The organism is Aquaticitalea lipolytica, assembly GCF_014641635.1.
In the GTDB taxonomy this organism is placed as follows: Bacteria; Bacteroidota; Bacteroidia; order Flavobacteriales; family Flavobacteriaceae; genus Aquaticitalea; species Aquaticitalea lipolytica.
The window spans coordinates 1-40857 of record NZ_BMIC01000009.1; the positions used below are offsets into that span (position 1 = coordinate 1).

Here is a 40857-nt window from a genome sequence, read left to right on the forward strand (position 1 = left end):
TAAGCGCCATAGTTTCAGTAAATCTACTTGGAAGAGTATACCCTAACTGTAAACTACGTAATCTAATATAATCACCCTTTTGAAGAAATCTATCTGAATTTTGATTTGAATTACTAAATGGTCTAGGTAACACATTAGTATCTCCTGGATTTCTCCAGTAGTTAAATGCATCTAGTCTTTGATTATCAGAAACATTTGCTCCATCACTTAACATATTTTGTTCAGGTACGTTGAAAGTATAATTACCAACTTTATAGTAGAGGTTTGCAGACAAATCAAATCCACTGTATTGTACAGTTGTACTTACACTTCCATCTAAATCTGCAAAAGGAGATTTTCCAGATAATGCTACTTCATTTCCATTAGCATTATTAGTAACGTTTCCATCTACATCTAGATATAAAGCTTCTCCATTAGCAGGATTAACACCAGCATATCTTGTTAGAAAGAAAGTGTTTACTTCTTCGCCAACTCTTAATATAGAGAAGAAATTACTTGTAGTAAATAAATCACTCTCATTTACTCCTACTGTATTAGGATCATCTACATTAACTAATTTAGTTACCTCGTTATCATATAAGTTTAAATTAGCAGAAACTGTCCACTTTAATTTTTCATTACGAATAATATCTCCAGCTAATTCAAACTCAAGACCTTTATTAACCATTTCACCTAGGTTACCAGTAACAGCGTTACCACCTGTAGTTAATGATAATTGCTCATTCAATAATAAGTCAGAAGTTGTTCTGTTATAATAATCAATAAGACCTCTTAATCTATTATTAAATAATCCAAATTCAAGTCCAACACCGTAGTTGAAGTTTTGCTCCCATCCTAAATTTGGATCTCCAAAGTTATTTGGCACTATAGTGGTAAATCCATTATTATAAGCACCAAAACCATAAGTAGTAATTGATGAGTAGTTACCAATTTGGTCGTTACCAGAAGTACCTGCTGAAGCTCTTAACTTTAACGTACTAAAAGTTTTATTGCTTGCCATAAACTCTTCATTAGTAATATTCCAAGCAACAGAACCACTATAAAAATTACCATATTTAGAGTTTGTTCCAAATCTAGAAGACCCATCTCGTCTAACAGTAGCATTAATAATATATCTATTATCATAGTTATAATCAACGTTTGCTGCTAATGAAAATAACGAATACTCTGTACGATTACTCCCTACAGCAATTGGTGTAGCAGCAACATTTAATACTGATGGACCACCTACAACAAAACCTTGACCATTTGCTAAATAATTTCTAAAGTTATTTTTTACATATTCTGATAAAGCAGTAAGTTCTAGGTTATGAACATCACCAAAAGTATTTGTATATGTGATTTTATTTAGCCAAGTATATGTGAAATCAAATGAGCCGCTATCCGTTTTAGAACCAGTTGGCACACCACCATTAACAATTAAATCAAGTACTGAGCCAGGTTGTAAGAAAGTTTCATTTCTAAATTGCTCATAAACTCCTGAACCCTGAGTTAAAAATTTAATATTATCAGTTAATTTTAAATCTAAATATAAATTACCTAAAAATCTATTAAAATATCGAGTTCTAATATTTTGGTTTAACTCAGCAGACACAGGATAACCTTCATGTGTAGGGTTGTAAATTGGATTACCATTTGCATCTAAAACTTGATCACCATTTGCATCTAAAACAAATTTAGTTTCATATGGGTTATAATCATATATTGCTCTAAATGGGTTTTGAACGTTGTTTCTATCTCTTGGATCTCCATTTTCAATACTAGAGAAAGATAAACTTGAACCAATTTTAGCCCAATCTTTAATTTGATAATCAACATTTACACGACTTGTAAGCCTGTTAAATGCATTAATGTCTTGAATAATACCTGTATCTTCATCATAACCTAATGAGAAGAAATAATTCATTCTCTCTTCTCCACCTGAAGCCGTTAAACTTATAGACTTTTGAAGACCATCTTGTAATAAATCATCTTGCCAGTTGTGGTCTAGCCCTAAAAGCCTTTGATATTCTGCATTAGAAGAAATACCAGCGCCAATACCTTGACCTAGTTCTCTTTCATACTGAAGTTTTTGAGCTGCGTTCATCATAGTAAAGTTATCTTTAACTTTTCTACTTTTACCTATTCTTGAACTAAATTTGAAAATACCATCTTGACCTTTTTTACCTCTCTTAGTTGTAATAAGCACAACACCATTACCTCCACGAGCACCATAAATAGATGTAGATGCAGCATCTTTTAAAACACTTACAGATTCAACATCGTTAGGATTAATACCATTAACGTCATTTTCATTTACTTGAGCTCCATCAACAATATACAATGGTTGGTTACCTGCATTAATAGAACCAATACCACGAACTCTAATAAACGCAGTTTGACCAGGTTTACCATTCTGAGCCGTAACTTGTACGCCAGAAGCGACACCTTGAAGCATATTATCTATACTTACTGAAGGTGCTAATTTTTCTAAATCTTCTGAGGTAACATTAGATACCGCAGAAGTTAATTCATCTCTTGACTTTGTACTAAAACCAACAACTACAATTTCTGCTAAAGACTCAATGTCTTCTTGCATACTAATATTGATTGTATTGCTTGTTCCTACAACAGCAGACGTGCTTTTCATCCCTATGAATGAAAATACTAATGTTTCACCAACACTAGCCTTGATAGTATAATTACCATCGAAATCGGTTTGAACTCCTCTTGTAGTTCCTTTCACAATTACATTTACACCAGGTAATGGCAAACCGTCTGTAGCAGCGGTAACCGTACCAGTGACAGATTTCTCTTGTGCAAAAGAATTAAATGTTAAAAAAAAGAGTAATCCCATCAAAAATAAAAAGTTTTTTACTTTCATAAATTTTAATTTAAATTATTTTGAGTTAGTTTTTAGCAACTTAAAAAGGATGGTAGTGAAGAAAATTATTTTTGAAGACTAACTCAAAAAATATACTTACTGAATTATGAAATTAAAGTTAACATGGTTTAATACATAATAAATAATAAGACTCACCACCATGCCTTTTTGCAATTGCTGGAAGTAAAAAAACGATATTTAAGAACTAGTATGAAGAAGAATGTTTTAAACGTTTTAATTTTCATTTAAAAGGTTGCTAAAATGGTTATGAACGACATTAACTAAAAAAATAAATCAAAATAATATTATAAATGATTGAATATCTTTGATTTATGCTTTTATTTCAAAATAACATGAAATGCTTAAAAATATAATTAAACGGCATAAATTGTATATTTAATGTCTCATTAATGAAGTTAAAGGGTTATCAATTTTTATTTTTTTTTTGATAACTGCATTTTGATTTGTTAAGTAGATATTTTTTGCTTGTTAAAACAAGCAAAAAAGTATTTCTTTTAAATAAGTTCACATTTTATTCTAAATAATAACTTTAATATATCTTACATTATAAAATGATATAGATTACCCCTTTATTTAGTAAAGATTATCGCTATTAATTCTTTCATTTGAAATTAAAATTTTTAAGCCAATGATACAAGTATTAATTTTAGACGAAGATAAATTAAATAGAAAAAGGATTAAACAGCTTCTAAATAATTATGGATCAATTTTCATAATTAATGAATGCTCAGAAGTAAGTGAGTTAGAGTTCTTTTTAATTAATAACACTATTGATTTATTGATTTCTGATATCAATTTCAATAATGATGTTATCATTTTTGACTTTTTAGAGAAATTCTCTAGCTCGGCTGATTTTCTTACAATTATAGTTTCCGAAGATAACAACTTTGCACTAAAGGCCTTTGAATATCAAATATTCGATTATTTATTAAAGCCATTCTCCGATGTCAGGTTTGTTGAATCAATTCAAAATTTTATCAAAAATCATTTGACTACAAAAAAGGAAATATCAAATAAAGAAACATTAATAAACCATGATAAATTTCCTTTGAAATTGGCAAATAAAATATTGTTCATTAATAATTGTGAAATTAAATATATAAAAGCATCAGGTGGCTATTCTGAGGTATATACCAAAGAGAAAAAATTTGTTATAAGAGAAGCAATAAGTAAGTTTGATAATATGCTGCCAAATAGCTTTATTAGAATTCACAGATCAACTATAGTTAATGTCGAATTTATAAAGGAAGTTATGTATTCTAATTATGGAGATTTAACTATTAAAATTGATAGTGGAGAATTATTAAGAATCGGAAAAACTTATAAATCAAATTTTAAAAGTTCCACAAAAATTTGATAACACCAAACATCTTCTGTCAAAGTCTTTTAATTGTAATTTGTTAAATTCTGTTTTGTATTTATAATAATTCATGTAGCTAACAACTATGCGGTTAACTGACATAAAATGAATTTTTTAATTATATAAATATCATAAAATTTGATAATGTAATTTAGTTTTTGTAAATAAATAAGATTAAGTTTTAAATATTATTTATTTAGTTCATTGTAATAAAGGTCGCTCTTAAATCCAAATTTATTTAATTGTCCAACTTTACAACTAAGGAATTCTTTATTGAAATTTATTTCTGCAAAATTCATTTTGTATTTTAAATTTCTTGAATCAATAAATGATATTTTAATTTCATTAATTAAACTTTTTTCTGTATGATATTCAATCTCGTATTCTGAATAGCTAAACAAATCTTTATTAGACTTTATAATTTTTACTTTACCCTTCTTTATCTTAAATGGATTATTATAAAAATGATAAATTAAAAAATATTCATTTGATTTAAAGCACCAAATATTGTTCCCTAAGGGAACTACTGCAGGTATAACTAATACATTATTACAATAAGAAACAGAGTAACTCCATTTTTTTGTCTTAAATATTGAACCCGTGAGATTAAACGGACTTTTTGTTATCAAGCTATCTATTTTTTTATCTCTAGAATTTACTCCATAATAAGTGTAAAATGATTCAACTACGGATAGTCCATTATCTTTTTTTACTTCAACACATTTATCATACCCTTTACCCGTAACTGTTTTTGGAGTTTTCGTACAAAATCTTTTATTTATTATAACATCTACATCAATACTTTTTTTTAATGTTTTCTTGTAATAAAATTCATTTTTATCTTTTAGTTGTCCATTAGTTTTACAACTAAAATAAAAAATCAAAATAAGTAAGTATAAATGTTTATTTAATCTTAATTTAAGCATTATCTATAATAATTAAATCATTAATAAAATTAATTAATTGTAATAAAAACTTAAGTCATTCGATAATTTGATATTCATTTTTGATGGACATATAAAAAAATCAACCTTAATAAACAGTATTTTTGGGAAATAAGATTTGATAGTTATATATCTTATCTTTTATACATCAATCAATCAATCAATTAATTAACACCAATGAATTTACTTAAATCAAAAGGAGTGCTTTATCTATTAGTAGTACTCATGTTAACCGTATTAGGCGTATTTATAATACACCAATTACAACTAAAAAGTATTTATTTCAGATACACAGTTGCATTACCTGGAATTATAGCACTGTTATTTCTTACTACTAAAAAAGAAATGAGTTTTCCTGAATTTACAAAGCAGTTTATAGTTACTAAAAAGAGCATTAAATGGCTTTTATTAGCGTTAATCTTTTATACTTTAGTTTCTTATTTATCAACAGGGATTTCATATTTATTTTTTAAAGGAAACTTTGTTTTAATTCCAATCTTTCAAATTCCACTCTCTAAAGTATGGTTAATATTCGTTTTGGCATTTTTCGAAGAAATTGGTTGGAGAGGTTACGGTTTACCTATTTTGATTAAAAAGACAAGTCTAGTATTTGCCAGTCTTATTGTAGGTGTAATATGGGCATTATGGCATTTTCCAGGTTACTTAGTTAATTTTGGAGCTCCCAATGACATCCCATTTATTTTATTTGTTGTTTGGGTTATTGCGGCCTCCTTTATCTTTACTTGGTTGTACATAAAATCAAACTACAATATTTGGACTGCAGTATTATTACATTTTGGAGCAAACATGAGCTTACAATTATATCCAATAATGCCTTCCATAGCAGGAACGTCTTATACATTTTACATAATGACTTTAATAGTAGTGATAATTACAATTATTATATATTCAAAAAAGCATCAATTATAAACTAATTTAAGTAAAAAACATTATCAGTCAAATTTTTATCCAAACGTGTGCTGTAAGGATCTATTACTATATAAGTTGGTAATTCATCTACTATTATTTTAAATGTCATATTGTTTTTGTCAATCATATAAGGCTTTAAAGAGAGCATATTTTCAGTAGAGGAAATTATATCGGGATGTCGGGTAAATAATCCTATTTGTATGGGCTCATTTATTGAAATTGACTTTTCTTCTCCATTATCTAAAGTCCTAAATCGATTAGCTGAAACATCAACTGTAACTTCATATTTATTATCAAGCTGCTTAATTGTACCTTTGCTTATTTTTAAATCGTAGGTAACAACCTTTTTTAACCAATCATCCACTAACAGTTTGTATTCATTAGGCACATAGTTATTAAGTTCTTCAAAAAACTCAAGAAAACTTGCATTTAAATTTATATCTCCTTTATTTTTATCTATAGTATTTTTTATAGCCATATTAAGTTCATCCTCTCCTATTAATTCTTTTAATGCTAACATTACTGTATAGCTTTTTCCATAAGCCAGATAGCTTTGTCCATCTAAAAATTGAAGCGAAGGTTCCTTTTCTGACGCAAATGAACGTCCTGAAAAATAGGTCTGATTGGCTGTTGCGCTTAATTGTCTAACACTACTCATTCCATATTCTTTTGACATAATGACAGCTTCAGCATATTTCGCAAAGCCCTCAACAAGAAAAGATGCCCCTGGTCCATATTTTGGTGTTAAAATATGGCCAAACCATTGATGAGCAACTTCGTGAATCGTTCGTTTAGCAACCAAGTCAAAGTTTCCTTCCACAGTATTGTTAACTAAATATAAACGGTTTTCGACCATACTTATGGTTCCTGGATGGGCAAAACCACCAAATGGCCAATAACTTGGAATTTCTACAATGCGTAAGTGATTGAATGGGTATGGCCCAAAATTTTGTGCACAATAATCTAAAGCAAGTTTTACGTTTTCTTGTATGTTTTCTATATTGTATGGTTGTGATATATCATAATATTGTTCAATAGAGATACCTTTATAGTTCTCTTTTTTAATGGCATAGGCACCAGAAAAATAAGCGATACTTGGTATGATTTTATGTGATGCCTTATATTGGTAGAAGTTACGATTGTTTTTAGACCATTTCTTTATGAAATCGCCAGGGGCTATTGCTGTTTGATCACTCTCAGTTGATATAGTTGTTTCAAAATAAATCTTTCTGACATTTGGATTATCATCATTTTGTAAATGAAGGTCATTTGTGACTATCTCTTCTCGCTTTGGCAAACCTCGCTTTTGCCGTTCAAAAGCATTGGTTATTTCTACCCTCTTTCTGTAACCCAAGACAGGCTCAAAACTATTGGAAGTAATGTAGGTGCCATTATTGACAATAGCATCATCTATATCAAAACCGTCTTTCTTTTTTTCTAATTCGTAAAATAAATGTACTTTTTCCTTTGGAAGTATAGGCCTGTCAAACTCATATAAATAAGTACTGTATGTAGTATCGTATTTTATCAATCTTGCTCGTTCGAGTTTTATTGCTTTTAAAGGAAGTCTTTCAAAAATCAACATTTTATCTATAGGCTTATTATGCGTGTTTTCTAAAACACAATCAGCATTTATAACATACTTTCCCTCTTTGGGGTACAAATCTACTTTTGTTTTAATATCAATAAAGACCAATTGTCCTAATGACTCAAATCTTTTATAGTTTTTTTCATAGCCTTCTCGAAAATCTAAATCGTCAGTCTTTGTTGAATATTCTGTAGCTACATTAGTATTGTAAAAGATAGCCACTACTAATACCATAAATATTGAAATCTGCATTACAAAAAGCAGGCGTGTGGATTTTGACCAATTTGAAGTTAGCTCTTGTATCTTAAATTTTAAACCATACGTAGTTCCACGCTTCCAAATTTTAAAGGAAATGAATGTCAAAATACTTCCCAATACTATCCAACATATTGCATAATAGTGAAAACGTGTTGCATAGTCTCCATATCCAATCATATTGCTAAATTCTACATAGGGTAACTTTCCTATTTTTAATAAAGGATGTTCAATCCCAATACTCCCTGCAACTGGACTTTGAAAGATAATTATGAGTAACCCAGTAGTTATCATTCCAAGATATTTATTTGGAGAAATTGCTTGAATAAATAAAGCCAGCATTATACTAAATAACATTCCAATACCCATAAAGTAAAACATCGATGCATATTGCCAAATTTCAAAATGATAATAGTTATTAGTTATTTGAAAGGCTATAGCAATCAGAATGCTTATTGATATCAATACGATTGGAAGCATTACAAGTGTAACGCCTTTTGAAAGGAAAAGAGCAGTATTTGAAACTGGCGTAGCGTCAATAATTCCGTCAAAATTTAAACTACGCTCCCTCCAAACCAATTCTCCACTATAAAAAATAATCAATAACAAACACATTACTGGAAATGGGTCTTTAATAAGTTCAATCAACAAATTTGTTGTAGGATATAAACTATCATTGTATGCTCCACCGCTATTAATCTTAATATAAATTTCTGAAGCAACAATAAACACCCACAATAAAAAGACAGCTATAAAAGGCAGGCTTTTAAATAGACTATTAAGTTCTATTCTTAATAATGACATTAGGCTTAACAGTTTTGATTTTGTATTGAGCTTAATATTATTGATCGTCTTGTATGTTTTTTTCTGAAAAATTTTGTCCCCTTCTTTTTCTGTTTTTTTTATTTTTATTGGATTTAACTTCTTGAAAGAAAATACTTTGTAAGTAACGCTTAATGCTAAAAAGGAAACCATTAACCATACAACTCTATTCCACATAAAATATCCAGAGAAGTGAAGCAACTCTGTGTTTTTTTGAAATGGTGTCCAAAATTGGGTTTGTTCAAAGAAAGCCGATAGTCCAAAAGGGTCTGCAAGTGCAGCAAAGAACATATTTTCAGATGTTCCTGGAACAGTATTCGCCATTAATGGTGAGTTAAAATACATAGAGCAAATAAAATAAGCGGCATATATAAATATGGCACTTACATAAGTAGCAATGCTGTTTTTGGTTAAAGCACTCACTGAAAAAATAATGGCTGTACATATAAATATATTTGGCACTACAATGGTTAACCAGGTCCACACATAATAAATCAAATGAAATTTCATTAATCGCTCTGGGTCCAAACTAGGTGATAGAGTTCCCAAAAAATAACCCAACAAAGCCATTGTAAAAACGAATAAACTAACTGCAAAAGCACCAAAAAATCGACTAAAGAAATAATTCCATTTTTGTACCGAAGTTGTATATATAAGTGATTCTGTGTTATACCTTTTATCCCTTAAAATACCATTAATAGAAAAAAACATAATGGCAAAGACGGAACCCAACGATGTTAATGCCGTATTGTAACTTATTTGATAGGCAGAATTAAAATTGACATTTGCGGGTGCAAAACCTTGACTGCCCAACATATAGCCAAAAGCAAGAAAAATAATACTAAAAGCAATAAAAGCTTTTTGTTTTAATTGATAATTGGCTTCAAAACATAATAAAGAAGTTAACATAATTATAAGGCTATAGATTGATTAAGTTTTGATAATGCCAAAAAGTAAACACTCTCCAAGTCAGGTTTAATAGGCTCAAATCCTGTATCAGGCTGTGTTTCAGAGAAGACTTTAACTTGGGTTTTTCCAGAAACTAATTTCGTTGAAATCACACAATGCTCTTTTTGATAATAATCGAGCTGGCTTTTATCTATAGTTTTTGCCCAAATATGTCCTTCTAATCTTTTGGTAAGCTCTATTGGGTTTCCTTGAGCAATGATTTTTCCTTTATCCAAAATCGCCATATTAGAGCACAAATCTCTAACGTCTTCTACAATATGTGTGGAAAGTATTACAATAATATTTTCGCCTATTTCGCTCAATAGGTTCAAAAAACGATTTCGCTCTTCTGGGTCTAAACCTGCGGTAGGCTCATCTACTATTATCAATTGTGGATTACCTAATAAAGCTTGTGCAATACCAAATCGTTGACGCATTCCTCCAGAAAAGGTATGAACGGCTTTCTTACGGTGTTGAAATAAATTTGTTTGTTGCAATAAAGCGTCAACTTGATTTTTGCGTTCTTCCTTATTTATAATCCCTTTTAGTACCGCAAGATGATTTAATAAATTTTGGGCACTAATCTTGGGGTAGACACCAAATTCTTGAGGTAGATAACCTAATTGTTTTCTTATCTCTTGTGGATGAGCTGTTATATTCACATCATTAAAAAAAACAACCCCTGAAGAAGGCTCTTGCAATGCGGCTATAGTTCTCATTAAAGATGATTTCCCCGCTCCATTTGGCCCTAACAAACCAAACATGCCATTAGATACCGATAATGAAATATTATCTAATGCTTGGACACCATTTGGATAAGTTATTGACAAACTATCAATTTTTAAGGTATTCATATTATACAATTTTGTGCTGCAAACATAAAGTCTTATCATTTCCGTGCGAAACAATAATGATGTAGTCCACTATTATCTATATGAATTGTGTTCAAACAACCTTAAACGATGTTTGTGGCAAAAAACACTATGTTTGTGCTGAATCATTTATGGTTTATCAAATTAGTTATGCCTAAAAATTCAACTCATCTATTTTTGCTTTATATAAAACAAATAAATATTTTATTTAGATGAGACATTTTATGAAAACTACATTATTGTTATTGATGACTTTCTTCTCGATAACTTATATTCAAGCTCAAAAAGCAATTCTATTAGAAAACTTCAATTTAATTGATGGTACTGGACGAGATCTTCAAAAAAACAAAAGTTTACTGATTAGGGCAGATACAATTCATTCCATATTTAATTATGGAGACAAAATTCTTATTGATGATTTTGAAACCATTGATATGTCTGGCAAGTATTTATTACCTGGTCTAATAGATGGTCATACGCATCTCGCAACAGACCCAAGTTCCAACAATACCATTTCAATAGTAGAAAAGCAACTAAAATTTATGCTAGCCCATGGTATTACTGGAGTTCGTGATATGGGTGGTGATGCAAGATTGTTGTCCTATTTATCACGACAAGCATTACTGGATGAAATTGAATCACCTGACATATACTATTCTGTTATAATGGCAGGTCCGCGGTTTTATTCAAGAGATAATCGTGTAAACAGAGGATCTAAAGGAGTTAATGTTGGAGAAGCACCATGGATGCAATCGATTAACACTAACACAAATATTGAGTTGGCTATTGCCAAAGCCAAAGGTACTGGAGCTATTGGAATAAAGCTCTATTCAGATTTGAACGAAGAAATGATAAAAAACATCACAGAAGAAGCTCGTAAACAAGGAATGCTAGTTTGGGCACATGCGGCTATATTTCCAGTATTACCATCTCTAATAGTAAATGCAGATGTTAATGCACTATCACATGCTGCCTTATGGTCTTCAGAACAATTAGTTCATGCTGCTGAAAAAGGTAAACGTCCAGTAATTGATACTGTTTTAAACAATAGTGCCCCAAAATTAGAGAAACTAGCTATTCTTATGGCGCAGAAAAATATTTTTTTAGACCCAACTGTGATTGTTTTTAAAAATGCTAAACCAACCTCTATCTACAACAATGGATTGCTAGCTACAAAAATTGCTTTTAGCAATGGTGTGAAATTAACTCTAGGCACAGATAGACCCTACGATGTAGAAAACTCAGAAGAAATTCCTTTAATTGAAGAAATGGAAGCATTAGTTAGAGATGCCCATATTCCCGCGATTGAAGTTATAAAGGCTGCGACAAAAAACTCAGCAGATTTATTAAATATTGGTGATTACGTTGGCACTATTGAAACCGGAAAAAAAGCGAACATTCTTGTTGTTGATAAAAATCCATTAGATGATATGAGAAATCTTTTGGAAGTATTCAAGGTTTTTAAAAATGGAGCTGTCGTAAAAGGTGCTAATTAACTTTTCAATACATTTGTTAATATGATTAATTTTTTAAAAAATATTAAAGCTATCGTTTTTGGCATTCTTATCACTGCACTTATTACATTGATATTATGGCATTTTAAATTTATAATCATTGATGAAACCGCCATTACAGAAAACCTAATAATCTTTAGTGTATGGTGGCTAATAGTAAGTATTATAATTCACAATTTTAATTTTTTTAGGAGTAACAAAGTCATTGTATACAAAGTTCTCTTTTTGCTTTTAGTATTTATTGTAGCTGTTATCATCGATTTAAAGTTGAATATGCCAGACAACCCTATTACTGTTACTTTTCTTGTATTATTTTGGATAGGTGTATGTTATCTCATTGTACCAAAATTTTTCATGAAATATCGAATACCAATATTGTTGATTTATGGAGGAACTTTGTCTTATTTTATCTATGTGAGATTGGGTTATGACACCTCAATATACTTTAAAGAGTATAAAGAAAACGTTATAAATTTATTGTTAATTCCTATTCCAGTAATCGCTTTATTGTATTTTTTTGAGCAATGGAAATGGTTAAAACATCTAAAAGCAAAAAAAGACAAAGCAGAATTAACACTACTTAAAAGTCAAATTAATCCACACTTCTTTTTTAATACGCTAAACAATTTATACGGACTAACAGTTGAGAAATCTGATAAAGCCCCCGAAGTTGTTTTGAAATTATCAGATATGATGAGGTACACAATCTACGAAGGAAAGAAAGATTTTGTATCTCTGAAGGATGAAATATCCTATTTAGAAAGCTATATTGAATTACATAAAATAAGGTTTCAGAAGCGCGCAGATATTAAGTTTAATTACGATCTTGAAAAAGATTATCAAATTACACCTCTCCTATTTATTGTTATGTTGGAAAATGCCTTTAAACATGGTGTTGAAAGTTTGATGGAAGATGCTTATATTCATGTTGATATTAAAGCTAACTCCAATAAAATCGTGTTCCAGATAGAAAATAATTTTGAGGAAAAAGATATTGAACATCATAAAGGTATTGGTCTCTCCAATTTGAAAGAACGATTAGAAATCACCTATCCAAACAAGCACAAATTAATAATTGAAGAAACAAAACATACATATAAAGCCATGTTAGAATTGAATACACAATGAAAAGCTATGTTATTATAGATGATGAACCAATAGCACATCGTATTATTGAAAAGTATTGCGAAAATTTGACATATTTAAATAAAATTGGGAATTGCTACAATGCGTTTGAAGCGATGAAGCTATTAAACGAACAATGTATAGATTTAATTTTTTTAGATATCAATATGCCTAAACTATCTGGTTTCGATTTTTTAAAAACACTTCAAAATCCTCCTAAAATCATTGTTACAACCGCATACAAAGAATTTGCATTAGAGGGTTACGAGTTGAATATTTCTGATTATCTCTTAAAACCATTTTCGTTAGAGCGGTTTATAAAAGCTATTAATAAGACGTTTGAAAATACCCATTCAAGTTCTATAAGTCATAGCTCATTAGCTACAACTGAAAACGAAAATGTTTTTATAAAAGGGGATAAAAAAACGCATCAAGTTAACATTAACGAAATATTATTCATTGAAGCCTATGGTAATTATACCAAATTTTATTTTGAGAATAACATGATATTAAGTCATGAAAAGATATCCAAATTAGAAACGATTTTACCTCAAGATAAGTTTTTACGTGTTCATAAGTCATTCATTGTATCTATTTCAAAAATTGAAACTATTGTTGGAAATCGAATATTGATGTTAGATCACAAAATTCCTATCGGTCAGACATATAAGAAACAAATCAATAATCTCTTATCATAAGAGTTCATATTTTTTAATACTTCGAAACAAAAGAGTATTAATACGACAAAAGATGAAAACTCTATTTTATTCAGAAAAAATAATCTCTAATTGCTTATTTAAAACAATTACGTTTTTATACCCCAAACTCTCAATATAATCCTCAACTTTTGAATAATTCTTCGTAGGTATATGTCCTGCAAGTATTTTTTTTGGATTAATATATTCTAGAATTATTTTTTTATTTTCTAAATCCCCCAACTCCCAGAATGGTAAAATAAGAACATCTATGTTTTCATTTATCAAACCTAATTTCTCTATATTGATATCTATTTTAGAATCACCAAAGTGTAAAATTTTCTTTTCACCTAAAGTTATTAAATAAGCTATATTTTCAGCTTCTTTCCAAGGAGACTCTCCTGAATGTTCAAGTCTATACATCTCAATTTCAATACCATTTAGAGTTACTGTTTTACTTTCAAAAAAGTTGGGAGTTTCAGATTTTATTTGAGAAGAGATCGTATGAAACTCATTGAAATTTTCTTCAAAATTTGCTACAGTTTCTTTCGGTCCTAAAAACATTGTTTTTTTATTTCGTAGAAGATGACTTCCTGTTATTTCTGCATTAAAATGATCACCATGTAAATGTGTAGCAAGTATAATATCAATATATTTATAATTACTTTCAGCATTTTTAATTTTATCCAATTCAGCATTTGGAAGCACATCTAAATGCTCAAACTCTTTGTCGAAAGTGGCATCAATTAAAATTTGTTTACTATCACACTTTATAAGCAAGCCTTCGTTAGCCAAATATTGTATTTCTAACTTTTGGGCTATAGATATTGATGGTAATGCAAAAAGAAATGCTAAAATAATTGCTGTTTGTATTGTTTTGATAATTCTTTATTTTTTTAATATTTCAATCAGAAGTGACTGGCTAATCATTCCATTTTTCTGATACTTGCCTCGTAACTTTAATTCATTTTTCTGCTTTAATAAGCATATCATCATTTCACTTTCTAGCTGCTCCAATTGAGCACCTAATCCTTTTATAACTCACTTATACCCTTTCAATTGCAATTTTATTTTTCAAGTTTGTAAAATCCCCCTTTATTTGATTAAAACTGAATTGACAAAGTCTCTATCATTTTATAATTACCTAGTTCTTTTTTAAAATCCTGTTTATCATCGGACCAACTATATATTACTCTTCCTTTAATGTTTTTTTATAGTAATTACCCAATTCTTCATTTATATACAATACTTCTGGTATATCCTTTCTTAATCCTACTTTCCATCCATCAAAAAATTCCCAGTCTTCATTTATAAAAATAGGTTTTCCATATAATTCAATTAGCATTTCTCTTAATCTTCCCTCTTCCTCTTTTCCTGTTAGTATCCATACTTTATTTAATTTATTATTCCCAAATCTAGCTTCAAATTTTCTCGGAAAACCTGCATATTCAATACCATAACAATTTATTTGAAATTGAGCATTTGGATCTGAACCGTCTAACGTATCTAACTGTGTAAGCTTCCCTTTTTCATTAAACTTTGGCAATAATTCTTCCATAGATTTACCCATATGGATAAATTCAGGTAAACTAACAGAGGTAGTATATTTTTTTAATTCATTAGATTTATCTAATAACGGGTTATTCCAAGTAAATAGTCCAAGGTGTGTGGCTTCAGGTGTTAAAAACCAAGCTTTATTTTTATTAATAAATACAAAAAATAACTCTTGAACATAAACAGAATATCCCATATATATTTGTGGTGAAACTTTAATATTAGAAAGAAAAATTTTTTGCATGTCGCCCATAGCTTCAATATAGACTAGTTTATCATCAGAAAAAGTAAATACAACTCTATCTAAAGTACCTGTTCTTAAAATAGTACTATTAGCTATTAAATGAGTTTCTTCATTTTTTGATAATGGAAAACTAATGTCGCTATTTTTAACAATTTCTGTAGAATTTGAGATTGTGAGCAGTTCTTTTTGAGCTTTCTCAACTGAAATACCAAATTGGATACCTTCTGGAAAATTAAATAGAGTTTGAGAAAAAGTACTATTTAATAATCCGAAATGCAATAGAAATAGAATGGTTTTAATAATTTTTAGATTCACTATGGTTGTTACCTTGTTTATATATTTTTTCATTTTTTATAATTTAACCAATTCAATAGTCAATGGCTGTCCAACAACCTCAACTTTAATAATACGTCTTGGGTAGTCTTTTCTCAAATAAATAATATTTGAAATCTGCTTTTCTCCTTCAAATGACAACTTATAAGTATTAAATTTTCCCGCTTTCACTGTAACTTCCTCCTCACCTAAATACTTTAAATTCATGGTTGCAGTTTTACCACTGTCCATAAAAAATGTTTCTATAGACTCATTCAAGTTTTCATAATTCGATAAAGAAGGAAGTAGCGCAAAAACTTCCGCTCGAAGTACAACCTCTTTTTGAAAAATAGTATCTACGATGGTTTTTTTTCTTGACCTCCCTGATAAATTAAATGAGGCTTTTATATCCTTATTGGTAGTACGATTGATGTCCACTTTTAAAGTGTCTGCATCGGTCCACATTTTCATATCCACAATAGCAGTGTTTAGTTTTTGCCTGTCGAACTTTAATATAAAGGTCTCATTGACAACTCCAGTTAAAACAGATTCATCCTTAAAAATAATCTCATCTTCATTTATTTGAGTTTCCCAAACCCAATGACCAACTACTTTATCATTTTGAATCATTTGAAATGAGTCAATCCTTGTTTCCAATTGTTCTATTTTTACTTTTTTTCCCAACCACTCATTTTTTTGTGAATAGAGATTAGTTGATAAAAATGTGAAAACCATAATTGTATAAAATGCTTTTTTCATTCTGTATATTTTAGTTATAATAATTAGTGATGTGTTTCTTTACCATACTTTTTTAAAGCAGTATTTACATCCAAGATAGGGACTCGCATAGTTCCATCACTCAAATTTTGCTTTTCAAAAATATCTATATTATGAATATCTGTAGCCTTGCCTTTTAAATCGAGCATAATAACATCGAAAGTAAAGGCTGTATCAGTATTGGCAACAAACCAATGTACATTATCCTTTTCATCAGATATAGAAGAGCTATCACCTATTTTAGCCAATTTATCAATGGTTGGTTTTATAATTAAATTATCTCCTTCCTTTCTTATTTTTTCATAATGTCTCAAATGCATTTCTCCGTTAAGCACTAAATGAGCTGATGCCATATTACTATGTCCATGTGGGATAATTGCTCTATCTTTTTTCATTCCAAATATTTTCTTAATGAATACAGTATTTTCAGGAAGTCCATCTAATTTTGGAAAAAAAACAGGTTTGGTATTCACACCTAAATCTGGATATTGAAACCCTGTCTGCAGTTTCCTAAAATCTATAAATTTTATTAAGTCGTTTAATTCTATGTCTTTATATAATTCGTCAATCAAACTTTGCCATTCTTTTGGCGTAATGGTTTGCTTTTTTAAATCAGAACAATATTCATTAAGTTTAATTGCCCAATGTTTGGTTAAAGGGTTAATATGGTTTATAAATGCATTGGTTGCAAAAAGAGAGTCCATTAATGCATAACTTATGATTGTTGCTAATAGTCCTTTTGTAAATTCTTTCCTGTTCATATTTTTCATTTTTAATCCACTAATACGTGAGTGGATTTAACAAAGCTAGGGCTGGATTTAATTTGTGCTTGTTTAAATAACTATTATAATCATACCCACTTTATTCTATCTTAAGCTATTTTTCAATTCAATGTTCTCAATCATATTAATATCAATTTGCATCGTTTAAATTTTTCTTTAAAACTTATTGCCATTGATGAAATGAAACCCATTAATAAAAGCTTGCGCCATACTCGACATATGAGTTCCTAAAACAGCGTCACTGTTTAAGCGAAAATTGATATATTCTCGTTTTTTTAAAGATTCAATAAATTGTGAATATATTTTATTAAAGCTTTCTTTTTCTTCACTTCCGATAGATGTGTACAGGTTAGCATTTAACTCCTTAAACTTAGAATAGTATTTGTTTTCTAAATCTACAATAAATCCACTATCCTCATCTACAGAAGGGCTTGTTAAAATATAACTCTTAAACAAATTAGGGTCCTTAAATAAGCTATACAAACCATATACAGCACCACTAGAATGTCCGTATAATATATTTTCAGTCTGATTTGTTTTGAATTTTTTATTAATGTGAGGAATCAATTCTAGCGATATAAACTGATGAAATTTGCTTACACTTTTATCACCTGAAATCCCGGAATAGTTTGGCATAAGATCTCGACCACGATTTCTCATCCAATCATTAGTGCTTTTATAGGCAACTCCTACTACAATAACCGATGGATGCTTAGCTTCAAACGCCAATAGCTTTGTAATATCATTTACCATACCAAAAGTTACATTTGCATCTAATACGTATAAAACTTGATATTCTTTATTTTGATCATATCCAAAAGGTAGACCAATAGATAATTTATAGCTTTCTTTAACATACTCAGATAAAACTATTTCAGTTGTAACTCCTTCAAAATTAGAGTTCATATCTTCTTGTCCAAGCACAATGTTTGATATTATTAATAGAGCAATAATTAAGTATGCTTTTTTAGGTATATTCATAATGTATATATTTTAATTATTAAACTTGTTCTCGGTTTTTTAGACCTTTAAGAAACGTTAGTACATTTTTCATCTTAAATATTACTATTTTTCAAATTGTCGTCAGATTTTTCTAATGAATTTTATAGTTTATTATTTGTTGGCTTTAATGAAGGCTAACAACATAATAACTATACCTTTACTAGAATTTTCATATCATATTAGTCAATCCATTTTTTAGCTTTATCTATAAGTTCAATTCTTTTATCAGAAAACGAATGATCAGTTTCCATTAAAATATATTCAACATTATTTAATTCTTCTATCCATAATTTATTTCTCTCATTTTCATCAAAGATTAATAGTTGTTTTTTAGCTAATTCTTGTTTAAAATTTGAGATTTTAAAGCGGCTCTGATTTCTTAAAATATCACTTTTGAAGTTCTCAAAATTAATATTCAACATAAAAAGGGATTCAAAATATGTTTTACTTCCATTAAGCGCTGCCTCTGTGGCATTGTCTAACAAATAGGGCGAATAGATTGCTATCTTCTTGACTCTATTATCCGTTGCTCCAGCAATTAGAGCAATACCTCCACCCATGCTATGCCCAAAAAGAATGAACGCATTTGGCTTGATCTTATATTTAATAACATTTTCTGAACTTGAGAAAAAATCTAAAATCTTATGGACGTCTTCAACACAGTTGGAATACAGAAATTCACCTTGGCTTCCCCAAGCTCCTCTGTAATTGAAGTATATCACATTTTTACCACTTCTTCTTAATTCTTGAGCCAAATCTAGATTTCTTTCATGTCCTGGTAAACCATGGGTTAGTATAACGGTTTCCTTTTGCTCTTCACCTGCGGCAAACATTCCGAAAACGGCAATGGAGTCCGACTCAATAATGATAGATATTGCCTGACTTGTTGCTGGAAACTTTTTAATGTCAGTTTGAGCAAAAATATCTTGGGCATTCAAGCCTATCATACTAATGAGAATAATCAATGCTATTTTTTTCATTTATTGGGTTTTATACATTATTGTATTCACTATTTTATCTCAAAATAATCGATGGTTTTCCAGAAGTTATTTTCAATTAATCCATACGTTTTTACTTCTAAAGAAATATCAGATATTGTTAGTGTTGAGTAATGAATACCACTAAAATAGATTAGAGCGTTATCATCATACTTCTGCGGCATTAGTCTTTTAAATTCTCTTGGATACGGGTTGACAAAGTTTGAAACCGTCATGTACTTTGTGTATTTGGGAACAACACCTTTAAAATCAGCTATTTTTATTCCTTCATTTTTATACCGCAAATAAAAATGTTCATGACCATTGATGTAAACATCTACTTTGTACTTATCAAATAAATGTATTAAAGTCTCTCTAATGTCTGCCAATACAAGTTCTTCATCTGTATTTTTAAGCCTTCCAGTGAATATTGGATAGTGAGAAATAACGATGAGTTTTTTTTCGGGATAAAACTTTTGATGTTGTGATAATTCTTCTTCAATAAAATCCAACAAGGGCTTCCTATTTCTATCTAAACCATCCATAGAAATTAAAGTAAATTGATCCTTTTCAATCACATAAGTACCTGTGTTTTTATGAAATCTTGCTTTTGCAAGATGATGGAATTTATTAATCAAAAATTCTTTTTTACTTTCGCTATTATTCAAATCCAACTTGACTTCTTTAATATTCGCCAATATATCTGCTTCAGATACCAATATTCCCTCTAAAATTATTTCTTTGTATGAATCATGATTACCAATAGTTAAAAAGAAGTTTTCTTTAAGTTCATAAGGAATTGATTTATTCATGAACCTCCATTCATCGTATGGTAATGGTAAAACATCTAATTCAATTCCAACTCTATCAATAATTTTTAAAAACAATCCGTTATTATAGTTTACCCAATCTCCTGTTTGAAAAATAAAATCAGGCTTCTCTATTTTTAAAACGTCTTCAAAAAGTGTTGAGAATTGAAACGTGTCCAACTTTTGATTTTTCCATTCTTTTGAATTATATCTTTTTAAATCACTTTTAAGTTGAACATCACCCAATACAAGAATTTTTGTTTTATAATTTTGACTTATGGATGAGCACGACATAAAGCACAATAGCATAATTAGAAAAACTATATTTTGATTCTTATTTAAATTCATTTTAGTCAATTCGTTTACTAAACATTAATAGGCTTTTAATTCTATGAGCATTTATATCAATCAACTTAATTTTACCATAAGGTGAAATAAGTATATAAGTAGGAAATGAATTTATACCAAACCGTTTTTTAAATTCTTGAGTCATTAATCCTATATCCCACTCTATTTTATGTTTTCCAACATACTTTTCTACTGTTGCTTTAGTATCATTTGCAAAAACACCAAACACGTAAGCTTTATTTGATTCATAAATCTCACTTATTATAGGTTTTTGAGCAATACAACCACCACACCAAGTTCCACCAACTTCTATCAGAATATACTTGTCTTTATTTAAAAAATCATTTATTGATATTGATTGATCGTTAATAAGTTTTAAAGACAAAAAATCAATTGAATCCCCTAAATCATAAATCTTATTAATTTGTTTATTTGATTTTTCTAAAACCAGTATATCTCCACTCTCATCAAGGTTTTTTAAACTAAACTTCATACCGTATATTAAAAACGTTGCATTATTGCTTATTAAACTTGCCTTTCTTGAAAAGGAAGAAACATCCTTTTCTAACTCAATGGTATTAGGTTCAATGAATATTTTATCAATATTTGCAGTGAACAAACCATCTGAATCTTCATCAAAAAGGTAAATTGTAATTGGTTTATCATTTAACATTCCTTTAGAAACTTTAACAAATAACCTTTGATTTGTAATCCAATAGTTAGGAGAAATTAAGTACGCATTTGGATATAACGATTTAATCCTCGTTTTAAAAGTTTGACCAGCATCATTAGGGAAAAAGCCTTTACTAATATTGTAATGTAATGATGCCGAATGATTTTTAATATTCTTTAAAGCAAGTTTAAAATTGTCAGAAAACTTTATTGGTCCTCCATCATCTGTAAAATCTAAATTTCCATTTTTGTCGAAGTATAAAATTGGATTATCTGACATATAATTTTCGACAAGAAATACTATTTCATTCTCAAAAACAGAATTACTATTTCCAGTAAAGTATAAAAAGCCATATGCTAGATTTATATTCGATAATCCTATCGGGAACTTTTTAATTTTAGAATTGTAAGTTTTGTTGAAAATGGTATCAGATTCAAGTTTAAATATTGGGTTTAAAGCCACCATGTCAGTGCTCGAACCAAATTGGCTTTGAAAGTCATTGCTTAAATTATAAGTGTAATCTTGAGAATAGGCTAGACTATTAATGAGTATTATCCACAGAATTATTTTTTTCATCAAAGTAAATCTATTTATCAATTTTTTTATACAAATTTTTCTCATGAATTAATGCAACTTCAATATTGTCCCAAAAAACAAATTGAACTTCACTGGCATCTTTATCGTTAAACTCAACTCTTATAACATCTTGAAAAAAAGTAGGCTCACCTAATACTTCATTAGCAACTCCATAGGTAAAATAAAGTTTCTCATCCCTAAAAGACACTTTAATTGTTCCTAAACTTGAATTATAATAATCACCCTCAAAAATTTTTAATGGTTGTGATAGCTTCCATTGTCGAGTTGATCGTTTAATTTTATCATCAGCGAATGCATTTTGTAATCTATCGATTTGAGCTTTAAAAGCAGACACGTTACCTAAATAATCATCAATAGTGTTCATATTTCCTAAAATAAGATCATAAATAAAAGAGACTATGAGTTTTGAAACATTATCTCCTATATGAGATTCATTTATCAAAATTGCTACACCTAAGTTTTCATCTGGGAGGAATGAAATTAAAGCATAATACCCATCGTAGCCACCAGAATGAAATATTGCTTTTTTTTGTCTAAATTCACCTATAAACCAGCCCAAACCATATGCTTTTATTGAGAATGCATCCTTTTTGCCATTAGCATCAGCGAAGTTTTTATGATTATTTTGAATGATATCTTTAGGAAAAATCATCTTATCATCTAAGACTCCATCATTCATATGAATTAAAAGCCATTTTTGAAGGTCTTCTATTGAAGTTAACAAACCTCCAGCTGCATGAAAATTTTTATCTTTTTTTAATGTTGTTGGTTTACTAGGGAGCCTTTTGTCATTGATTGCAGTATAAGGTTGAGCAAGTGACCAATTATTATTTTGGGCATGAGTTAAAGAGGGAGTCGTTTTTGTTAGATCAAGAGGGTCAATTACTTTTTCTTCTAAAAGTTTCTTCCAGTCTTTGCCAAGTTCTGCATTTAATATCATTGCAAAAACATAATAACCAAAGTTAGAATACATAAAAGATTTATTATTATAAAGAGGTATTGTTTCATTTTCTAGAATTGAAATCAGTTTTTTTTCATCATATTCTCCAACTTGTGAAAGCTGAATTCCTAATTGAATATTTTCTAAACCACTTTTATGAGATAATAAATCATTTATACTAACATTTTCAAATAAGGATTTGTCTTTAAAAGAGCTAATAGGATTAAATTCTGTGATTGACATATTTAAGTCAATTTTACCTTCTTTAGCTAAAATTTCTGCCAATAATGCTACATAAGATTTAGTAACTGAAGCTATGTAATATGGAGTTTTTGTTGTCGTTAAAATATTATTTTCAACATCAGATTTTCCATATGCTTTTAAGAAGTATGGCTTATTATCTTTTATGACAGATATAGCAATACTAGGGACTTCAGAGAATGTTATTAACTGTTGCTTTATAAATACGTCAATTGTGTCTTTTTGATTTGTTTGTGCAACAACGTTAAATGCAAATAATAGTGCTATAACTATTGTTATTTTTAACTTCATTATATTTAATTTTTAAAGGTTATGTTTTTTTAATTTATAAAAGGGAAATAAATAGCAGAAAAAACCAATTATCGGCGGAATTAAAAAACCAATTTTCATAGCGAATAATTCTTTTGGTATTGGTGTAGGATTTATTATTTGATATGAAAAATTCAAAAGCCAAAATAGAGCTCCTAGTAATAGGATTAAGTTATTGTTCGAATTGTTTTGTTTAATAATGATTAAAGTAAAAACACCTATAATTATCATTAGAGAGCTCATAAAAAAATTCACAGCGTACAATGCCCATTCTACCATATCTGGCATTGAACTGGAGAATTCACTCCAATTCCACAAATGGGGTAAAAAAATATGGTATCCTCCTATAGAGATAAATAGAGTACTTCCAATACTCAATAAAATCTTATTTTTTAAACTCATAACTCTTATTTTTTATTTACATATAAAAATTTTGTTTAATTTCTTGAGAGAATATTAAGCCTGCGTTTTCTTTCTATTTGATATATCTTATCAGTTTTAATGGATTCTGGTATATGTACAGTACTGTCTTTTTCAAAACCTAGAAAAAGCAAAAAATGTCCTGCTTTTCTGAGCTTCCCATTAAAACGAGCATAATAATGTAGATCATTATATTTCACATTTCCTATTTCATCTTTTTCTAAATTTATAAGTTGGGGGCTCGATTCTTTCGGAATATAATTTTCTAAAAACCTCATTCCTTTTTCATTAAAAGCAGGAGGCATAATTATCGCAATACTATTTGGATGATTTTTTTCCAATTGGGCAGTAAAACCAATTCCCCATAACTCTGTATGTATAGTGCCAAAAACCAATAAAGCTTTTAGGTTCTTATTATATATTTCCTTTTCAATAATGCTTATTGGAAATCTTCCTCTATTTGAAAAAGGTTCAAAATCGTCATAACTATTAACTTTATCCCAATCAATTGGTGGATCTGCGGCTATTACTTTAATTCTATTTTCTATATTTAGTTTAGAATTAACTTCTCTAATAGTTGTAAAAAATTCTTCATATACAGGTGAATCCCAGACTCCACTAACTTGTGTCGTATTTTGCCATACTTTTTTTAGGGTATTAAATTCCACATCTTTACAATTTATATAATCATTGATGATGTTTTGATATAATGGGTTTGCAAATTCTACTACAACCACATCGACAATTTTTGAGAATTCTGGGTGTTTAATTAACTGTAATCTAAATTCTGACTCTTTAAATCGTCCATGGTTCTCACCAATTGCAACAATTTGTTTTTCCTTATATAGGTTTATCACTTTCTGAATAGGATTGGAATATATACATTCATTATCTTGAGAATAATTAATATTGCTATAAAAAAGAAAGCACAAAAAGAAAATCATAAAATGTTTCATAATTTCCGAGGTAAATTATTTTTAAAAAAATTGTAAAAATTTTGTGCTCCTGAACGATTGTTACAAAGTACTATCATCAAGTAATCAGAGTTAGGAAAATATCTTAACTCTGCAGAATTCCCTATACTTGTACCATTATGTCCAATATTCAAATTTGAATCATATGAGATACTAAAGCCAAATGAACGACCGTTTCTTACTTTCACATTTCCAATATTATTTATATTTTTTATTAGTGAGTCTCCAATATCTGGATTAGAGGATGCACCATTTTGTTGAAAAATTGAAAACATTAAACTTTTATACGGTAAATCAAGTAATTTATTGGTTTTATAAAGTGTACTGAAAAAATTGGATAGATCTTCTGTTGTGCTTTTCAACCCTCCAGCACCTGATATTTTACCTAAAGAAAAAGGATATTTACTATCATAATTCGCAAGCCCCTTTTGTTTTAAATCATATCTGTAAGGAGTAGAAAGATTATTATTCTCATAAGAAGTGTTTTTCATATTTGCTATTTTAAAAACATACTCATTTAAATAGTTTTCAAATTTAATACCTGTAACTTTTTCAATTATTATAGCAATTAAATCAAATGAATCGTTTGAATAGTCAAATTTTCCTGAAGGCTGAAAATTTTTATAATTCTCCCATTTTGGCAAATAATCTAGATGGAGTTGGTAAACCTCTTCCATACTTTTAGTTTTCTCTAACGCTTCCCTAAAACCATCAATATTATCAAGTTCATACGATGACGTATGGTTAATCATAGATTTTAATGTTAGTTTATTTGCTATGTGAGATGGTAATTCTTTAAGATACTCTGATATTGGAGTCTCAAGGTCCAAAACCCCATTTTGAACAAGTTGAAGACAAGCTACAATAGTTATTGGTTTTGTTATTGATGAAATTCGCATTCTTGTATCTACTTGATTTTTAACTTTACTATCAATGTTAGAGTAACCATAAGCTTTGTTTAGAATTGGTTTTTCGTCTTTTTTAATTAATATGCTACCTTGGAATAAACCTGCTTTTTCATTTTCTTCAAGGTAGTTTTCAATATTTGAAATGAATTGAGTTTCATTAACAGGAAAGTTTACCACTTTATCTGGTTGCTCACCTTCAAGCAATCCCACAGCTTTAATTTTATTTGTCTCTTCATTCAAAATAAATTCTGGAGCAAACCAGATTTCAGTAATATCGCCTTTAACCCAAACTTCAAGATCATAAGGCTTATTGATGGAAATAGAGTGCACAGTTATTGGGCCATATCTATAGTATAAATCCATCCATAACTCTACTTTTTCATTAATGCTTTCGGTTTTATCTAAAGCATAATGTTTTTTTACAAATCTTTCTAATTCATTTTCCTCTCTTGAATTAAAGGCTTTTACAAAATCTTGAAATACATTTGAAGCAGGAGATTCAGGCCAAACGAAAGGTTCAATATTGTTTTGAGCGATTACAAAATGAAATGAAAAAAGTAAAAAAACTATAGATATAATATAACTTTTTATGGTGTATGAAGGCTCTTCATAACCAATTTTGAATGCCAAAAGTCTATTTTGACTGAAATCAAATTTTATATCTAACCCAAGTACTTCAGAATAGAAGGATTTAGATTCTTTTAAATTATTAGCCATAAAAAAAATATGATATAATTTTTTAATTATCATTACTATTTAATTTAATTTTATATCGTTTTACTCCATTTGATTCTTCTAACATTTTTATGACTTCTCGGTCCTGCTTTCCAATCCAATATGTAGCATTACTACCTTCACTATAAACTATTTTAAGTAACCAACACTCAACAATTCCATCATCAAAATAGTTTAGATTTTCTTCTCCTATTACATTATAATTATAAAATTTTGGTTCACTTTTACTTCCTGGATGATAGAAGCTAATTTTAAAATTAGTCCCTTTTTCAAATGGTAACAATTGAAATGTTTCTAAATCTAATTCCCAATTTAAAGTTGGCTCAATCAATACTTTATAAAAATCCTTTTTAGCATTATTCGCAATTGAATCTGCAGCAATAATTTTATCTTGTTCAAAATTAAAAGCTTCTACTACGTCTCTTCCGTTTTTTGAATATTGGTAAATAGGTTGAAAATTTTTATATTTATTAATAGAATATATATAACGGTGTCTTAAAGTATCCTGATTTTTCCAATGCTGCTCAATAATAATAACTTCTTCATTATTGTGTTTTTTAAAAAAGATTGTTCTTTCCCATATAGATATATCTACAATTGATTTATCAGGTTTTTCTATATAAACCAAATATTGATTTTTGCCTTCTTTTAAATATTTGATTTGTAATTCAGTTTCATCAATTTTAATAATCTCTTGTCCATTTAAATTTAATACAATCATTAAACAAGTAAAAAATAGTACTTTTGTTCTGTTCAATTTTAATATAAAATACCTTATCATTAGATTGATTTTAAAATCTGCGCAACATCACATTAGAAAGTCACCTGTCTTTTTTCTTCTGTTTATTTTTTTAATTAAAATTTCACTAGTTTGATATTTTTAAAATAGAATTTTAATATTTTTTTCTCAAATCCTAACACATTTGCGACCTTCTAGTGACCATTTTACTTTGCATTAATTACCTCCAATCAATTCAATTTTCTTAAATATATGCTTAAATAACGACCTGAATAGCTATCAAGCTTATAGTTGAATAGTTATAATTTTTTAGTGTTACACTTCTTAATGAAAACACTTACCCTATCAGTTAAATCAATTCCCAACTTTACAAATATCCATTCTACTAAAAACACAAATATGGTAATAGTGATAAATGGTTTTAGAAAATAAATTGTACTGATGCTAATTTTTTTAATTTCATCACTTAATTCTATAAACTTTATATTATCTGAAAGGTAAATGGCAAAAACAATTGATATAATGTATAAAACCCCAGCTGTAATTATAAAAAACAATATCCAGCTTGCGAGGAATTTAATGTGACTATTCTTTTTTTTTCTGCCCTGATTTGTCATAATGGTTTATTTAAGTTTTTATTTAAAACTGTATCTCTATATGGATTAGAAATTAACTGTAATTAATAAATATGAGATATCCAGTTATTTGTTATTATTTTTTTCATAGTACTGGTTTTAATTTAATTGTTCATTTTTTAGATATATGAGTTTATTTTTTAGATATAAGTTTATTTTTTGATAAACTTTAAAAAATTAGCATTACCATACTTCAAGAAATAAAGCCCTTTGTTTAAAAAACTTATATCTAAATAATTATTAATTATCATAATTTCTCTAATTAACTTTCCTGATATATCAATTATAAAAACCTCTTCATTGTTCATGTTCATATTAAAATATAAAAAGTTTGAAGATGGGTTAGGATATATTTTTAATTGAGGTTCTAAATCAACCTCAACAATATTCAAGGTTTCATTTTTAAACATTTGAATAAATATTTCTCGTTCATTATCAACTAATGGGCTAATATCATCATCACCTTCCCAAGCAATTAAGTAATCTCCTAACCCATTTGTGGCTACTACACAATCATCAGCTCCATAATTAGTATCTCCATCTGGCCCCATGTCACTCAAATTAAAAGCATTACCATCAAGTATTCCTAAATTATCTACTAATTGCCCATATATTTCAAATTCATCATCAACAGTATGGTCATTTCTAAATACTATTAAATATTCATTATTTGTTATATTCCATACAAGTTTAGGACGCCAAGCATCATAATTAGCATTAATGTTAGTAGTTGTTGTAATCCTAAAATCATTTGTTCCTATTTCCGAACCTTCAGGATCAATTAATTGACCATAGGTTTCATACTGATTAGCCACAGTATCACTTCCTTGCCAAATTATTAGATAATTATTGTCAACGGAATTGTAATCTAATTTGGGAGACAATGCAGCTGTGATAGTTTCCCCTTCAACTCCCATATCACTTATTCTAAAGTTTGAGCCCAAACCTGTTCCAGAATTACTTAATCTTTGTCCATAAATTTCCTTTTCTTCATCAATTGATGTTTCACCTTGCCAAACCACTAAATATTCGTTAGAAGTAGAATTCCAAGCAATATCAGGCTCTCTTGCATCAAAATTAGCGTCATCAATAGGTAGCTGCATACTTATCTGAAAATCATTAGTACCAATTTCTGCACCTGAAGCTGATAGACGCTGCCCATAAATTTCAATGTTATTATTAATGGTTTCGTCAGATTCCCAAACCACTAAAAATTCATTATCCGTTGAATTATATGCAATCGAAGGTCTATTTGCATCGAAATTGCCATCTCCTTCTGTGCCTGTATCACTAATTCTAAAATTAGACCCTGATAGTGTTCCATTACTATTTACCAGTTGACCATAAATTTCGATTTCACCATCAACGTTTGTTTCGCCCTCCCAAACCACTAAAAATTGATTTGTAGTGGAGTTCCAAACAACGTCTGGTCTATCTGTTCTAAAACTTGTGTTACCATCAGTATTAGTAAAACTTATTCTAAAGTCATTTGGTCCTGACTCGCTACCATCGGAGTTAATAAATTGTCCATAAACTTCGAACTCATTGTCCACAACTGCATTTCTATTATCGTCAGCATTCCACACCACTAAGTACTTATCGACAGTAGAACTGTAAGCAACAGCTGGATCTAATGCAAAAAAGCTTGTAATACCATCTGTCCCCATGTTACTAATTCTAAAATCGTTTGTTCCAAATTCTTGGCTTTGTACTATGTATGAATTAGAAAAAATTAATAATAGAAGTAATTGTTTTCTCATAATTTTAATACTTTTTTAAGTTTGACTTTTCCTTAATTGGAAATCTTCTTACGATTACAATTTCTGTGTTAATTGTAAATTTCTCTAAAAAAGGAGTAGCTAAACCCAAATCATCTTAAAAGATTAACTCATTCGATAATATGATACTGATTTTATGAATCGCCAATGACTCAATAAAAAATTATATTGAAGGGAATATTTGTTTTTGTAATAATAATTTAGAGAAAACTTTTACATTAAACTTTGACTAAACAAATTGAAAAATTGTAAAGAATTAAATCGTTTTAGTTTTTTTGAATGAAATTAAAACTCCAGTTCTTCCAACTATCTATATCATCAACTTCAAAATCATTACTACTGATGTTCTTTAAAACTGTATGTGCATTTTTATAATTATGAGCATCTTTCTTATCAAGTATTTCCAGAAGAATTGGAATAATCCTATCCAATTGCGATTTTGAAAACCTACTACTTGGCAACGACCTTAATACTACCAGAGCCTTGTTTCTGTCAGTAAAGCTCGGAAAATCAAGCACATCAATAACCTTATCAATAGGAATGTCCAAACTATTGTTTTCCCTAACGGCATAGTATATTAGACGCATACTGTTGTTCCTTACCAAGCTCGATGGATCGTCAATGGCTGGTTCAAGTATTTGAACAAGCTCCTGACTTTCAATATTAGTATGAACAAGTAGAAAAGCCGCATTTGATCTATAGGTTTCATTGTCACCATAGACTAAGAGTTCTTTTAAGTAGTCTATATTTTTTGGCGCATACCTATTAAAAAATTCCAAAAAAGGATTTAACTGAATATGATTGAATCCCCATGTGCAATGCACCACAGGGCAACTCATATCTGCTATTTCGCCCTTATCGTAAAGTTCTTTGCTTAAAAGCGCATATTCTTCCCATTTTTTAAGCAAACCATCAGGGTCATTCAGTTTTTTTGTTATTATTTCTCTATAATTAAGCCTTCTGTTAGCGTCCTTTTTTTCGACAATGTCAATTATGAAATCTTTAGTTCCCCTGTAACTTACAAACAATTTAACATTCACATAACTGAACTGCTTTTTATTATTCAGTTCCTTTTCAAGTTGGTTTTTCTTTTCTTCATAATTATCGCGATTACTTTCATAGAGTTCAATAAGTTCATCTAATTTGGCTCCATAATCAAATTTCACTTGTTCAGATGTCAGTAAATCTGTTCCGAAAACAGTCATCCCATATGCAGCTGGTTGGGCTTCCATTTTACATGAAAAGGCTAAAAAAACTATACCATATATCAAAAAACTACTTCTCATCTTTTAAGTATTTGTTTAAAAACGTTGCTATTGCTTTAAGGGTTTCGATTTTATTTTCTGGTTTCCTCACCCCATGACCTTCATCATCAAAAATAAGGTACTCAACAGGTGTCCCGTTCTTTTTGACTCGAGCTACAATACTATCTGATTCTGATTGTGGCACCCTAGAATCATTTGCTCCCTGAACAACTAATAATGGCTTTTTGATTTTCTCACTAAAAAACAATGGTGATTTATTGTAAAGCATTATCGAATCGGTTTTAGGGTTTCCCATTTCAGCATACAAGGCTTTCTTTCTAGTTTCCCAATAGGCAGGAATATTGTTTAAAACATTGAACCAATTGGAAATACCAAACATATCTACACCAACACTAAACTCGTCAGGGTAAAATGTTAATGCGGCTAAACTTAAATAGCCACCATATGAAGCTCCAATAATTCCTATTTTATCATCATTAACATAATCTAGGTTTTGCAAATAGTTCTTGCCTTCCAAACAATCTTTAAGGTCATCAACCCCATGTTTTTGGTTATCCAACGATTTGAATGTCTTTCCGTAACCACTGCTTCCCCTATTGTTGACCGCAAGTACCACATAGCCCTGATTGACTACATATTGAATGTACTCATCATAGGTTTTATGAAACTGTCCGCCAGGTCCACCATGAGTCCAGATTAGCCCAGGCAATTTATTGTATTTTGAAGCATTTTTGGGCTTATATAGTAAGGCAGGGATTTCAAGTTTATCAAAAGACTTTAAGGTTACGTCCTCCGGAAATACTAAATCATTTTCATTGATTTGTTTGTTTAAACTGGAAACGATTCTTTCTGCTTTTAGAGTTTCAAGGTTCAAAAGATAAATATCCTTTGGCGTATTATAGTTTGTAACTTGCATAGCCAAAAACTTGCCATCATTACTGAAACAAGTTTTGGTAACCTGCAACGTGTCAAGAGTTGGGACATTCAAATACTTATTTTTTTGAACATCCTGTATTTTAATTTTTGGTGAACCATTTTGGTTGATGTTTATAATCCTGAATTTTTCGTCGCCTGAAACAATAACATCCATTATGTCCCAGTCTTCTTTAAGAACCACTTCTTTCTGTTTAGATTCTATGTTGTACTTTTCCAAATATGTAAATTCATTGTCATGACTTGTGAGATAGAAAAAATCCTTGTCATCATTGGAAAAATAGGCCGTATAATAAACGTCCTCATTATCTTTTTCCGAAATTAAAGTTAATGAGTCATTTTTGGTATCATGCAAATACAGATTGTTTGATTCTTCAGTCAAGCCTTCAAACAATACAACATATTGGTTATTGTTTGAAATTTCAGAAATGCTGAAATCAGTCTCATTTTTAAACACAAGCTTATTCTCTTTTGTATTAAAATCAAAAAAATGCAAATCAAAAACCTTGGGTTTTCTTGTATTTGCCCTATAATAAAGCCCCGTCTTCTCCCTATTGGTTCCTTTGGATGTGGCACGGACTTTATCTCCTGGGGTTAGGTCTGTGACAAAGTCGCCTTCTTTTAAATAAATATGTGGATACTGCCCTCCATCCTTAACCGAAGTAAAAACTAAATTATCATTGTTTGAATACATAACCAATCCCCATATTGGATTCTCGCTATCGTTATGCACAAGGGTGTGTTCATTGGTGTTAAAATCATAGTGAAATGGAGCTGGTTGACCTAATTTATCACTTGTATACAATAATTTATTGTTATTTGTAGAGAAATATAAACCTGAAACCCTAACGTTTTCTGTAAATTCCTCTGGAGTATATCTTTTTACTTCTTTAGATTCTAAAAGCTCTTTAGATTTACAAGAAATAAAAAGTAAAAATAGTGCTATAGTAATTATTTTATTGTTTGCCTTTAATAGTGCCATATTTTTAATGTTTTTATATAAAGTACTAAAGTAGCAGCTTAATAAAAAAACTAGCACTTATGTAGTTCTTATTCGGGCGAATAAGAGATGTAACGTGAAAAATTAAGCATTTAGCTTGATGTATTCTGAAGGTGTAAAACCTGTTTGCTCCTTAAATACCCTATAAAAAGTAGCATCACTTTTAAAACCAGCATCCTGTGCAAGACCTGAAATGGATAAATGGTTCTTTTCCTTGTTTAACAAATCGTGCTTTATATACTCAACTCTATATTTATTGACAAGTTCATTAAAGCTACAATCCAGTTCTTGATTCACAAATTCGGAAAGCTGATGACGACTTATTTTTAACATACTAGCTAAATCATCAGCTTTTAAGTTGGGATTCAAATAGACTTTTTCATCAATCAACAATTGGTTTAACTGGTTTCCCAAATCGTTGATACTCTGCGATTGTAAATTTGAATTCTTATATTTTTTGGGTTCAATAAAATTAAATGTTGCTTTTAACCCTTTTAACATTTGCATTTCAAGAGCTGTAACAAAAACCACTAAAAAAAACACTACAAGATTGGTTAAGTTGACACCCTTAACTTTAAAAACTGATGTTGATATATATAACAACAAAACGCTGCTTGCAAAAAGGAGCATAATAGTCGTTAAAAACTTTAAAGAACTTGTTGGTTTTATCTCATCTTTTGTATCTCTTTTTATATTAAGCACTCTATAGCTTACTATGCTATATGTCAACAATTGAATTACAAATATCAAAAAAATATGTTTTTTAAATATGAATTTTGCATCCATAAACTGAATACCAAAAAAAAGAAGGAACGGGATAAAATGCAACAATGTTTTGAGTGCAGACTTTTCACGATTTAGAGATCTTGAAATAAACAAAAAATACAATGGAGGCATCAAAAATAAAGGTGAAAAACCCAAAACAAACCAATACGGATAAAGTTGTCTGTATCCCAGTTTAACGAGCATAAAGTGAATACCAATATAGGTTGCAACAATAAGTAAAGCAATTAGATATCGGGTTCCATTATGCTGACTACTTTTAGAAGAATTCAGTAAATAAATCAACAACAAACTCTGAATAGCACCATAGCCAATTAAAAAAATCCATAAATTCATAATCAATAAATTGTACTAACAATTTAAGTATTTTTTTATTAATTAGAATTGAAGTTTTTTAAATACTCACGCAAGGTTTCAATTGTTGGTGCATTAAGCTCTTTGCGTCTTTCAGGAGTTACAGCAGTTGTATCAATAATCTTTGGATCTATGGCAATTTTACCTTTTATGACAGTCATATTTTGGGTTCCATACCATTGTGGTTTACCAAGTTTCAGTAATAATCTATCTTTTATAGCTGCAGATAGCCATGGTGCCATTTGATGTACATGTTTTGAAACCATAGCTTTTTGTATTAAAATTTCAGCATGTTTATAGTCTTCAACAGAATTACCATGATGCATTATCATTGCTGCTTTATAAAAGTCATGACCTGATTTAAGTTCATTATTCTCTAATAATTGTAAGACTTTAGTTCTTCTAATTTCATCTTTTTCAGCTAAATTGGAATCGATTTGACCACTTAATCTTGCTTGTTGGTCTTCTGCATACATCTTTGCCAAGTCTTCATTATTAATTATATAATACTCTTTTAGCTTTGGTTCAATCATACTTTTCCATCCATTAGAACTTTTAAGAGGATGCAAATCTGCATCGTAATCTAGATGTGCTAAATCTTCCCATCCATTGTCAATACTCTTTTTAATATATTTAATTGCATCTTCCTTATTATTTGTTAAGACTAAATAACACGCTGCATCATAGTAAGCATTTGCCAAGTTTTTGAATTCTCCAACTTCAATACCTTTAATTGTATATTTTGCAGCATCTTCAAATCTATTCTCTAAATCTGCAATCTTTGCCTTAAAGCTATATTTGGTAGTATCTCCTTGTATGGTGTAAAAAGAGTAGTTTTTGTCATCTCCAGTTTTAATAGTTACTGTGTGTTGAGCCATTAAAGAGCCTGAATACAAATAGAATAAAATTAAAAATGTTTTTTTCATTATTAAAAGAGTTTAAATTACCTGATGATAGTCTAATTATTTAATTTATTAAAGTGAGTAAATGTTTATTCACATTTTTTTATATAAAAACTAAATTAATTTATCCAAGAAGGAGCCATATCTGTATCATTATTATCGGTTATTTGAACAAGTCCAGATCCATCACTATTTACTACAAAAATCTCAAGATTACCATTGACCAAGGCATTAAATACAATTTGTTTACTATTTGGCGACCAAGAAGTTTTATATGCCCAACAACCACTGTTTTCATAACCATCAAAATTAAAATTATCAGTTTTAAGGTTTGGTGTTAAATTTTTTATATTGGTTCCATCTAGATTCATCATATATAAGTTTATTTTACCGCTTCTATCTGACAAAAAAGCTATTTTATCTTCAGTTTTTGAAGTTGAAGGAGCAAAATCTTGTGCGCCTTTATCGGTCAATTGTTTAACTTTTTTATCTAATAGACTTTTACTATAAATAGAATAGTCATAGTTTCTTGCAGATGTAAAAATTATGGATTTGCTATCACGTGCCCAATCTGGTGAGCGATCCCCTCCATCAGATTTTATAAAATGAACAGCATTATTACCATTGTTATCAGCAATAAAAACATCTACATCTCTCGTATTCCAACTGAATTCTTGATAGGCTACTTTTGAACCATCAGAAGAAAAATTGGGGTTATACTCATAATTTGGACGACTAGTAAAACGTTTAACATTTGAGATTTTGTTGTCTTTAAAATCGGCAATTGCCAATTTCCATCCACTAAAACGATAAGTATTAAAAATGATTTTTTTGTTATCAGGAGAAACTACAGCATTATATTCGCCTCTTCCTCCAACTGTACCGCTAAGCAAAAGTTTTGTTGTCTTTTTAATAGGGTCATATATCATTAAGTCCAATGTTGATCCAGAATTCAGAACTCCGTTGCTTCTAGAAAATATAATTGATTGAGCACTTAAATTAATACAAAAAGTAAATGCTATAATTTGAAATAATCTTTTCATTTTAATTAGTTATTAATTTTGTAATTCTTTAATTGCTTTTTCAAAATATTTCAACTGATTTTCAGGAGCTAGGGATTTTGCAATTTTGTAGTAATACAAGGCTTTCTTCTTATTGCCATCTATTTTGTAGGCTTCAGCTAATGTGTCATTGAATCCCCAAGTCATTGTATGATTCGGATTATCATTAACTAATTTATGTGCAGCTTCAATTGCCATTTTTGTGTCATTAATTTTCAAGAGATCATATACAATACCATTAAGAACTAAAGGGTTTTTTGAAATGGGTACAGCTTCACGCAATAATTCCTTAACTTCATCATTCCTACCTCCAATTTTAATCAGTATCGATGCTTTAACCTGTAAATTAATATGATTTCTTTCAATTTTTAAAGATTCATTTATCCAATCAAGGGCTGTGTCTAGATGTATATTTCTCCAATTTAAATTTGTTGCAGCATCTGAATATGCACCCCAAAGATACTTTCCACGTCCTTTTAATTCAGCAGTTAAACTTTTAAATAATACTTCATTAGGATTAACTACCTCTATTTTAAATGGAACACTTATATTCTCCCATTCTAGCGTTGCTACACAATGTTCCATTCTTCTATCAATAAAGTGATAGCTCATCCATTCAGTAAATCGATTCTCTTTTGGAGTTGCATTGACTTTTAATACAATTTCATCTTCAGTTGGATAGGTGTCACTCCAGGATCTGTTGTATTTTGAAAAAATCAACTGAAATTTGTTTTCATCTGGAATCATAAATAGTCCATATTTCCCTGCATTGATTTTTTGTCCTTCTATTAAGACATCATCTGTAAACTCAATAGTTGTATTTTCTCTTGTACCAGCTCCCCATATATGTCCATAAGGAATATCATTTCCAAATTTTTTTCTATTATTTACTGGTGAACTACTATATTCAATGGTTACATAAGTAAGGCCAACACGTTGCATTATTGATGATCTTGGATTTGGCTGTGGAGAGTCAATATTTTGAGAATATCCTGAAATTACACTAATGAAGAATATTAATGAGAAAAGTGAAAATACATTTGTATTCATAAGTTTTAGATTTTGTTTAATGCAAAATTGCTTACTAAGACAAAAAAATTCTGTTAAACAATAGCTAACCTTTATATCATATTATCGAATGGTATAAATTTATAAGTACCTATAAAATTTATAATTTTTATAAAACCAATCATCCAGAACTCTAATTAAACATACTTGTTTAAGTATATTTAGTATTAATAAATTAAAGTAAATAAAAACTACATTATTAACATAAGAAACCTCAATCAAAAAAAGTTTCAAGAAAAAAATCACTTTTTATTAATAAAAGAGTTCTGAACTCATGGAATTACTTAAAAAACAACCACTATTTTTCACACTAATAAATAACTTTTTTATATAAATGGGATAGTTGGTAACTTGATTTTCCTGTCGTCAGTTTTTATATTCTTAAAAAAGTCTGAAACTAGTCTTCCTACTGTTTCGGAAGTCAAAAAAGAGTCATGCCCACCATTTTCAATAATTATATGTTTCCCATTTTTAAATTTTTTAGCAATTTTTTTTGCTGATGAAACATAAGTTCTGCCATCTAGATCACCACTTAACAAAAGAGTATTCACTGAATTAGGTTCAAGCTTTCTAAAACTATCAGGTAAGTGTTTAAAGTCAATGCTATTCATCCATTCATAATAAAGAAAATTTAAGCTAGTCCCATAAATAGATTCTGAAATTTGCTTTGAAATTTTTAAGTTTCGTTCATCAGATATGTGACTAGACATATCCATAGAAAAAGACATTGGGTTAATTGTTCTAGCATATTTTTTAACTAGAATTGCATATTGTACAATATCTGAAAAATCTTCATTATACATTTTTGTATATAATGCAGGTAATTTTCTTTGCTCTTCTGGATTTTTTAAATAGAAATTTGTTATAATTCCTTGTAGCTCAAAATTACTAATAGCGACACTGTCCTTAATTCCTTCTTTATTAGTAAAAGGTATTACTTTAAATTGCTTGTTAAGGGCTTCATGGACTTTTAAAATCTTATTTTTTAAGTCAGGATATTTAGGTAAAAACCCGTAATTATCTTTAGCTAGAAAACAAATTTTATTGACAAATTTTTCTGTATCTTTAGGATACTTAATTGTTTCATCTGGACCTTCAATACTTGCTAGGACTACTTTGTCTAAATTCTTCTCGAATCTTTTAATATATTCAATAGCTAAATGAGAACCATAGCTAATACCTATTAAAGAAATCTTGTCAACTCCTAATATCTTTCTTAAATCATCAATGTCATTTGCATTTTCACTAGTATTATAGGCTTCTAAATCTTGTCCTTCACTTTTCCAGAAATCAACACACTTTTGGATATTTGAAATAGTCTTACTCAAATATTCTTGCTTTTCAATAGCATTATATTGAGAAAATTCTGCATAATATGGACATTTTGACAATATATTAGATTGTCCTACACCTCGTTGATCTAAAAGAATAACATCTGAAGTTTCCCTCAACTTCATAAATAATGAAAAACGCTCTCCTTTTGCAGTCTCTATGCCAGAGCCACCAGGACCACCAGCTAAATAAACAATTGGACTTTTAGGGCGTGGATTAGTACTTTTGAATCTAACAAAACTAATTTTTAATTTTTTGCTTTCAGACAATCCTCCTCTGTTTTCCAATACATAAAACTGACCAAATTCGGCATCAATTTTATTTCCTTTTTTATCTATAAAATCAATATGTTTTAATTCAAGATTTTGAGCGCTTAAATATAAAAAGCATAACAAAAAAGGTAATAAGATAAAATATTTTTTTTTCATAAAATTAATTTAATTGCTCATTATATTGCTTAAGCCAAATGTTATAATCTGCAATATCTTGGTGATGAATTACCTTATCATCTTTAATAGTAAGTATTATAGCTAGTGGTATTGAAAAAGTAATAACTTTAGATTCACTTTCTTTACCTATATTATATTTATAGTTTAAAGTTCCATAATAAAATTGGATAGCTCCAACTTTATACTGTTTTTCAATTATAAATTCAGTGTTAGTGATTTTTTTAAAACCTTCTTTTAAAAACGCATTTATATTTTTAGGACCTTTTATGATTTCATAAGACAAATCTTTACTAAAAAAAGACATTGTTGGGTCTTCAAAAACAGAATCGTCAGAATAAAATGCCATCATTTCATCAAATTTTAAATCTGTATAAAGTGCCAAATATTCATCTCCCAAGTGAGTATCCGAACTGTTATTAGTTTGAGCATTAACGAAATTCGAAAATAGGATTGCTGCAATTGATAACTTTAAAATAATGTGTTTCATAGTATTTATTAATTATTTAGTTTTATGAATCTGGTAATAACAGTTTTTAGTTGTTCAATATGTTTCTTTTCAGTTAAATCATGTCTAGCATCTTCAAATTCAATTACTCTACTTTTAGAATTCTTAAAATTTGATGCTATTTTGTGCGCCTCATCTTTTATTATTGCCGTATCATTTGAACCGTATAAAAGTAAAATGGGTAAGTTTGAAATTTTAATCAAAGCTTCATCAAGGCTTCCCGAATTCATATCTGGTACTTCTTTAACATTGAAAGTTCTCTTGAAACTTTCTTCTAATGAATATGGAGTACTCTCTAATACAAGTCCTTCTACATTTGAAAGCAAGTCCGAAAGAGCAAAAATCGCTGCTCTACCACCATGTGAATAACCATGGAGTATTAATTTTCCATAGGGATTTAAATTTTGATTATAGTATTTTATTACAGCTTTAACATCCTCTTTTATATCGACTCCTGAGGTAGTTTTATCTCCTTGACTTTCACCTCTTGCTCTTAAATCAATTAGGATTACATTTTTGCCTAAATTGTAATATAAATCCGCTCTTTCTAACATATGGCTTTTATTCATCATAAACCCATGTATCAAAACTACTGTTCCTACTTTTTGTTTATTTGGAATCCACCAAAATGATATTTTATGATTGTTCTTATTAATAGTAAATAGTGATTTATAATTATGGCTCGGATAATTAATCATACTATCTAATAGGGGTTGTCTTGCCTCATATATTTCTTTCATTTTATTGAAATCAATATTTTGGGCTTCCAGATTTACTACAAAAATTAATCCTATAATTAGAGGAATTTTGAGCATAGTTTATAATTTATCATTACAAAAATGATAAACCAAAATGAGTAATAACAAATTTTTAAACGATACTTTAAATCATATTATCGAATGCGACATATATTAAAAAATTTGTTTATTTCAGAGGTATTATATGAAAGTTAATGAGATTGGGTTTCTTCATCTAACCATTTTAAAGGTGATGTTCCAGTTTGTTTTTTAAAATTTCTGTGAAAAGTAGCAAGGCTTTTAAAACCTGAATTAGATGAAATGCCTTCTAAAGTATATATGCTATTTTCAGACCTTAATAATAATTCTTTAGCATGATCAACTCTATATGAGTTTATGAAATCATTAAATGACTCTTTTCTTTGATGATTTAAATATTCTGATAACTGATGAGTAGTTATATTAAGTTTTTTAGACAGAATGTTTAATGTTAATTCTTTATCCAAAAAAATTTTGTCATTATTCATTATATCAAACAGCCTCATTTTTAACTCGTCAGTATCTATATTATTAAGGTTAGATGCTGATCTTTTTAATAATTCTATCGGGTTGATTAATAATTCTTGATTTGTGTATCCTATATAACTGATAACAAAAATGTGAAATACAAAAAGAAAAATAACAATATCATAAGAATTAATATTAATTTTTAAAAAAGGATTTATTAAAAACATTACCAAAGTAATAATTGGAAAAC

At 29.1% G+C, this 40857-nt stretch carries 32 protein-coding genes; 5 read left to right on the forward strand and 27 right to left on the reverse strand.

From position 1 onward, the window contains the following. Window positions 1–2863 (reverse strand): SusC/RagA family TonB-linked outer membrane protein (locus IEW41_RS13580; RefSeq protein WP_188606926.1); only part of this gene is annotated, 2863 nt, incomplete at its 3' end. 649 nt (window positions 2864–3512) lie between these two features. On the opposite strand from IEW41_RS13580, the gene IEW41_RS13585 reads away from it, so the two are divergent. Then, window positions 3513–4241, forward strand: a complete 729-nt coding sequence (locus IEW41_RS13585) for a LytR/AlgR family response regulator transcription factor (RefSeq protein ID WP_188606927.1) — start codon at window positions 3513–3515, stop codon at window positions 4239–4241. Between the two features lie 191 nt (window positions 4242–4432). Here the strand turns inward: IEW41_RS13585 and IEW41_RS13590 are convergent, their stop codons facing one another. Further along, window positions 4433–5128 (reverse strand): hypothetical protein, encoded by a 696-nt coding sequence (locus IEW41_RS13590; RefSeq protein ID WP_188606928.1) that lies wholly within the window; start codon window positions 5126–5128, stop codon window positions 4433–4435. Between the two features lie 237 nt (window positions 5129–5365). On the opposite strand from IEW41_RS13590, the gene IEW41_RS13595 reads away from it, so the two are divergent. Beyond that, window positions 5366–6118 carry a CPBP family intramembrane glutamic endopeptidase gene (locus tag IEW41_RS13595; protein ID WP_188606929.1) on the forward strand — a complete coding sequence of 251 codons (753 nt, stop codon included), beginning with the start codon at window positions 5366–5368 and terminating at the stop codon, window positions 6116–6118. A gap of 1 nt (window position 6119) precedes the next feature. Here the strand turns inward: IEW41_RS13595 and IEW41_RS13600 are convergent, their stop codons facing one another. Together IEW41_RS13600 and IEW41_RS13605 are read right to left on the reverse strand one after the other, a co-directional pair. Next, entirely contained in the window at window positions 6120–9692 is a 3573-nt protein-coding gene (locus IEW41_RS13600) for an ABC transporter permease/M1 family aminopeptidase (protein ID WP_188606930.1), read from the reverse strand. A gap of 2 nt (window positions 9693–9694) precedes the next feature. Then, complete coding sequence (locus IEW41_RS13605; protein WP_188606931.1) at window positions 9695–10585, reverse strand: ABC transporter ATP-binding protein; 891 nt, start codon at window positions 10583–10585, stop codon at window positions 9695–9697. 242 nt (window positions 10586–10827) lie between these two features. Between IEW41_RS13605 and IEW41_RS13610 the strand changes: the two genes are divergently transcribed. Genes IEW41_RS13610 through IEW41_RS13620 form a run of 3 tightly spaced genes read left to right on the forward strand, consistent with a single transcriptional unit; the run spans window position 10828 to window position 13940 of the window. Next, the gene (locus tag IEW41_RS13610; RefSeq protein WP_188606932.1) at window positions 10828–12099 is read left to right on the forward strand and encodes an amidohydrolase family protein; all 1272 of its coding nucleotides are present in this window, start codon (window positions 10828–10830) and stop codon (window positions 12097–12099) included. Between the two features lie 21 nt (window positions 12100–12120). Then, entirely contained in the window at window positions 12121–13245 is a 1125-nt protein-coding gene (locus IEW41_RS13615) for a sensor histidine kinase (protein WP_188606933.1), read from the forward strand. Next, entirely contained in the window at window positions 13242–13940 is a 699-nt protein-coding gene (locus IEW41_RS13620; RefSeq protein ID WP_188606934.1) for a LytR/AlgR family response regulator transcription factor, read from the forward strand. Before IEW41_RS13615 ends, IEW41_RS13620 begins: the two co-directional genes overlap by 4 nt. Window positions 13941–14006: 66 nt before the next feature. Here the strand turns inward: IEW41_RS13620 and IEW41_RS13625 are convergent, their stop codons facing one another. The 23 genes from IEW41_RS13625 to IEW41_RS13735 all read right to left on the reverse strand — a co-directional run. Then, window positions 14007–14732, reverse strand: a complete 726-nt coding sequence (locus tag IEW41_RS13625; RefSeq protein ID WP_188606935.1) for an MBL fold metallo-hydrolase — start codon at window positions 14730–14732, stop codon at window positions 14007–14009. A 394-nt stretch (window positions 14733–15126) separates the two neighbouring features. Further along, window positions 15127–16083 (reverse strand): hypothetical protein, encoded by a 957-nt coding sequence (locus IEW41_RS13630; RefSeq protein WP_188606936.1) that lies wholly within the window; start codon window positions 16081–16083, stop codon window positions 15127–15129. 3 nt (window positions 16084–16086) lie between these two features. Further along, the gene (locus IEW41_RS13635; RefSeq protein ID WP_188606937.1) at window positions 16087–16806 is read right to left on the reverse strand and encodes a DUF3108 domain-containing protein; all 720 of its coding nucleotides are present in this window, start codon (window positions 16804–16806) and stop codon (window positions 16087–16089) included. Window positions 16807–16829: 23 nt separating this feature from the next. After that, window positions 16830–17585, reverse strand: a complete 756-nt coding sequence (locus IEW41_RS13640) for a cupin domain-containing protein (RefSeq protein ID WP_188606938.1) — start codon at window positions 17583–17585, stop codon at window positions 16830–16832. Between the two features lie 177 nt (window positions 17586–17762). Beyond that, on the reverse strand, window positions 17763–18587 hold the full coding sequence (locus tag IEW41_RS13645; RefSeq protein WP_188606939.1) for an alpha/beta hydrolase: 825 nt from the start codon (window positions 18585–18587) through the stop codon (window positions 17763–17765). Window positions 18588–18787: 200 nt separating this feature from the next. Further along, entirely contained in the window at window positions 18788–19573 is a 786-nt protein-coding gene (locus tag IEW41_RS13650; RefSeq protein ID WP_188606940.1) for an alpha/beta fold hydrolase, read from the reverse strand. A 44-nt stretch (window positions 19574–19617) separates the two neighbouring features. Continuing rightward, on the reverse strand, window positions 19618–20742 hold the full coding sequence (locus IEW41_RS13655; RefSeq protein WP_188606941.1) for a metallophosphoesterase family protein: 1125 nt from the start codon (window positions 20740–20742) through the stop codon (window positions 19618–19620). A 1-nt stretch (window position 20743) separates the two neighbouring features. Then, the gene (locus tag IEW41_RS13660) at window positions 20744–21991 is read right to left on the reverse strand and encodes a TlpA family protein disulfide reductase (protein ID WP_188606942.1); all 1248 of its coding nucleotides are present in this window, start codon (window positions 21989–21991) and stop codon (window positions 20744–20746) included. 10 nt (window positions 21992–22001) lie between these two features. Continuing rightward, a complete protein-coding gene (locus tag IEW41_RS13665; RefSeq protein WP_188606943.1) occupies window positions 22002–23504 on the reverse strand; it encodes a serine hydrolase domain-containing protein in 1503 nt (500 codons plus the stop codon). Between the two features lie 455 nt (window positions 23505–23959). Continuing rightward, window positions 23960–24898, reverse strand: coding sequence for a hypothetical protein (locus IEW41_RS13670; protein ID WP_188606944.1), 939 nt, complete (start codon window positions 24896–24898; stop codon window positions 23960–23962). Continuing rightward, a complete protein-coding gene (locus IEW41_RS13675) occupies window positions 24895–26574 on the reverse strand; it encodes a serine hydrolase (RefSeq protein WP_188606945.1) in 1680 nt (559 codons plus the stop codon). The genes IEW41_RS13670 and IEW41_RS13675 overlap by 4 nt, the downstream gene beginning before the upstream one ends. Then, a complete protein-coding gene (locus IEW41_RS13680) occupies window positions 26564–27280 on the reverse strand; it encodes a DUF3108 domain-containing protein (protein ID WP_188606946.1) in 717 nt (238 codons plus the stop codon). The genes IEW41_RS13675 and IEW41_RS13680 overlap by 11 nt, the downstream gene beginning before the upstream one ends. Window positions 27281–28085: 805 nt before the next feature. Beyond that, the gene (locus tag IEW41_RS13685) at window positions 28086–29693 is read right to left on the reverse strand and encodes a T9SS type A sorting domain-containing protein (RefSeq protein WP_188606947.1); all 1608 of its coding nucleotides are present in this window, start codon (window positions 29691–29693) and stop codon (window positions 28086–28088) included. Between the two features lie 284 nt (window positions 29694–29977). Beyond that, window positions 29978–30997, reverse strand: coding sequence for a hypothetical protein (locus IEW41_RS13690; RefSeq protein WP_188606948.1), 1020 nt, complete (start codon window positions 30995–30997; stop codon window positions 29978–29980). Continuing rightward, window positions 30987–32891, reverse strand: coding sequence for an alpha/beta hydrolase family protein (locus IEW41_RS13695; RefSeq protein ID WP_188606949.1), 1905 nt, complete (start codon window positions 32889–32891; stop codon window positions 30987–30989). Before IEW41_RS13695 ends, IEW41_RS13690 begins: the two co-directional genes overlap by 11 nt. A 102-nt stretch (window positions 32892–32993) precedes the next feature. Beyond that, window positions 32994–34028, reverse strand: a complete 1035-nt coding sequence (locus tag IEW41_RS13700) for a helix-turn-helix domain-containing protein (RefSeq protein ID WP_188606950.1) — start codon at window positions 34026–34028, stop codon at window positions 32994–32996. Window positions 34029–34066: 38 nt separating this feature from the next. Further along, window positions 34067–34972: a TPR end-of-group domain-containing protein gene (locus IEW41_RS13705; RefSeq protein ID WP_188606951.1), complete on the reverse strand. Its 906-nt coding sequence runs from the start codon at window positions 34970–34972 to the stop codon at window positions 34067–34069. A gap of 95 nt (window positions 34973–35067) precedes the next feature. After that, a complete protein-coding gene (locus IEW41_RS13710; protein ID WP_188606952.1) occupies window positions 35068–35991 on the reverse strand; it encodes a TolB family protein in 924 nt (307 codons plus the stop codon). Window positions 35992–36003: 12 nt separating this feature from the next. Further along, window positions 36004–37059, reverse strand: coding sequence for a DUF2911 domain-containing protein (locus tag IEW41_RS13715; protein WP_188606953.1), 1056 nt, complete (start codon window positions 37057–37059; stop codon window positions 36004–36006). 344 nt (window positions 37060–37403) lie between these two features. Further along, window positions 37404–38837 (reverse strand): alpha/beta fold hydrolase, encoded by a 1434-nt coding sequence (locus tag IEW41_RS13720; RefSeq protein ID WP_188606954.1) that lies wholly within the window; start codon window positions 38835–38837, stop codon window positions 37404–37406. 4 nt (window positions 38838–38841) lie between these two features. Beyond that, window positions 38842–39345: a nuclear transport factor 2 family protein gene (locus IEW41_RS13725; RefSeq protein ID WP_188606955.1), complete on the reverse strand. Its 504-nt coding sequence runs from the start codon at window positions 39343–39345 to the stop codon at window positions 38842–38844. Window positions 39346–39353: 8 nt separating this feature from the next. Next, on the reverse strand, window positions 39354–40178 hold the full coding sequence (locus IEW41_RS13730) for an alpha/beta hydrolase (RefSeq protein ID WP_188606956.1): 825 nt from the start codon (window positions 40176–40178) through the stop codon (window positions 39354–39356). 134 nt (window positions 40179–40312) lie between these two features. Next, window positions 40313–40857: helix-turn-helix domain-containing protein (locus IEW41_RS13735; RefSeq protein WP_229660228.1), on the reverse strand; the 545-nt coding region annotated here is incomplete at its 5' end.

Bases quoted from the DNA above. Each gene is read 5' to 3' on its own strand.
- IEW41_RS13585 (WP_188606927.1), top strand. From the start codon at position 3,513: ATGATACAAGTATTAATTTTAGACGAAGATAAATTAAATAGAAAAAGG.
- IEW41_RS13595 (WP_188606929.1), top strand. From the start codon at position 5,366: ATGAATTTACTTAAATCAAAAGGAGTGCTTTATCTATTAGTAGTACTC.
- IEW41_RS13600 (WP_188606930.1), bottom strand. From the start codon at position 9,692: ATGTTAACTTCTTTATTATGTTTTGAAGCCAATTATCAATTAAAACAA.
- IEW41_RS13605 (WP_188606931.1), bottom strand. From the start codon at position 10,585: ATGAATACCTTAAAAATTGATAGTTTGTCAATAACTTATCCAAATGGT.
- IEW41_RS13610 (WP_188606932.1), top strand. From the start codon at position 10,828: ATGAAAACTACATTATTGTTATTGATGACTTTCTTCTCGATAACTTAT.
- IEW41_RS13615 (WP_188606933.1), top strand. From the start codon at position 12,121: ATGATTAATTTTTTAAAAAATATTAAAGCTATCGTTTTTGGCATTCTT.
- IEW41_RS13620 (WP_188606934.1), top strand. From the start codon at position 13,242: ATGAAAAGCTATGTTATTATAGATGATGAACCAATAGCACATCGTATT.
- IEW41_RS13630 (WP_188606936.1), bottom strand. From the start codon at position 16,083: ATGAAAAAATATATAAACAAGGTAACAACCATAGTGAATCTAAAAATT.
- IEW41_RS13635 (WP_188606937.1), bottom strand. From the start codon at position 16,806: ATGAAAAAAGCATTTTATACAATTATGGTTTTCACATTTTTATCAACT.
- IEW41_RS13640 (WP_188606938.1), bottom strand. From the start codon at position 17,585: ATGAACAGGAAAGAATTTACAAAAGGACTATTAGCAACAATCATAAGT.
- IEW41_RS13645 (WP_188606939.1), bottom strand. From the start codon at position 18,587: ATGAATATACCTAAAAAAGCATACTTAATTATTGCTCTATTAATAATA.
- IEW41_RS13655 (WP_188606941.1), bottom strand. From the start codon at position 20,742: ATGAATTTAAATAAGAATCAAAATATAGTTTTTCTAATTATGCTATTG.
- IEW41_RS13660 (WP_188606942.1), bottom strand. From the start codon at position 21,991: ATGAAAAAAATAATTCTGTGGATAATACTCATTAATAGTCTAGCCTAT.
- IEW41_RS13665 (WP_188606943.1), bottom strand. From the start codon at position 23,504: ATGAAGTTAAAAATAACAATAGTTATAGCACTATTATTTGCATTTAAC.
- IEW41_RS13670 (WP_188606944.1), bottom strand. From the start codon at position 24,898: ATGAAACATTTTATGATTTTCTTTTTGTGCTTTCTTTTTTATAGCAAT.
- IEW41_RS13675 (WP_188606945.1), bottom strand. From the start codon at position 26,574: ATGATAATTAAAAAATTATATCATATTTTTTTTATGGCTAATAATTTA.
- IEW41_RS13680 (WP_188606946.1), bottom strand. From the start codon at position 27,280: ATGATTGTATTAAATTTAAATGGACAAGAGATTATTAAAATTGATGAA.
- IEW41_RS13685 (WP_188606947.1), bottom strand. From the start codon at position 29,693: ATGAGAAAACAATTACTTCTATTATTAATTTTTTCTAATTCATACATA.
- IEW41_RS13690 (WP_188606948.1), bottom strand. From the start codon at position 30,997: ATGAGAAGTAGTTTTTTGATATATGGTATAGTTTTTTTAGCCTTTTCA.
- IEW41_RS13695 (WP_188606949.1), bottom strand. From the start codon at position 32,891: ATGGCACTATTAAAGGCAAACAATAAAATAATTACTATAGCACTATTT.
- IEW41_RS13700 (WP_188606950.1), bottom strand. From the start codon at position 34,028: ATGAATTTATGGATTTTTTTAATTGGCTATGGTGCTATTCAGAGTTTG.
- IEW41_RS13705 (WP_188606951.1), bottom strand. From the start codon at position 34,972: ATGAAAAAAACATTTTTAATTTTATTCTATTTGTATTCAGGCTCTTTA.
- IEW41_RS13710 (WP_188606952.1), bottom strand. From the start codon at position 35,991: ATGAAAAGATTATTTCAAATTATAGCATTTACTTTTTGTATTAATTTA.
- IEW41_RS13715 (WP_188606953.1), bottom strand. From the start codon at position 37,059: ATGAATACAAATGTATTTTCACTTTTCTCATTAATATTCTTCATTAGT.
- IEW41_RS13720 (WP_188606954.1), bottom strand. From the start codon at position 38,837: ATGAAAAAAAAATATTTTATCTTATTACCTTTTTTGTTATGCTTTTTA.
- IEW41_RS13725 (WP_188606955.1), bottom strand. From the start codon at position 39,345: ATGAAACACATTATTTTAAAGTTATCAATTGCAGCAATCCTATTTTCG.
- IEW41_RS13730 (WP_188606956.1), bottom strand. From the start codon at position 40,178: ATGCTCAAAATTCCTCTAATTATAGGATTAATTTTTGTAGTAAATCTG.